The sequence below is a fragment of the Bradyrhizobium sp. UFLA05-108 genome (assembly GCF_059803455.1).
This window is the reverse complement of sequence record NZ_JBANAZ010000025.1, coordinates 57,672-114,934: the sequence shown is the minus strand read 5'-3', so window position 1 is coordinate 114,934 and position 57,263 is coordinate 57,672. Positions and strand designations below refer to the sequence as shown.

The following is a 57,263-nucleotide window of genomic DNA, read 5'->3' as shown; positions in this document are numbered from 1 at the left end:
CACGCCCAGAGCGAAAGACGGCACCTTCGCGTCACCCGTCGTGAAGACGCGAGCCTTTCCAAATCGATGGGACCGGCACTGGAGCCACCTTTGCGACCCCTACTACCGGTTTTGCTTCACGACGACCTTGCCCCTGAGGTGGGTCGACGTTCAAGCCCACGAGCGCCTGAGCGCTGGCGAGCGGGCGTGCGTGGACCACCTGAACGACAAGAGCCTGCACTACGGCATCACGGTGCCGATGCACATGCCGAACGGATCATTTGCGTTCGTCAGCGCGATTTCGGAAAGCGCGACCAAATACGAGACCGGTACTTCACCGACGGTCGTCAATGCGCTGTTCGCTTTGTGTCATCAATTCCAGAACACCGCTCTTCGGCGATGGTTGTGGAACCAAGCCGCCGATCCCAAGACTTGGCTCAGCGCGCGCGAGAAGGAGTGCCTGTCCCTCGCCGCGCAAGGGAAGACCTCGGACGACATCGCCCTGATCCTCGGCTTGTCCTGCGAGACGGTACGTTCGCACATGAAGCGTGCGATCCTGCACCTCAACGCATCGAACAGGCCGCACGCGATAGCGAAGGCGATCCAGCTTCGGCTCATCGACATGCCGTTCGCCTAGAACGACTTGTTCAACCTACGGCGCACTCCACGCGCAAGAGTGCAGTCGCCGCTCGCGCGCGCTGCTTTGCAATGTCTTGCCATGGAGCAAGGCGAAGGCTGGACGCGAACCAGGCTGGTGACGCTGCTCGGCACAATGAGGCGGGGCGCTTCTGGTGCGATGGCCAACTGCCTGTGAAATGAAAATCCGCTAAGTGTTTGATTTGCTAGTGGGCCCGGCAGGACTCGAACCTGCAACCAGACCGTTATGAGCGGCCGGCTCTAACCATTGAGCTACAGGCCCCGCCGCGAACGGCCGCGGGACGCGGCCGGCAACGGTGCGCGGTTCGTTTACAAGGCTTGAGCCAAGGGTGCAATGCCGGCCCCGCTCGCGCCGCCGCGGTGTGGATTGGGCAGTCTGCGGGGGACGGGCCCGATAATCCAATTTGTGCCGGTGATTTGCCCGACGTGTCAATTGGTTTCGGAAAAGACGCAGGCGGCCGTGCTGGCCCCCTTGGCTACTTTGCATGGGGTTGTTTTCGACATTTTGATTGGCGCAAGACAGGCGCGGGTTTCGACGGTAGCCGAGCCTCGCCGCGGAGCCGCAATTTCCGCCCGCTAGTCCACCGACACCCCGGCAAACTCGACCACCTTGCGCCATTTCTCGGTCTCGTCGGTGACCAGCTTGCCGAACTCGGCCGGCGTCATGGGCATCGGGATGCCGCCGGTCTCGGCCAGCCGCGCCACCAGCTTGGGGTCCTTCAACGCTTCGCCGACGGCCTTGTTGAGGAGATCGACGATCTCCGATGGCGTGCCCTTGGGCGCCGAGATGCCGTAGAAGCCGACCGATTCGAAGCCCGGCACCGTCTCCGCGATTGCGGGAACGTCGGGCACGCTCGGCCAGCGCTTTGGTGAGGTGACGCCGAGCGCGCGCACATTGCCGCCGCGTGCCTGCTCCAGCGCGGAGGGCAGGTTGTCGAAGATCAGCTGCACCTTGTTGGAGATGATGTCGGGGAAGGCGATCGCGGATCCCCGATAGGGCACGTGCACCATGTCGCATTTGGTCATCGCCTTGAACAGCTCCGCCGACATGTGCACGGACGTGCCGTTGCCGGAGGACGCATAGGAGATCTGGCCGGGATTGGCCTTGCAGTAGTCGATGAACTCCTGGACGGTCTTCACCGGCATCGCGTTGGAGACGACCAGCATGTTGGTGAGCTGCATGATGCTCGCGACCGGCGTCGTGTCGCGCAGGAAGTCGAACGGCAGCTTCTTGTACAGCGAGGTCGAGATCGCGTTGTTGGGCGCGACGAACAGCAGCGTATAGCCGTCGGGCGCAGAGTTGATCGCCGCGGCGGCCGCGATGTTGCCGCCGCTTCCGGTGCGGTTCTCGACGATGAACTGCTGGCCGAAGCGATCCGACAGCCACTGCGCCATGATCCGCGCCACGATGTCCACGGGGCCGCCCGCGGCAAAGCCGATCAGCCAGTGCACCGGGCGGTTCGGATAGTCGGCGGCGGAGGCGGGGGCTGCAACGCCGGCGAGGCTGGAAAGAAGGGCAAGACCGAAAAGACCGCGACGCAAAATTCCCAACATGACGCCTCCCGTTGTTTTATTGTCGTTGCGGCCATGCTTCCATAAAATCGTGCGGCTGCCTACATCGTCACAAGTCTAGTGTTGACGCAGCAGGTCGAGGAGCCCTCATGAAACTTTGTTCGCTGATCATGCTGGGCGTGTTGCTGTTTGCAGGCGCAGCCTCGGCTCAAAGCCAAGAGAACGGAGACAAGGCCATTTCGAAAATGACAATCAGCCTCGGCACTGCCACGCCCGGCGGCGGCTTTCCGCTCTATGGCAACGCCTTCGCCGACGTGATGAACGCGGCCGATCCCACGCTCGCGATCGCGCCGCGCAACACCAAGGGTAGCAACGAGAACATTCCGCTGCTCGAGAAGGGCGAGCTCGACCTCGCTTTGGTCGCGGGCGAGCCGGCCTATGAGGCCTTCGCCGGCATCGGCCGCGCGAAGGTAGCGCTGAAAATTCTCACGGCGATCTATTCCAATCCCGGCATGTTCGTGGTGCGAGCGGATAGCCCCTACAAGACGATCCGCGATCTCGTCGGCCAGCCCGTTGCGTTCGGCGCGAAGGGCTCGGGCCTGCCGATCCTTTCGCGCTACGTGCTCGACGGTCTCGGCCTCAAGCAGGACGAGGACTTCAAGGCGATCTATCTCGACCGCGCCGGCGACGGCCCTGCGATGGTGGAAGACGGTCGGGTCGCTGCGCTCTGGGGCGCCGGCATCGGTTGGCCCGGCTTTGCCGCGGTCGCATCAAGCGCATCGGGTGCGCGCTTCATTGCGCCTGACGCCGACGAGATCGCGCGCATCCGCGCAAAACATTCCTTCCTCAAGCCGCTGACGGTGCCGGCCGGTTCCTATCCGAAGCAGACCGAGGCAATCGCCTCGCTCGGCTCCTGGAGCTTCGTGCTGACGCGCGAGGACCTGCCCGACGACGTTGCGTATCGCCTGGCGAAAACGCTGCACGGCGTCGAGGCCGTGTTCTGCAAGAAGCTCGCGCAGGCCTGCGAGACGACGGCTGCGAACACCGTCGCGGCCGCACCGAGGCCGGAATTGATTCATCCGGGCGTGATGAAATATTTCCGCGAGATCGGCGTAGTGAAGTGACGGTTGCTCAACGCGAGCGTCACTTCTTCACCATCGCACACGCCGGATCCGGCGGGCCGAATGCCTGGTCGCCGGAAATCGTCGCGAGGATCTTGTAATAGTCCCAGGGATATTTGCTTTCCTCCGGCGACTTGACCTGCACCAGCCAGAGGTCGTGCACCATCAGATTGTCATCGCGTAAGCGGCCGTTGCGGGCGAAGAAATCCTCGATCGGCTTTTCCCGCATCTTCGCTGCGACCTTGAGCGGATCGTCGGTGCCGGTCTCCTTGATGGCGTTGAGATAGTGCATCACGGACGAATAGACTCCGGCCTGCCACATCGTCGGCATCCGGTTCATCTTGGCGAAATAGCGCTTTGCCCATTCGCGGGTCTTGTCGTCCATGTCCCAATAGAACGAGGTCGTCAGCAGCAGGCCTTGCGCGGCCTGAAGGCCGAGGCCGTGGATGTCGGTGATCAGCGCGAGCAGCGCCGCCATCTGCTGGCCGCCCTTGAACACGCCGAACTCGGCGCCGGTCTTGATCTCGTTCATGTTGTTCGGGGGGCCGGCGGCGATCCCGATGATCTTCGCCTTCGAGGCCTGCGCCTGGAGCACGAAGGAGGACAGGTCGGGCGTTGCCAGGGGCGGCCGCACCGAACCCAAAACCTTGCCGCCATTGGCGGTCACGACCGCGGACGCATCGCGCTCCAGCGAATGGCCGAAGGCATAGTCGTCGGTGATGAAGAACCAGCTGTCGCCGCCGCGCTTGACCACCGCCTGCGCGGTGCCGACCGCGAGCGCGCGGGTGTCGAACACCCACTGGATCGCATAGGGCGAGCAGAACTTGCCGTGGAAGTCGGCCGTGCCGGTCGAATGGGTGATGAACAGCTTCTTCTTCTCGTTGGCGATGTTCTGCACCGCCAATCCCACCGCCGACACCGGAACGTCGACGATGAGGTCGACCTGATCGACGTCGTACCAGCGCCGTGCCAGTGCCGCGCCGATATCGGGCTTGAGCTGGTGGTCGCCGACCACCACGCTGATCGGCTTGCCGAGCACGGTGCCGCCGAAATCGTCGATCGCCATCTGCGCCGCCGTCACCGAGCCCTGGCCGGTCGGCGTCGAGGCCGGGCCGTTCATGTCGGTGAGCACGCCGATCTTGACGACGTCGTCGGACACCTGCGCGAAAGCCGCGCCCGACAGCAGCGTCGCGGCTGCGATCGCGGCCACGACGGACAGTCCGGTTCTGCCTGGAGTCACGCTATCCCTCCCCTCACGCGGCTCGTTGGCCGCTGTTTCCTTGATCGTGGCCGGGTATGGCCCGGCTAATTGGTTTCTTTTGCAACTATTTTGGGCTGGGCGTCAACGCTGGTCAGGCGGCGAAGCGGATCTGACCGGCAGGTGAGGGATCGTAGCCGGTCAACTCCTCAGCATGCTGGCGCAGCTTCTTTTCGTTGAGGAACCGGATCAGCGCCTGCATCGGCGGACGGAAATAGCTGCGCTGCCGCATCGCGAGATCAAAGTTTTCCCAGAGCAGCGGGACGAAATCGAGTCCGGCCGACTTGGCCGCCCCGCGCGTTGCGACGCCGCAATCGGCATGGCCGGCGCGGATCGTGGCGGCGAGGTCGGGCCCGGTGAGGCTCGGCGCATCCAGCCGGCGCAGATCCCGAAACGAGGCGCCGGCGCGCTTGAGCAGCACGTCGAGCAGCATCTGCGCGCCTGCGCCCTCTTGTCGCAGCGCCATCCTGGCCCCGAGCGCGAGCACGTCCGGCAGGCTGCGCAACCCCTTCGGGTTGCCCGGCGGCACCAGGAGCCCCTGCTCGCGGCGCACCAGGCCGACCAGCACCGCATCATGTAGGTCCGGCGCAGTGCGCAGGGCCGCGGCATTGGCGTCGTTGGCGAGATAATTCGAGCTGTCGAGGCTGTGAAAATGCAGCGCCGCCGCCATCACCTCGTCGCGCTGCAACCGTTCCAGCCCGCGTGCCGTGCCTTCGTTGAGCGAAGCGAGCCCGGAGCCGGATTCCCGCAGGCTCCATTCCAGCAGGCTGTCCTGACTGCCGCCGACGATCGGGGCCGCCTCGGTGGCCAGCATGCCGGCCGGACGCGCCAGGCCCGATAGCACCCATAAATCGAGTTCATGGCGCGGGAACAACCACTTCCCCGTAACCTTGCTACAGGGGATCGCCCCGCTGGTAACGAGTTCATAGAGCTTGCGCTCCCCTAGGCGGAGGTAGTCCGCCGCCTCACTCGTCGTCAGAAATTCCATTATGCATTCCTATGCATATCTTTGTTTACTTTTTGGCATTTGACGCAGACCGGAATTTTTGCAGTTCAATGTCATACTATGGGAACCATGCCCGATCATCTCAGTGCTTTGCAACTCATCCTCAGCGGCGACCCTGTGCTGCTGGCGATCGTACGGCTTTCACTTGGTGTGAGCCTTGCGGCGGTCGCCCTGGCGTCAGCAATCGGTATGCCGCTCGGCGCGTTGCTGGCGCTGACCCACTTCCCGGGGCGCGCGGTGCTGGTCGTGCTGCTCAACGCCATGATGGGCCTGCCGCCGGTCGTGGTCGGGCTTGCCCTCTATCTGCTGCTGTCGCGCGCGGGACCGCTCGGCGATCTCGGCATCCTCTTTACGCCGACGGCGATGGTGATCGCGCAGACCGTGCTGATCGTACCGATCATCGCCGCGCTGACCCGGCAGACGGTGGAAGACCTCTGGATCGAGTATCGCGATGAACTCCGCGCCATGAATGTCGGCGCGGTCGGCCGCATGAAGACGCTGTTGTGGGACGCGCGCTTCAGCCTGCTCACGGCGCTGCTGGCCGGCTTCGGCCGCGCTGCGGCGGAGGTCGGCGCGGTCATGATCGTCGGTGGCAACATCGACGGCTTTACCCGCACCATGACCACCACCGTGGCGCTCGAGACATCCAAGGGCAATCTGCCGCTGGCCATGGGCCTCGGTGCGTTGCTGGTCCTCATCGTGCTCGCCATCAACGCGGCGGCCTGGGGTACGCGCGTGTGGTCACAACGGGTGACAGGGTGACCATGCACGGGCCGATCAGCGATCTTCCTGTGGTGCTCGAGGACGTCTCACTACAGAGAGGCGCGTCGGCGATCCTCGATCGCATCAGCCTCACGATCACGCCGGGTGCGCCGACGCTGCTGATCGGCCCCAACGGCTCCGGCAAGACCAGCCTTCTGCGGCTGTGCATGGGACTTGTGGCGCCGACGGGTGGCCGCATCAGTTGGGGTGGCCGCAGCGCTCCGGCGCCGACGCGCCGCGCCTTCGTGTTCCAGCGCCCCGTGATGTTGCGGCGCACGGCGGCGGCCAACGTCACCTACGCCCTGGCGCAGGCCGGCGCGCCTCACGCGCGCCGGACGATGCGCGCGGCGGCGCTGCTGGAGCGGGTTGGCCTTGCCGAGCTCGCGCACCGTCCGGCACGGCTCCTCTCCGGCGGCGAGCAGCAGCGGCTCGCGCTGGCTCGGGCGCTCGCGCGCGACCCCGAGCTTCTGCTGCTGGACGAGCCGACTGCCAATCTCGATCCCGCCGCGACGCGCGCGGTGGAAGAGATCGTCACGAGCGCGGCGCAATCCGGCATCAAGATCGTGATGGCCTCGCACGATCTCGGCCAGGTGCGGCGGCTTGCGGGCGAGGTGGTCTTCCTAGCCCGCGGGACGCTGTGCGAGCGCGCGCGGGCGAGCGAATTCCTGGACCATCCGTCGACGCCGGAAGCGCAGGCCTTCCTGCGCGGCGATCTCGTGATTTGAAGTGGAGTTTTCCGATGGCATCTCGCCGCCCGTTCCTTGCGCTCGCGATGCTGCTGGGCATCGCCCTGGTCGGTTCGACTTCGTTGGCCGAGGATCGCTCGATCGTCGTGGCCTCGACGACTTCGACGCAGGACTCCGGCCTGTTCGGCTACCTCCTGCCGATCTTCAAGGCCAAGACCGGCATCGACGTGAAGGTGATCGCGCAAGGCACCGGGCAGGCGCTCGACACCGCACGCCGCGGCGATGCCGATGTCGTATTCGTGCATGCAAAGCCGCAGGAGGAGAGGTTCGTCGCCGACGGATTTGGCGTGAAGCGTTTTGACGTGATGTACAACGACTTCGTGCTGATCGGGCCGAAGAGCGATCCCGCCGGCGTCAAGGGCAAGGACATCGCGACCGCGCTGAAGGCGATCGAGGCGAAGGGCGCGCCGTTCGTCTCGCGCGGCGACCGCTCCGGTACCCATGCCGCCGAGCTTGCGCTTTGGATCATCGCGGGCATCGATGTCGCGAGCACCAAGGGTGCCTGGTATCGCGAGATCGGGCAGGGTATGGGCGCGGCGCTCAACACCGCGAGTGCGATGAATGCCTATGTGCTCTCCGATCGCGGCACCTGGATTGCGTTCAAGAACCGCGGCGACCTCGACATTGTCGTCGAGGGCGACAAGCGGCTGTTCAACCAATATGGCGTGATGCTGGTGAATCCGGAGAAGTATCCGTCGGTGAAAAAAGAGCTAGGGCAGACCTTCATCGACTGGCTGATCTCGCCGGACGGCCAGGCCGCAATCGCCGGCTACAAGATCGACGGGCAGCAACTGTTCTTTCCGGATGCCGCCAGGAAACCCGACTAGCAAGTAGCCGGAATAGGCGAGTTGCCAAACCGAGCGCTGCGTGGTCCACGTGAGGGATGACCCAGCGCCTGCCGCCGTCGCTTACACCGCTCGATTTCGCCCTCGCTGCGCTGCTGCACGGCGTTGAGCCGGTGGCGCCGGTCGATTTGCCGCTCGCCGAGGTGCTCGGCTGCGTCGCGGCCGGAATGCCGTCGCTCGGTACCCATCCGCCTCATGATCTCGCTGCCACGGACGGCTGGGCGTTGCGCGCCAGCGATCTCGTCGGCGCGTCCTCGTACTCGCCGCTGCCTTTGACCGCGCCTTCGATTTGGGTCGGGGCCGGCGACACGATGCCCGAGGGATGCGACTGCGTGCTCGATGCCGACGCGCTCGACACTGTGGGGCCGATCGGCCAGGTGCTCGCGGAAGGCTTGCCGGGGCAGGGCGTGCGGCGCGCGGGCAGCGACATCGCCGCCGGCAGCTCGATCGTCGCGGAGGGCATGCCTGTTCGCACCGGCGATCTGCTGCTGGCGCGAGCGGCAGCACTGGAGACGTTGAGCGTGCGACGTCCGCGGCTGCACGTGGTCAACACGCCTGGTGGCAAGACCGCTGCGCAGCTTGTTGTGGACTTGGCGCGAGCCGCGGGTGCCGAAGTGACGGTGGCAGACGCAATTGGCCGTGATGCGGCGTCGATTGCGAACGCTCTCGACCTCGCGGCCTGCGATCTGTTGCTGACCGTCGGGGGCACCGGCGTCGGCCGCAAGGATGCTGCCGTCACCGCGCTAGCCGATTGCGGCGAGGTCCTGGCCCACGGCATTGCGATGCAGCCGGGACGAACGGCGGCGATCGGAAAGCTGAAATCAGTTCCGGTCGTCGCGCTGCCGGGCTCGCCGGATCAGGCATTTGCGATATGGCTCGCGCTGGTTCGTCCGGCGCTGGATCATCTGTCGGTGCGGGCCTCGCGCAAATCCGCCACCTTGCCGCTCGCCCGCAAGATTGCATCGAGCGTCGGGATGGCAGAGATCGCGTTGCTGGGCGAGGAACAAGGTGCCTGGCTGCCGCTTGCGATCGGTGAGTTGTCCTTGCAGGCGATCGCCCGCGCTGATGCATGGCTGCTCGTTCCCGGCAACAGTGAAGGCTTTGCGGCGGGCGCGCCGGTCGGTGCCTATCTGATGCGGGAATGATATGGGTTCCGGCATGAACAAGATTCCGCAACCGACCGACCGCCGTTCGGTCGACCAGGAGCAGTTCCTCAAGATCCTCTCCCGCGAGGAGGCGCTGGCGCGGTTTGAAGCCGCGTTGTTCCCCCGCGCGCTGCCGAGCGAGGTGCGCACGCTTGCGGCTGCGCTTGGAAGTGCGCTCGCCGAAGACGTCTTTGCGCCGATCGACGTGCCGCCCTTCGACCGCTCCAACGTCGACGGGTTTGCCGTCCGCTCCGCAGACCTCGCCGCTGCGAGCGAGGCCGCGCCCCTGCCTCTTGTCCTGAATGGCGAGATCATCGCCTGCGGTACCGCGCCAGCCCTTCAGGTCGCCTCCGGCACGGCGACGGCAATTGCAACCGGCGGGCCGCTGCCGCGTGGCGCCGATGCGGTGGTCATGGTCGAGCATACCCAGCCGGCAGGGACGGGCGCGATCGAGGTCCGCCGCGCAGCTTCGCCGGGCCAGTTCGTGTCCTATGCCGGCTCGGACATCGCGCGCGGCGAAGCTCTGCTGCGCAGTGGCACGATCATCGGCTCGCGCGAGATCGGCATGTTGGCCGCCTGCGGCATCGCCGAGGTCAAGGTCGTCCGCAAGCCGCGGGTTGCGGTCGTATCGACCGGCGACGAGCTGGTACAGCCCGGCGAGCCGCTCGCACCCGCAGCGATCTACGACACCAATGGCGCGATCGTCGCGGCGGCGATCGACGAGAACGGCGGCGCGGCGCATTTCGTCGGCGCCATTCCGGATGACGAGGCCAGGCTCGAGGCCGCGATGCGCAAGGCGCTGGCGGAGGCCGACATGCTGGTACTGTCGGGCGGCACGTCGAAAGGCGCGGGCGATGTGTCCCATCGCATCATTGAACGCCTCGGCCAGCCCGGCATCATCGCTCACGGTGTAGCGCTGAAGCCCGGCAAGCCGCTGTGCCTTGCCGTCTGCGACGGCAAGCCGGTCGTGATCCTGCCGGGCTTTCCGACCTCCGCGATGTTCACTTTCCACGATATGATCGTGCCGGTGCTGCGGCAGATGGCGGGCCTGCCGCCGCGTGCGGATGCCAAAGTGAGTGCGAAGGTGCCAGTGCGGATCGCCTCCGAGCTCGGTCGCACCGAGTTCGTGATGGTGTCGCTGGTCGATGGCAAGGAGGGACTGATCGCTTACCCCTCCGGAAAAGGCTCCGGCGCGATCACCTCCTTCGCGCAGGCCGACGGTTTCCTCCGCATCGATGCACTCGCCGACCAGATGTCGGCCGGCACCTCGGCCGAGGTGACGCTGTTCACGCCGCATGTGCGCGTGCCTGATCTCGTCATCATCGGCAGTCATTGCACCGGGCTCGATCTCGTCACCGCGCCGCTCGCGCGCGCTGGCCTCTCCGTGCGCTCGATTGCGGTGGGCAGCCTCGGCGGATTGGCGGCGGCGCGGCGCGGCGAGTGTGATCTGGCGCCGATCCATCTGTTCGACGACAAGACCGAGACCTACAACACGCCCTATCTTGCCGACGGGCTCGAGCTGGTGCCCGGCTGGCGGCGCATGCAGGGCATCGTGTTCCGTCAGGGCGACAAGCGCTTTGAAGGCCTGAGCGCAAAGGACGCTGTCGCTGCCGCGCTGGCCGATCCCGCCTGCATCATGGTCAATCGCAACCAGGGCGCTGGCACGCGCATCCTCATCGACCGCCTGCTCATTGGCGCGCGGCCGGAAGGCTATTGGAATCAGCCGCGCTCGCACAATGCGGTGGCTGCCGCGGTGGCGCAGCGTCGCGCCGACTGGGGCATGACCATCGCGCCGGTCGCCCATGCGTCCGGCCTCGGTTTCATTCCACTTGCAGAAGAGCATTATGATTTCGCGCTGGTGAGCATGCGCAAGCAGCGCCCGGCGGTGCAGGCTTTTCTGCATGCGCTTGCCTCGGACGAAAGTCGTGCGGCGCTGGCGCGGGCCGGTTTCCGGCCGGCGTGAAGCCTAGCCACGCGGCGATCGAGCCGCGCGACGACAGGGGTGGGGACGCGATGGCAAAGCCGCTTTCGGTTGCGATCGTCGGTGCCGGCATGGGCGGATTTGCCACCGCCGCTGCGCTGCGGCGCGTCGGCATCGACGTCATGGTCTACGAGCAGGCGTCGCAATTTGCCCGGATTGGCGCCGGCATCCAGGTCGGCTGCAATGCGATGAAGGTGTTGCGCGAACTCGGGCTCGAGATGCGGATGCGCGATCACGCCTTCTATCCGCGCTCCTGGAACAACCGCGACTGGCGGAGCGGCGACGTCAAGTTCGACATGATCTTCGGCGAGAGCGCCGAGCAGAGATTTGGCGCGCCCTATCTGCTTGCGCATCGCGGCGATCTGCATGCGGCGCTCGCGAGCGTCGTTCCCTCGGAATACGTTAGGCTCAATCACAAGCTCGTCGGGCTCGATGAGACCGGCGACGGCGTCCGGCTCACCTTCGCCAACGGCGCAAGCGCCATCGCCGATGCCGTGGTCGGCGCGGACGGCGTGCATTCGCTCGTGCGCGACATCCTGTTCGACTCCGCGCCGGTCAGGTTCACCGGCCGCATCGCCTATCGCACCACCTATCCGGCCGCGCTGCTCGGCGGCGAAGAGATCGACGACTGCACCAAATGGTGGGGCGAGGATCGTCACATCGTCATCTATTACGTCAAACCGGACCGCAGCGAGGTCTATCTCGTCACCAGCCAGCCGGAGCCGGACTTTCGCATCGAGTCCTGGTCGGCGAAGGGCGACGTGCGGGACTTGCGTGCATCATTCGAAGGCTTTCATCCGCAGGTCGCGCGGGTGCTCGCCGCATGTCCTGACGTGCACAAATGGGCGATCATGGACCGCGACGCGCTCGAGTGCTGGTCGGACGGCAAGGTGACGCTGCTCGGTGACGCCTGCCATCCGATGACGCCCTATATGGCGCAGGGCGCGGCGATGGCGATCGAGGATGCCGCCGTGCTGTCGCGCTGCCTCGATGGCGTCGAGCGGGAGGGCGTGGCAAACGCGTTTCGCCGCTTCGAGGCGACCCGCAAAGAACGGACCACGCGAGTGCAGGAGACCTCGCGCGCCAACATTTGGCTGAAGGAGCGAACTGATCCGGCCTGGGTCTATGGTTACGACGCCTGGACGGTGCGGCTTGCGGCATGAGCCGTTTACTCGCGCAGGCGTTCGCTCTCCTCTGCCTCGGCGAGCGCGCTCTGCGCGGCTCTCAACTTTATTGAGCTGAGCGCTCGTCCAGTGCGGCCAGCCGCTCGGCTTCCGCGATATCCTCAATCGTGTTCGCATTGAAGAAGGGATCGAGCGGTTGAACCGACCATGTCACGGTGGCGAGCGCGTAGCGCGCGGTCCAGCGGTCGATCTTCCTGATATCTTCGACGACGAGGGCCTGGCGCAATTCGTCGCGCAAAGCGACGCGCCACAATCCGATCACCGGATGTGACTGTTCGCCGGAAGCGGCAACGGCGAGCTGTGCATTCTCTGCCGCACGCGCAGCCTGCAACCGTGCGACGAGATCGCGCGGCAGGAACGGGCAGTCGCCGGCAGCGCTCAGTACCCATTCGATGCCAGGCCGGTTCGCCGCGGTCCAATCGAGTGCGGCGAGAATGCCGGCGAGCGGTCCGGGATAGCCCGGTACGTCATCGCCGACGACGGTCAATCCGAATGTTGAAAAGCGCGAGGGCTCGCCATTGGCGTTGAGGATCAGCCCGTCACATTGCGGCTTCAGGCGCGCGATCACGCGCTCCAGGATGGTGCGGCCGCTGATGGTGCGCATCGGCTTGTCGCCGCCGCCCATGCGCCGCGCCAGGCCACCTGCGAGCAGCACGCCCAAGGTCGGCGGAATCTCAGTCGTCACCACCTTCACCCTTGCGCTTGTGCTTGGCCGACTCCTCCTCGACATAAGCGAGGTTCTGGTCGTAGACGATGCGTTCCTTGCCCGCGAGCGCGATGAAGCGCTTGCCGCGCGTGCGCCCGATCAGCGTCAGCCCGACCTGGCGGGCAAGATCGACGCCCCAGGCCGTGAAGCCCGAGCGCGACACCAGGATAGGGATGCCCATCCGCACCGTCTTGATCACCATCTCCGAGGTGAGCCGTCCCGTGGTGTAGAGGATCTTGTCGGAGGCCTCGACGCCGTGGCGGTACATCCAGCCCGCGATCTTGTCGACGGCGTTGTGGCGGCCGACATCCTCGGTGTAGCAGAGCGGCGTACCCTCCTTGCACAGCACGCACCCATGGATCGCACCGGCCTCGAGATAGAGCGAGGGCATGGTGTTGATGGTCTGCGTCATCTGATAGAGCCAGGAAGTGCGCAGCTCGGCCTTGGGCAGCGCCACGCTTTCCACCGCTTCGAGGAGGTCGCCGAACGCGGTGCCCTGGGCACAGCCCGAGGTCTGCGTGCGCTTCTTCAGCTTCGCTTCGAAATTGGTGTGATGTGAGGTGCGCACCACGACGACCTGGAGGTCGTCGTCATATTCCACCTCGGTGACGACGTCGCTGTATTTCAGCATGTTCTGGTTAAGGAGATAGCCGAGCGCCAGATACTCCGGATAATCGCCGATCGTCATCATGGTGACGATCTCCTGGGCGTTGAGATAGAGCGTCAGCGGTCGCTCCATCGGCACCTTGGTCTCGACCCTCGCGCCGGCCTGGTCGACGCCGACGACGCTCTGCGTCAGGCGCGGATCGTCCGGGTTCGGGACGATCAGGGGGACCGGGGCTTTGTCGATCTTCATCATGGGCACGACGTTAGCATGACATTCTGCTCAGGCCGATATAAGCATGTGAGCGAATGAAGAAAATGCCTCCGCTCGCAATGACGGAGATGGTGGTTCCAGCCGCGTGAGGCGACTGGCGGAGATCGCGTTGTGATGAAAATCATCGGCCTTGCGGGATGGAGCGGAGCGGGCAAGACCACGCTGTTGACGCGGCTGATTCCGCATTTCAACGCGCAAGGGCTGCGCGTCTCGGTGATCAAGCATGCCCATCATCATTTCGACGTCGACGTGCCCGGCAAGGATTCCTGGCGCCATCGCGAGGCCGGTGCGGCCGAGGTGCTGGTGTCCTCGGCAAATCGCTGGGCTCTGATGCATGAGCTGCGGGGGGCAGCCGAGCCGCGGCTGCCGGAACTGCTCGCAAAGCTGTCGGCGGTCGACCTCGTCGTGGTCGAGGGTTTCAAGCGCGAGCCGCATCGCAAGATCGAGGTGCACCGCGCTGCCAACGGCAAGCAGCTACTGTTTCCCGACGATCCCGGCATTGTCGGGATTGCGACCGACGTTGCGGTTGAAACCAGGCTGCCGACAGTCCATCTCGATGATATCCCGGCCGTGGCCGCGCTGCTCTTGCGCTGCGCGATGACGGCCGACGAGGCGATGGCGAAGAGCGCGCTCGTGCGCTGACGAGGCATCATGGCGCAACTATCCGACGATTGCTTTGCCTTTGGTGGGCCGATGATGTCGGTCGACGATGCGGTCGGCCTGATCGCGGCCCGCGTGAATGCGATCGCCGACATCGAGACGGTGGCGCTGGTCGATGCCGACGGACGGGTGCTCGCGCACGACATCGCCGCGCCGCTGCCGCTGCCACCCTTCACCAACTCCGCGGTCGACGGCTATGCCGTGCGCAATGCGGACCTGCCGCAAGCGAACGAAGAAGCGTTTCCGCTCGACAGCCGTATCGCGGCCGGCAGTGCCGCCGATCATCCGATCAAGCCCGGTCATACCGCACGCATCTTCACGGGCGCGCCGATGCCGCCGGGGGCCGAGACCGTCTTCATGCAGGAGGACGTGCGCGTCGAAGAGAGCGGCAAGATCGTGCTACCGCCGGGGCTAAACCCCGGCGCAAATGTCCGGCCCGCCGGCGAGGATATTCCGCAAGGGTACGTTGCCTTGCGCGCCGGCCAGCGCTTGCGGCCACAACATGTCGCGCTCGCCGCCGCCTTCGGCCAGACCGCGCTCGATGTCATCAGGTGCATTCGCGTCGCGGTGTTCTCGACCGGCGACGAATTGGCCTCGCCCGGCGCGCCGCGCGCGGCCTCGCAACTCTTCGACTCCAACCGTTTCATGCTGATGGCGATGCTGCGCCGGCTGGGCTGCGAGGTTTCTGATCTCGGCATTTTGCGGGACGAGAAAGCCTCGCTCGCGGATGGTTTGAAGCAGGTCGCAGGCCAGCATGACCTGATCCTCACCACCGGCGGTGTGTCGACCGGCGAGAAGGATCACGTCAAGGCCGCGGTCGAGAGTATCGGCACGCTGGTGCTGTGGCGGATGGCGATCAAGCCGGGCCGACCGGTCGCCATGGGCATCATCGGCGGCACGCCGCTGATCGGCTTGCCCGGCAATCCCGTCGCTAGCTTCGTCACCTTCGTCCACGTGGTGCGGCCGACGGTGCTGGCGCTCGCCGGGGGCCTGCCGGAGCCGTTGCTTCCGATTCCGGTGCGCGCGGCGTTCACTTACAAGAAGAAGGAGGGCCGCCGCGAATATGTCCGGGTCTCCTTGCGCAAGGCCGAGGATGGTGCGCTCGAGGCGATCAAGTTTCCACGCGAGGGCGCCGGGCTGTTGTCATCGTTGGTCGAGACCGATGGGCTGGTCGAGCTCGGCGAAGCGATCACGCAGGTCGAGCCCGGACAGGGCATTGGATTTCTGTCCTATGCGGACCTGATCTGAGCATCGCGCATTGACGCTCCCGACCCGCCTCGCCATGGTGCTGCCATGACCAGAACGACTCTCGATCTCACCGGGCTGAAATGCCCGTTGCCGGCTTTGAAGACGCGCAAGGCGCTGAAGCCGTTGCGGGCAGGGGACCAGCTCGAAGTCTATTGCACCGATCCCCTGTCGGTGATCGACATTCCAAATCTGATCCGGGAAACCGGCGACAAGGTCGAAATCACCGAGCGCAACGATGCGCGCATCGTCTTCTTGATAGAGAAGACCAATGCATCGATTGAAATCATCAATGGTGCGCCGCGTTCTTAGGGCCGTCACCTCGTGGATACCGACCATTTGTCTATCGACATCGATCTGCGCTTCTGTCCCAATCGGTTTCATCTGTGGGACGCGGAGGTTGACTCGTGCCCGCAATGCGCGGAACAAGCTGGTCGAAGCCACGTCGCGTGGTGTCGGGCATAGACGCCGACCCAGGGGGTTAGACTTCTCGAATATGCGTCGTGATCCTGGCGCGTGTCGAAACATTGTGCGGAGCAGCAGGGACGGCTGCGCCGCGACGGGCTGAGCGACAAGGATCGTAGCAGCAGGTTTGCTCAGAAGGGCGGCCTGCAGGGGAGGATTTGTATGGCTACAGTTGAAAGCGCTGGAAGACTGTCAGGCGCTGGCGCGGGATTTCTCGATCGCGAGCGCACGATCGCCACGGCCGGCTTCAATCGCTGGCTGGTGCCGCCGGCAGCACTTTGCATCCATCTGTGCATCGGCATGGCCTACGGCTTCTCGGTGTTCTGGCTGCCGCTATCGCGCGCGATCGGGCTGACCGCGCCCAAGGCATGCCCAGACATTTCATTGTGGCAGGAGCTCTTCACCACCACTTGCGACTGGAAGGTCGCAAGCCTGGGGTGGATGTACACGCTGTTCTTCGTCGTGCTCGGCGTCTCGGCCGCGCTATGGGGTGGTTGGCTCGAGCGGGTCGGGCCGCGCAAGGCCGGCTTCGTTGCAGCGCTGTGCTGGTGCGGCGGCCTCGTGCTTGGCGCCATCGGCATCTATGTCCATCAGCTCTGGATCATGTGGCTCGGCTCCGGCGTGATCGGCGGCGTCGGCCTCGGCCTTGGCTACATCTCACCGGTCTCGACGCTGGTGAAATGGTTCCCCGACCGCCGCGGCATGGCGACCGGCATGGCCATCATGGGCTTTGGTGGCGGCGCCATGATCGGCGCGCCGCTGGCCAACTGGCTGATGGATCAGTTCAAGTCGCCGACCTCGGTCGGCGTCTGGGAAACCTTCCTCAGCATGGGCGCGATCTATTTCGTCTTCATGATGATCGGCGCGTTCCGCTATCGCCTGCCGCCGACGGGCTGGAAGCCCGAAGGCTGGACACCGCCGAGCGAGAAGAAGACGATGATCTCCGAGCATCACGTCCATCTCGACAACGCGCACAAGACGCCCCAGTTCTGGCTGATCTGGTGGGTGTTGTGCTTGAACGTCTCGGCCGGCATTGGCGTGATCGGCATGGCTTCGCCGATGCTGCAGGAAATCTTCGCCGGCAAGCTGATCGGCCTGCCGGACGTCGGCTTCAACGCGCTCAATCCGGCGCAGAAGGCGCAGATCGCGGCGATCGCCGCCGGCTTTGCCGGCCTGTTGTCGCTGTTCAACATCGGCGGCCGCTTCTTCTGGGCCTCGCTGTCGGACTATATCGGCCGCAAGAACACCTACTACACGTTCTTCATCCTCGGCATCGTGCTGTACGCGTTGGCGCCGACATTTGCCGCAACTGGCAACAAACTGCTCTTCGTGCTCGGCTTCGGCATCATCCTGTCGATGTATGGCGGCGGCTTCGCGACGGTGCCGGCCTATCTCGCAGACATGTTCGGCACCCAGTTCGTGGGCGCGATCCATGGCCGTCTGCTGACGGCCTGGTCGACCGCCGGCATCATTGGTCCGGTGGTCGTGAACTACCTGCGCGAATTCCAGCTCGCCGCCGGCGTGCCGCGCGATCAGCTCTATAACTCCACCATGTACATCCTGTGCGCGATGCTGATCGCGGGCCTGATCTGCAACTACCTGGTCAAGCCGGTCGATCCGAAGTGGTACATGAGCGAGGGGGAAGTGGCGAAGCTCCAGGCTGCAACGGCCGGTGTCAACGCGGGGCAGACCGGTTCGTTCGGGATCGGCACCGGTGGTCTCGACGGCAAGGCCGCGCTGTTCTGGCTGTTCGTCGGTGTTCCCTTAGCCTATGGCGTGTACATGACGCTGCTTAGCGCGGTCAAAATCTTCTGATCGCAATCGACACCGCCGCGGGATGCCCATGACAGGCATTCCGCGGCGTTCGCCTTTCCGAATGATCATGATTGGGACTTGAGGGGGATTTCATGCTTCGCACCCGTATCTGCCTTGCCGCCGCGCTGCTGGCCGTAGGGCTTCATACTGCCTCGGCGCAGACCGCGACGTCGCCCGCGACACCCGCGCCGGCCACAACGGCCGACGCCAAACCGCCGGGGAAGGTCAAGCTCACCATGCAGAAGCTGAAGCAGATGAAGGCCACCTGGGCGGCCAACAAGCCTAAGCTCAAGGCGTGTCGGGCCGAGGTCAAGGCCAAGGGTCTTATCGGCGATGACCGATGGTTCTACATTCAGGACTGCATGAGCAAGACCTGAGGCCAGGAGCTCACAGTATGCAACTAAAAGGGGGCATGGAGCTTGGGCTACGTGCCCCTTAAATGTTTGTAGGACCTGACTAATCGGGATCAACTATTTGCTTGGCATCTGGTATGCCAATGGGTTAGTTTGGAGCCGTTCTAAAAGTAGGGACCAAGACGCAGCGATGAGCCACGACGTGCAGCAGGTCCGCTCGTTCGAGCATCCGGGCGAGGGACGGAAGCGAGCCAAGGCCACGCCCAAGGGGCGGCAGGTCGACCCGATCGCCGCCCATGAGATCGAGCAATTGCTCGGCGACAGGTCGCGCCGGCGCGATCTGCTCATCGAATATCTCCATCTGGTCCAGGACAAGTATCGCCAGATCTCGGCCGCGCATCTCGCAGCGCTTGCCGACGAGATGAAACTCGCCTTCGCCGAGGTGTTCGAGACCGCGACCTTCTACGCACATTTCGACGTCGTGAAGGAGGGCGAGCCCGACATTGCCCCGCTCACCATCCGCGTCTGCGATTCTCTGACCTGCGCAATGATGGGCGGCGAAAAGCTGCTCGAAGACCTCCAGAGCGCGAGCGGTCCCGGCATCCGCGTCGTGCGCGCACCCTGTGTCGGCCGCTGCGACACCGCGCCTGCGGCCGAGGTCGGCCACAACTTCGTCGACAACGCCACGGTCGGAAATGTGCTGGCGGCAGCGAAGGCCGGCGACACACATGCGCATCTGCCGAAATATATCGACTACGACACCTATGTCGCCGCCGGCGGCTACAGGCTGCTCAATCGCCTGCGCTCCGGTGAGCTGCCGAAGGAAGATCTGCTGAAGGCGCTCGACGACGCCGCGCTGCGCGGCCTTGGCGGCGCGGGCTTTCCGACGGGACGCAAATGGCGCGCGGTGTTAGGGGAGCCGGGTCCGCGGCTGATGGCGATCAACGGCGACGAGGGCGAGCCCGGTACGTTCAAGGATCGCTATTATCTCGAGACCGACCCGCATCGCTTCATCGAGGGCATGCTGATCGGTGCGCGCGTGGTCGAGGCGTCCGACGTTTACGTCTATCTCCGTGACGAATATCCCGCCTGCCGCGAGATTCTCGAGCGCGAGATCGCAAAGCTCCCCGCGGGCGGCCCGACGCTGCATATGCGGCGTGGCGCCGGCGCCTATATCTGCGGCGAGGAATCCTCGCTGCTCGAAAGCATCGAGGGCAAGCGCGGTCTGCCGCGGCACAAGCCGCCTTATCCGTTTCAGGTCGGTCTGTTCGGCCTGCCCACGCTGATCAACAACATCGAAACGTTGTGGTGGGTGCGCGACATCGTCGAGAAGGGTGCCGATTGGTGGAACAGCCACGGCCGCCATGAGCGCCATGGCCTGCGCAGCTTCTCGGTCTCGGGCCGCGTCAAGAATCCCGGCATGAAGCTCGCGCCCGCTGGGATCACCGTGCGCGAGCTGATCGACGAACATTGCGGCGGCATGGCCGACGGCCACACCTTCTATGCTTATCTTCCGGGCGGCGCGTCCGGTGGCATTCTGCCGGCATCGATGGATGACATTCCGCTCGATTTCGGCACGCTTGAAAAATACGGCTGCTTCATAGGCTCTGCCGCGATCGTGATCCTGTCGCAGAAGGACAGCGTCAGGTCCGCGGCGCTGAACCTGATGAAATTCTTCGAGGACGAGAGTTGCGGCCAGTGCACGCCGTGCCGTGTCGGAACCCAGAAGGCGGCGCTCTTGATGCAGCGGCCGATCTGGAACCGCGCGCTGCTGGACGAATTGAGCCAAGCGATGCGCGATGCCTCGATTTGCGGGCTCGGACAGGCGGCATCGAATCCGCTCACAACCGTGATCAAATATTTCCCTGACGAGTTCAAGGAAGCGGCCGAATGACGAAGATTACGTTCGAGCTCGATGGCAAGCAGGTGGAAGCCAAACCCGGCGAGACCATCTGGCAAGTCGCAAAACGCCAGGGCCGCGACATCCCGCATCTCTGCTATTCACCGGCGCCAGACTATCGGCCCGATGGCAATTGCCGCGCCTGCATGGTCGAGATCGAAGGCGAGCGCGTGCTTGCGGCGTCCTGCAAGCGCACGCCGTCGGTCGGCATGAAGGTGAAGACCGAGAGCGCCCGCGCGGTCGCGGCGCAGAAGATGGTGATGGAGCTGCTCGTCGCCGACCAGCCGGCGCGCGAGACCTCGCACGATCCCGACTCCAAATTCTGGCACTGGGCTGAGACCACCGGCGTCACCGAGAGCCGCTTCCCCGCCGCCGAGCGCTGGGAGACCGACGCCAGCCATCCGGCGATGCGCGTCAATCTCGATGCCTGCATCCAGTGTGGCCTGTGCGTGCGCGCCTGCCGCGAGGTGCAGGTCAACGACGTCATCGGCATGGCCTACCGCAATGCAGGCGCCAAGATCGTGTTCGACTTCGACGATCCCATGGGCGAGTCCACCTGTGTGGCCTGCGGCGAATGCGTGCAGGCCTGCCCGACCGGCGCTCTGATGCCCGCCGTGATGCTGGACGAGAACCAGACCCGCGTCACATATGCCGACAGGAAGGTCGATTCGCTCTGCCCGTTCTGCGGCGTCGGCTGCCAGGTGACCTACGAGGTCAAGGACGAGAAGGTGATCTACGCCGAGGGTCGCGACGGCCCCGCCAATCACAACCGCCTTTGCGTCAAGGGCCGCTTCGGCTTCGACTACATCCATCATCCGCATCGTCTGACAAAGCCGCTGGTGCGGCTGCCGAACGCGAAAAAGGACGCCAACGACCAGGTTGACCCCGCCAATCCCTTTACTCATTTCCGCGAAGCCTCGTGGGAGGAAGCGCTCGACATCGCGGCCAAGGGCCTCGTCAAAATCCGCGACGAGAAGGGTGTGAAGGCGCTTGCAGGCTTCGGCTCGGCCAAGGGGTCGAACGAGGAGGCCTATCTGTTCCAGAAGCTGGTACGCACTGGCTTCGGCTCTAACAACGTCGATCATTGCACGCGGTTGTGCCACGCCTCGTCGGTGGCGGCGCTGTTCGAAGGCCTGAGCTCGGGCGCCGTGTCTGCGCCCTTCGCGGCCGCGATGGATGCGGAAGTCATCTGGGTGATCGGCGCCAATCCGACCGTGAACCACCCCGTCGCGGCGACCTACATCAAGAACGCGGCCAAGCAGGGCGCAAAGCTGTTCGTCATGGATCCGCGTCGGCAGTCGTTGTCGCGTCACGCCACCAAGCATTTGCAGTTCAAGCCGGGTGCCGACGTTGCGATGTTGAATGCGATGATCAACACGATCATCACCGAGGGCCTGACCGACGACCAGTACATTGCCGGTTACACCGAGGGCTTTGAGGACCTGAAGGAGAAGATCAAGGAATTCACGCCGGAGAAGATGGCGCCGATCTGCGGCATCCCGGCGCAAACGCTGCGCGAGGTCGCCAGAACCTATGCCCGTGCAAAGTCGTCGATCATCTTCTGGGGCATGGGCATCAGCCAGCATGTCCACGGCACCGACAATGCGCGCTGCCTGATTGCGCTCGCGCTGATCACCGGCCAGGTCGGCCGTCCCGGCACGGGCCTGCATCCGCTGCGGGGCCAGAACAACGTCCAGGGTGCCTCCGACGCCGGCTTGATCCCGATGTTCCTGCCCGACTATCAGCCGGTTGGCCACGACGACATGCGCGGCAATTTCGAGAAGCTGTGGGGACAAGACCTCGATCCCGTGCGCGGTCTGACCGTGGTCGAGATCATGAACGCGATCCACGCCGGCGAGATCAAGGGCATGTATATCGAGGGCGAGAATCCCGCGATGTCAGATCCCGATCTCCAGCATGCGCGCGAAGCGCTCGCCATGCTCGGCCACCTCGTGGTGCAGGATCTCTTCGTCACCGAGACCGCGTTCCATGCCGACGTCATTTTGCCGGCTTCGGCGTTTGCGGAGAAGGATGGCTCTTTCACCAACACCGATCGCCGCGTGCAGCTCGCGCGCCAGGTGATCAAGCCGCCGGGCGATGCGCGGCAGGATCTCTGGATCATCCAGGAGATCGGCAAGCGGATGGGCTTGCCGTGGAATTACTCCGGCCCCGGCGACGTCTATACCGAGATGGCGGAGCTGATGCCGTCACTGAAGAACATCAGCTGGGAGCGGCTGGTGCGCGAAGGCGCCGTGACTTATCCAGCCGACGATCCGAACAAACCGGGCAACGAGATCATCTTCACCACCGGCTTCCCGACCGCAAGCGGTCGCGGCAAGATCGTGCCGGCCAAAGTCATCCCGCCGGACGAGTTGCCGGACGACGAGTATCCGATGGTGCTGTCGACCGGCCGCGTGCTCGAACACTGGCACACGGGCTCGATGACGCGTCGCGCTCAGGTACTCGACCAGATCGAGCCGGAAGCGGTGGCCTTCATGTCGCCGAAGGACATGCGCAAGAAGAAACTCGCGCCCGGCGATTTCATTCGCCTGGAGACCCGTCGCGGCGCGGTCGAGGTCAAGGTGCGCTCCGACCGCGACGTGCCGGAGAACATGGTGTTCATGCCGTTCTGCTACGCGGAAGCGGCGGCGAACCTTCTCACCAATCCGGCGCTCGATCCCTTCGGCAAGATCCCCGAGTTCAAGTTCTGCGCCGCGCGTGCCGAACGCGTCGAGATGCGCGACGCGGCGGAGTAGGTGGCCCCGTCGTCGTCACCGCGACAAGCGCTCGCCACATGAACCGCTGTCATGCCCCGCGGAAGCGGGGCATCCAGTACGCCGCGGCTTGTCCGTATCTCGTCACGGTCTCTGGAATACTGGATCGCCCGCCCTCGCGGGCGATGACGTCGAGGATGTGGTCTGCGCATAACACAATCGCGTCATTGCGAGCGCAGCGAAGCAATCCAGAAATCAACCCGGCAGTGGCAGTCTGGATTGCTTCGTCGCTTCGCTCCTCGCAATCACGGTGGTAGATGATAGTGCATGTCCAAAGCCACCCCTGCCACACGCGCGCTTACTGCCGCCTCCGTATCCTTCACCGTGCACGCCTATGACTACGATCCGGACGCCGAGAGCATCGGGCTTCAGGCTGCTGCCGCGCTTGGTGAAGATCCTGCGCGGGTGCTGAAGACGCTGATGGCGATTGTCGACGGCAAGCCGGTTTGCGTCGTCGTTCCTTCCGACCGGGAAGTCTCGATGAAGAAGCTCGCGGCGGCTGCGGGCGGCAAGTCGGCTCAGATGATGAAGCCGCTCGAGGCCGAGCGCGTCACCGGCTTCAAGGTCGGCGGCATCAGCCCATTCGGGCAACGGCGCGCGGTGACGACCATCATCGACGAGGGCGCGCTCGGGCACGACCTCGTCTACGTCAATGGCGGCCAGCGCGGCTTGCAGGTGCGGCTCAGCCCGCGCGATGTGCGCGATGTCTTGAAGGCCATGGCTGCGGATGTGCTCGCCTGATCAGCGCGAGACCAAATTGGAAGCTGCCGATCATCCGAGCCATACGAACGGGAATGTCCCATCCGATGGGTCGGAAGGTCGCGGCGCCCGAATGTACGGCGCAGGCGTCTCGCGGGTCCGATAGGCATGTACGGCTGGCCGCGTCGGCGCAACGCGCGCGCCATCGATCGGACGGGCCGTTGCCGCACCGGGAGCGGCAAATGCAACGGTGCTGACCACGAGCGCTGTCAGTACCAGGCCAGCGGCGTGCGTCTTGCGGGCAGTCATGGGAATTCTCCTTGCAGGCGTTCCAGCAGGCTCCGATAGCCTGCCGTTCATCCCTGAGATCGCGATGGCCGCGATCTCATTCCCACAAGGTTTCGTGATCGATCGCTCGCGGATGTTTCGCTATTGTTTCTGCAAGAGCTTCAGTCGGCACCGCAGCGCTTCGCGAATATGCGCGCGCGCCAGTTCTTCGGCCTTGTCGCCGTCGCGGGCGGCAATGGCATTGATGATGGCCTGATGCTCCCTGTGGCTCGTGGAGGGGCGGCCGGCGACGGAAAACGTGGTCGGGCCGAGCAGCGCGATCCAGTCCTGGAGCTCCTTCGATGCGTTGTCGAGATAGCGGTTGCGCGCGGCGCGGCACACCGCCTCGTGGAAAGTGCGGTTGAGTCTCGCCATCTCGGCGGCGTCGCCGGAATGTTCGGTAAAAGCCTGCTCGATATCGGTCATCGCGTCGATCTCGGGGCGCGAGGCGTGCTCGGCGGCGAGCCGGGCGGCGGCGCCCTCCAGGATCTCGCGCATGGCGTAGAGCTCGAGCACCTCGGAAACGTCGAGATTGCGGACGATCAGCCCACGGCCCGCGGCCGGCTGCACGAAGCCGCGCGCGGCGAGCCGCCCCAGCGCTTCGCGCACCGGCGTGCGGCTGACGTTGAGCCGCTGCGCGACCTCCTCCTCCCGCAAGCGGTCGCCGGCGCGGTAGCTGCCGGCCTGGAGCGCCTCGCACAGCGAGCGGAACACGGCTTCGCCCAATGCGACGCCGGAACCGCGATCGATCGATCCGCTTGTCTTTGCCTGGCGCCTGGCCATGCTCTCTCCGATCCCGGCGCATCGTTCCCATGCAAAGCGGAGCGTTGCGCGACGCTTGTATATCTTTGTATACAAACGTGCGCAATGGCGGTACCGTCGGACAACCATGGAATGGCTCCAGCTCTGGGGTCCTGGCAGGCGGCATGAGCAGAAAATACGACGTGCTGGTGATCGGTGGTGGTAATGCCGCGCTCTGCGCGGCAATTGCCGCGCGACGCGGCGGTGCCTCGGTCGTCGTGCTGGAAGGCGCGCCTAAATTCTATCGCGGCGGCAACACCCGCCACACCCGCAACATGCGCTGCGCGCATGACGCCGCGACCGAGATCCTGACAGGCCCGTACACCGAGGAGGAGTTCTGGAAGGACCTGCTGCTGGTGACCGGTGGACAGACGGACGAGGAGCTGGCGCGCCACATGATCCGGGAGTCGAAGGATATCCTGAACTGGATCGTGGAGCAGGGCGTGCGCTGGCAGCCCTCGCTCGGCGGCACGCTCAGCCTCGGGCGCACCAACTCCTTCTTCCTCGGCGGCGGCCGGGCGATGCTCAATGCGCTGTATCTGACCGCCGAACGGCTCGGCGTCGAGATCCATTATGATGCCGAGGTCACCGATCTCGTGATCGAGGACGGCATGTTCCTGGCCGCGCGTCTCAAGCGGCCGATCGATGGCGCAAACGAGATACGCGCGACCTCGCTGGTCGCCGCCGCCGGAGGCTTCGAGGCCAACATCGAATGGCTGAAGGAATATTGGGGCGAGGCCGCCGACAATTTCCTGATCCGCGGCACGCCCTATAATCGCGGCTCCGTCCTGAAGATGCTGCTTGCCAAGGGTGTCCAGGAGGTCGGCGATCCCACCCAGTGCCACGCCGTCGCGATCGATGCGCGGGCGCCGAAATTCGACGGTGGCATCATCACACGGCACGACTCCGTCGTGTTCGGCATCGTCGTCAACAAGCACGCGCAGCGCTTCTATGATGAGGGGGAGGACATCTGGCCGAAGCGCTACGCGATCTGGGGGCGTCTGGTCGCAGCGCAGCCGGACCAAATCGCCTACATCATCTTCGACTCGACTGTCGTCACGAGCTTCATGCCGACGCTGTTTCCGCCGATTGCGGGCGCGAGCGTTGCCGAGCTCGCCGGCAAGCTCGATCTCGATCCGCTCGCACTGGAAAAGACCGTCGCCGATTTCAACGCTGCGGTGCTATCAGGCACTTTCGACCACACCATCCTCGACGACTGTCGCACCGAGGGTGTCACGCCGCCGAAGACGCATTGGGCGCGGCGAATCGAGACGCCGCCCTATCTCGCCTATCCGGTGCGTCCCGGCATCACCTTCACCTATCTCGGCATCCGCGTCACCAAGGAGGCGCGTATGCTGATGAACGACGGCAAGCCATCGGCCAACATGTTCGCGGCCGGTGAAATCATGGCCGGCAATGTGCTGGGCAAGGGCTATGCCGCCGGTATGGGCATGACGATCGGCAGCGTGTTCGGGCGGATCGCAGGACGGGAAGCGGCGAAACATGCACGGAACTAGGATTCTTGACGAAGCCGACCGTCTGATGACGGTCTGCAATTCGTGCCGCTACTGCGAAGGCCTGTGCGCGGTATTTCCCGCGATGGAGATGCGCCGCGCGTTTTCCGATGGCGACCTCAATTATCTCGCCAATCTCTGTCATGCCTGCGGCGCCTGTTACGTGGATTGCCAGTTTTCGCCGCCGCACGAGTTCAACGTCAACGTCCCGCAGACGCTGGCGATAGCACGCGCGGAGTCCTATGCGGCCTATGCCTGGCCACGGGCGCTGTCTGGCGTGTTCGCACGCAACGGTCTCGTCATCAGCGTCATGGCTGCGCTCAGCATGGCCGCGTTCATCCTCGGCTTTGCCGCCGCGCACGACCGTGATGTGCTGTTCGGAGTCCATAGCGGTCCCGGCGCCTTCTACAAGCTGATGCCGCACAACGCGATGGCGGCACTATTCGGTGCCGCGTTCCTTTACGCGATCCTGGCGCTGGTGATGAGCGTTCGCGCGTTCTGGCGCGACATCGGCGCGCCGATCGGCGGCCGCGCGGATGGCGGCTCGATCTTCCAGGCGATCCGCGATGCCGGCGAGCTCCGCTATCTCCATGGCGGCGGCGTCGGCTGCTACAATGAGGACGATCGGCCGACCGACCGGCGCAAGCTCTACCATCACCTTACCTTCTACGGCTTTCTCTTGTGCTTCGCTGCGACATGCGTCGGCACGCTCTATCATTATCTGCTGGGACGCGAGGCGCCTTATCCGTGGTGGGATTTACCGGTCGTGCTCGGCACGCTTGGCGGCATCGGCCTCGTCGTCGGGCCGATCGGTTTGTTCATCGCCAGGATGCAGCGCGATTCCGCGTTGCTCGATGAAGGCCGCTACGGCATGGATGTCGGCTTCATCGCCATGCTGTGCTTGACCGGCATCACGGGCCTCGCGCTGCTCGCCTTGCGCGAGACCGCCGCGATGGGCCCGCTGCTCGCGCTGCATCTCGGCGCAGTGTTCGCGCTGTTCATCTCCATGCCCTATGGCAAGTTCGTGCATGGCATCTACCGCTTCACGGCCCTGGTGCGCTACGCGCAGGAGCGGCGGCAAGCCGGCTAGCCTGCCGACTACGCCATCTCGCGTCGTCGCCGTTCGCCGGATGCAATCTCGGAGAACGCCGCATCGAACGGCTCTCGGAGTTCCGCGAGGCGTCAGACCAGCACGGCCTGGCGCACGCGGCCAGCATCGCCGAACACACGTAAATACCGTTCGATCTCGGACGGCATGCCGGTCGCCTTCTCCGGATTGTCGGACAGTTTGACGGCGGGACGTCCGTCGACCGACGTCACCTTGCAGACGAGCGAGATCGGATCGAGATTGACGGAGCCGTCGGGCGGGCAGCCGACGAAATCATTGGTGAGGTTGGTGCCCCAGCCGAAGGAGAGGCGCACCCGGCCAGAGAAGTGATGATAGGTCTCCTCGATCGAGCCGACATCCATCGCGTCGGAAAAGACAAGCAGCTTGTCCCTGGGATTGCGGCCCTTCTTCTCCCACCATTTGATGATCTCTTCGCCGGCCTGGATCGGTGGCGCGCTGTCGGGGCGGAAGCCGGTCCAATCGGCGACCCATTCCGGCGCATCACGCAGGAAGGCCTTGGTGCCGAAGGCGTCGGGCAGCGCGATCAGGAGGTTGCCTCCATAGGTCTGGCGCCACTGGTCGAGAATGCGATAGGGCGCGAAGCGCAACTCCTCGTCGTCCTTGGCGAGAGCGGCCGCCACCATCGGCAACTCGTGCGCATTGGTGCCGATCGCCTCGAGATCATTGTCCATGGCGAGCAGGACGTTGGAGGTGCCGATGAAGGATTGCCCGAGCCCTTCCTTCACCGCCTCTACGCACCAGCGCTGCCAGAGGAAGCCGTGGCGACGGCGCGTGCCGAAGTCTGATAGGCGCAGATTCTCGAGCTGGCGGAGCCGCTCGACCTTGGTCCACAGCTTGGCCTTGGCGCGGGCATAGAGCACGTCGAGCTCGAAGCGGCCACGGCCCTTGATCGCCGCGCGCGAGCGCAACTCGTTGAGAATCGCGAGCGCCGGAATTTCCCACATCGTGGTGTGGGTCCAGGGCCCGTGAAAGTGCAATTCGTACTGGCCCTCGACCTTGCGCAGCTCGTATTCGGGCAAGCGGAATTCGGCGAGCCAGCGGATGAAATCGGCCGAGAACATGTGGGTCTTGCCGTAGAAGGTGTTACCGGCAAGCCAGATCAGCTCTTTCTTGGTGAAGCGGATGGTGCGGGCATGGTCGAGCTGGGCGCGCAGCTCGCCCTCGTCGATGATCTCGGCAAGGCGCACATGGCGCGAGCGGTTGATGACCGAAAATGTCACCCTCTGATCCGGGTAGAATTCCCGAATCATCTGTAACATCAACAGCTTGTAGAAATCGGTGTCGAGCAGGCTGCGGACGATCGGGTCCAGCCGCCAGCTGTGGTTATAGGTTCGGCTCGCAATATCGGTCACGGTCATGGCCGAATTCTAGCGTGGCCGATGCGGCGCAACCAGTGGGTTTGGCGGGGGGGCAGGGCGGCCCTGTTCATGCCCCCGAGGCGGTCGCAGCGACCGCCTCGAGCTGGCTGCGGATCCACCGATGGGCCGGGTCCTTCTGGTAGCGCTGGTGCCAGACCATGAACATCGGCAATTCGGCGAGCGTCCTTGCGCGCGGGGCGAGCGGAATGTGCACATGCGCGAAGTCGCGCATCAGACCGTCCGCAAGCAGGCTGGGCATGCTCGCCAGCATGTCGGAGCCGCGCAGGAAAGACGGCACGCCGGAGAAGCTCGGCACCGATATCGCGATATCGCGGTGGAAGCCGTTTGCCGCAAGCCTACGGTCGAAGTCGAGCCGCTCGTTGTCGGTATAAACTACGGTGACGTGGCGCGCAGCGAGATAGGCATGGCGCGTCGGCGGCGCCGAACGCGCTGTTCGGTCATAGTAGCAGACGTAGTGATCCCTGAGCAGGCGCTTCTGCACGATGTCGATGCCAGATGGCGGCAGCGGGCTGATCAGGAGGTCGCAACGGTTCTCGCGCAGCATGGCAGGCGAGGGTGATTGCGAGGGGATCACGCGCAGATTCAGGCTCTTCACCTGGGCTGCGACATGGCGGAAGAAGCGCGGCAGCAATAGGTCGCGCTGGAAATCGTTGGCGGCGATCGTCAGCGACAGGTGCGCTGCTTTCGGTTCGAAGGTGACGCCGCCGGCAAAGCTCCGCATCTCGTCGATCAGTGCGCTCGCCTTGGCGGCGAGCGCCTGGGCATGCGCGGTTGCGACGATGCCGCGGCCGGATTTGGCAAACAGGGGATCGCCGGCGATGCGCCGCAGCTTCTTCAGCCCGTGGCTGACGGCGGATTGGGTGAGGCCGAGTCGGGTCGCGGCCGCCGTCACCGAACCCTCTTCAAGCACGGCGAGAAACAGCGACAGCGAATGGCCGTCGAGGGCCAAATGATCGATTTCTTTCATGAGATACATTATAATTCATCTATTTATCTTGAGAATAGGTCGGCGCATCCTCGTTGTCATAAGCCGCGCGCCCAGCCGCGCCAAAGGGAGACAACGCCAGATGACCGCCCAGGCCGCTCGTATCGCAGCCGCGCAGGACGCCGCCCGCCTCAACCGCCCCGAACCGTTCACTCCGCCTCTTGGCGATGGCGGCTTCTTCCAGCGTGACCGTTCCATCCACCCGCCGGCGCATGCGCTCGGCTACAAATCCTCGGTGCTGCGCTCGCCGCGCCAGTCGCTGCTTTCGCTGGAGAGCTCGATCTCGGAGATCACCGGCCCGGTGTTCGGTCACAACGACCTCGGGCCGCTCGACAACGACCTGATCCGCAACTACGCCAAGGACGGCGATCCCATTGGCGAGCGCATCATCGTGCACGGCCGGGTGATGGACGAGATCGGCCGCGGCGTGCCCAATACGCTGGTGGAGTTCTGGCAAGCCAATGCTGGCGGCCGCTATCGGCACAAGAAGGACACCTATCTGGCGCCGGTCGACCCGAATTTTGGCGGCTGCGGCCGCGCGCTCAGCGACGACAGCGGTTACTACTACTTCCGCACCATCAAGCCCGGCCCCTATCCCTGGCGCAACTACGTCAACAGCTGGCGCCCGGCGCATATCCATTTTTCGGTGTTCGGCTCGGGCTTCGCGCAGCGGCTGATCACCCAAATGTATTTCGAGGGCGATCCCCTGATCCCGGTCTGCCCAATCCTCACGACGATCCCGGACAAGGACGCGCTCGACCGTCTCGTCGCGCCGCTTGATCTCAACGCCTCTATCCCGTTCGACTCGCTTACCTACCGCTTCGACATCGTGCTGCGCGGGGCGCGCTCCACCTATTTCGAAAATCGCCCGGAAGGAAACTAAAGTCATGGCGCAGCCGCTCAACTACCTCAAGGAAACTGCTTCCCAGACCGCCGGGCCCTACGTTCATATCGGATCGATCCCGGGCATGGCCGGCTTCGACATCTTTGAGAAGAACTTCTCCAACGTGCTCGTTACACCGAACACCAAGGGCGAGCGCATTACGCTGGAGGGCCGCGTGCTCGACGGCACCGGTACGCCGCTGCGCGACGTGCTCCTGGAGATCTGGCAGGCCAATGCGGCCGGCCGCTACAACCATCCGGCTGACCGCTCGGCCGGCGCGCTGGAGGAGGACTTTCGTGGCTGGGGTCGCGCGGGTTCGGATTTCGACAGCGGGCTGATCACCTTCGAGACGATCAAGCCGGGCGCGATCACGGACAAGGCCGGGCGCAAATGTGCCCCGCACGTCAACGTCTGGATCGTCGCCCGCGGCATCAATATCGGGTTGAACACGCGGCTCTATTTTTCGGATGAAGAGGCCGCGAACGCTGCCGATCCCGTGCTCAATTTGATCGAGCAGCCGGTGCGACGGTCTACCCTGATCGCTGAGCGCAGCGAGCGCGCCGGCAAGGTGGTGTACTCCTTCACGATCAATCTACAGGGACCCGAGGAGACTGTGTTCTTCGACGTCTAAAAGCCGTCGATGGCTACGCAAGGCCGGCCTCATTGAACGGTGAGGCCGGCCTTTTGCTGAGGACCCGCGGCTGATCACCCATTCCCGTTATCCGCCCGAGCCGATACGATGGCTTATTCTGGGGCCGGAGGAGGGCCATGGGAAAGCGCTCTAGGGCAGGCGGGCCGAGCAGATCGGGTAGCAACACGGCGAAGACGAAAAAGCGACGCAGCGTGCCGAAGGCATCGCGCGCTTCCGTTTCCGCGCGGGCAAAACCTGGAGCAGCGCAGCTTGCTCTCGAACTCCAGGAAGCGAGAAAGCGGCAGGCCGCGACGGCCGAGGTCCTCAGACTCATCTCGGATGCGCCGACTGATCTTCCGCGCGTGTTCGACCGGATCGTCAGGAATGCGGCGCGGCTCTGCCAGAGCGTTCTCAGCGCCGTCTATCGCAGCGACGGGGAACGCGTTCATCTTGTCGCCTATGACCAGTTCTCGCCGGAATCGATCGCGGCGGTGCAGAAAGCCTATCCGGCGCCGATCGCGAGCGAAAACCTCATCTCGGTTGCCGTTCGCGAGCGGCGCGTCGTGCACGAGCCGGACGTGCTCGTCTCCGGCGGATACAGTGAATTGCAGCGGACGTCGAGCTATCGCAGCATCCTCGTGGTGCCGATGCTTCGCGACGAGGTCGCAATTGGCGCCATCGCCGTCATGCGGCTCGTGCCGCAACTATTCCCCAAGGCGCAGGTCGAGCTGTTGAAGACGTTCGCGGGACAAGCGGTCATCGCAATCGAGAACGCGCGGCTCTTCACCGAGGTGCAGGAGCGCACACGGCAGTTGTCGCAATCGCTGGACGAACTGCGCGCCGCCCAGGACGGTCTCCTGCAAACGGAAAAACTCGCCGCTTTGGGACGGCTCGTGGCGGGAGTCGCGCACGAGATCAATACGCCCGTCGGCACCAGTCTGACGGTCGCCTCCGCCTTCGCCAACAAGGCCAATCGTTTCGAAGCCGACGTCGCGCGCGGCGATCTACGTCGTTCGACCCTCAACGAATTCATCGCAGCCGGCCGCGAGGCGGCATCGCAGATCATCATCAACCTCAATCACGCAGTCGATCTGATCCAGTCGTTCAAACAGGTCGCGGCCGATCGCAACGTGTCGGATCGCAGGCGCTTCGATCTCGGCGAGGTCACCGAGCAGGTCGTCAAGGGACTACGCTCCGGGCTACGCAGCGAAAATCTTTTAGTCAGGGTCGAATGCGAACCCAATCTCGCGATGAACAGCTACGCCGGGCCTTACGGCCAGGTGCTCACCAATCTCGTGATCAACTCCGCGGTGCACGCCTTTCCGGACGGCGTGCGAGGATCGGTTCATATCGCGGCGCAGGCGCACGGCAAGGACAAGGTCGAAGTGCTGTTTTCGGACGACGGCTGTGGCATGACCGCCGAAGTCAGGCGCCAGGCGTTCGATCCGTTCTTCACAACAAGACGCGACCAGGGCAGCACCGGTCTCGGACTGCACATCGTCCACAACATCGTCACGAGCCGTCTGGGCGGCCGGATCAAGCTGGAGACGGAGCCCGGTGCCGGAACGACATTCCGCATCATCGTGCCGCGCGAAGCACCGCCGGAATTCGTCGCGAAGTGAACGGCGGACGGTTGAGCCGAGCTCCCCTTCCGTCGCGCTGAGCAACGTCTTCGAACGCTCCGAAGATGACGGTCGGCCGTTCTTTAGGCCTGAAGCGGGATGGGTTTTGGTTGAATCGCGGCGCCCAGAACGCAGAGCACATCGTAGGGAGAGGTCGAATCTCCGAACGGCCAACCGAACCTGATTTCATCCTGCTCTAATTTCGCCAAAATGGTATTTATTCCTAGTTACGGGGCAGGACTGTTGTGTAGGAGTCCTGTATGTTCAGACCTATTCTTATTGCGTCTCTCTTTGTCGTGACCAGTTCGATCGCTTCGGAAGCACGTCCTTTTCGCACCAGCACGGCACTGGAATGTAATGTGACGATGCCGTGCGACTTCTCATTGTCTCAAGTTCGTCGCGAGAGAGTTTTGCCGGACGCGAGACGAACGCACCTCGTGACGCGAGGAGCGGTCGCTGACGCTCAAGCCGCCGTGACACAGGTGAATGTTTCCGGCACCCAGATCGTCGGCGGTCGCCCGTCCGGGTGCCCTCGAAGCTTCTGCGGCTGCGGCGCGGCCTTGCATGTCTTCGGCCGGATCGTCCCGGAATTGAATCTTGCGGCCAATTGGCTGCGCTTCCCACGGACAGCGCCGGCACCGGGCATGGTTGCGGCACGGCGCGGACACGTCTTCGTCTTGGAGCAACACCTCCAAGGCGACATGTGGATGGCGTACGATGCCAACTCAGGCAATCGCTCAACGCGAATTCACGCGCGGTCGCTGCGAGGCTATACCGTCGTCAACCCGCACGCGACGTGACGACAATTAGGTCGTCAGGTCGCTCCCCTGCGCAGAGATCATTCCCCGCCATGTAGCTGCGCGCGAAAGGCGCGCGGCGAAAGCCCAGTCGCGGCGGCGTAGACCCGGCTGAAATAGGCCGGGTCGTCGAAGCCGAGTGCGTAGGCGATCGTCGAGACCGGCAGGTTCGTGTAGACGAGGTTGCGCCGCGCCTCGCGTATCAGGCGGTTGAGGATCAGATGCGAAGCAGTGTCTCCGGTCGCGGTGCGCGTGATCCGGTTGAGATGGGTCGGCGTCACCGACAGCGCCCTGGCATAGTCGGCAACGCTCCAGCGTCCGAGATGGTGCGCTTCGAGCAGCGCCTCGAAGCGGCGGAACAGGTCGGAGTCCGCTGAGCCGCCGCCGCCACTCCTGCCGGTGAGCTCGCGGGCCACGAGACCAATCACCGCCGCCGACAACGCGCGCAACACATGCGCGCGGCCGAAGTTGCGGCCCGCGTGCTCGGCAAAGATCTGCTTCATGGTAGTGCGGATCTGCGGCGTGCCGCGCACCACGGCCGATTGCGACAGCGTGCCGCGCAGGCCTTCCGAGGCGAGCAGCGCCTCGTCGAGAATTTCGGCCGCGATCGTCAGCACCCAGCCCTGGGTATCAGGCACGAAGCGGAAACCGTGTACGTGGCCGACCGGTACGTTGACGATCTGCATCGGTTTCAACGGCACCACACGCCCGTCGAGCGTTGCCTCGCCCCCGCCGCGTTCGATCAGCAGCACCTGGTGCAGCCGCGCGTGGCGGTGCACGGCCAGCGTCCAATCATGCAGCACCGAGCGGGAGGCGATGGTCTCGCAATGCACGACGTCGGGCAGATCGCCGGATTCGCCGAACAAATTGTAGACCTTGATGGCCGTTGTCGAGGGAGCACGGGGCATGTTCGAATTGTACAAGACAAAGGCCGATCCCTCCATCGGTTTACCGCACGAAATCTGCGAAAAACCCGCAAACGGGAGGACGGGAAAATGAAAGTTCAGGTCTGTATCATCGGCGGCGGCCCGTCGGGGCTGCTGTTGTCCCAGCTCCTGCACCTCAAGGGCATCGACACGGTCGTGTTGGAGAAATACAGCCGCGACCATGTGCTCGGCCGCATCCGCGCCGGCGTGCTGGAGCATGGCTTTGCCGAGCTGATGCGCGAGGCGCAGTGCGGCGAGCGGATGGACCGTGAAGGCGAGATACACAAGGGCTTCGAGATCGCCCATGACGGCGTGCTCTCGCATATCGACCTTCACAAACATTCCGGTGGCAATTCGGTGCTGGTCTACGGCCAGACCGAGCTGACGCGCGATCTCTACGAGGCGCGCGACCGTCTCGGCGGCAAGGTCGTGCACAATGCCGAGGACGTCACGCCGCACGATCTCAAGTCGGACAAGCCGTTCGTGACCTATCGCGCGAACGGGGAGACAATCCGCGTCGACTGCGACTACGTCGTTGGCGCCGACGGCTTCCACGGTATCAGCCGCAAGTCGATTCCGAAGGACGTATTGAAGGTCTATCCGTTCGGCTGGCTCGGCGTCCTGTCGCGCACAAAACCGGTCTCGCCGGAGCTCATCTATGTGAAGCACGAGCGCGGCTTTGCGCTCTGCTCGCTGCGCTCGCAGGTGCTCAGCCGCTACTACATCCAGGTGCCGCTGACCGACAAGGTGGAGGACTGGCCCGACGAGGCGTTCTGGGCCGAGCTGAAGCGCCGTTTGCCGGACGAGGTCGCCAGCCGCCTGATCACCGGTCCGTCGATCGAGAAAAGCATCGCGCCGCTGCGCAGCTTCGTGGCCGAGCCGATGAGCTATGGCCGTCTGTTCCTCGCGGGCGATGCCGCCCACATCGTGCCGCCGACCGGCGCGCGCGGGCTCAACAGCGCAGCTTCCGATATCTATTATCTCTATCACGCGATGCTCGCGCACTATCAGAAGGGCGATGATTCCGGCCTTGAGAGCTATTCAGCCAAGGCGCTGGCGCGAATCTGGAAGGCGCAGCGCTTCTCCTGGTGGATGACGATGATGCTGCATCGTTTTCCCGACCGGATCGACTACGAGGACAGGCTGCAGCAGACCGAACTGGAATATTTGTTCTCGTCCGAGACGGCGCAGCGCCTGCTCGCGGAGAATTACGTCGGATTGCCGTTCTGAGACGAGCATGCTGCCTTCCCTTCTCCCGCAAGGGGAGAGGGTGCAGCGGCGCGCTTGGCGCTACTTGCCTTCCAGCGTATTCACCGGCGTCCAATCCGCGGCTGGCGGATTGGTGATGAATTCCTTGGCGCGCATTGCAAAGAGCGCTGATGGTGCGTCTGTTGGAGCGACGTTGTCGAAGCAAGCTGCTGCCTTCGCGAATTCGCGCGCCCGCCAGTGGGCAAGCCCCCCGGCATAGCCCATCGCCGTCTTCGCTTGCTCTGCCGTCTCCACGCCTCGCGCGGCCAGCGGCTCATAGACCCTGATAGCCTCGTCGCGGCCTTTGACACGGACGGCGTCGAGCTCGCGCCAGACAAATTTGTCGGCGGTTTGCGCGACCGTCATTTCGGAGGCCATGATCGAGGTCGCAAAGTATTTGTTGGCGCCTTCGAGGCGTGAGGCGACGTTCACAGTATCGCTCATGACGGTATAGTTGAAGCGCCGGTGCGAGCCGATATTGCCGACCACGGCCTCACCGGTGTTGAGGCCGATGCGGTGCGCAAGGCTTTCGAAGGCGGTGTGGTTGCGGTTGAGCTCGTCGAGCCGCGCGTTGCAGGCAAGCGCCGCGCGCACGGCATTGCAGGCGTGATCGGGATCGGCGACCGGGGCGCCGAACACAGCCACGATGGAATCGCCGATATATTTGTCGACGTAGCCGCCATGGCTTTCGATGACGTCAGTCATGGCAGAGAGATACGCGTTCATAAGCGCGACCAGCTCGCTAGGTGCCATCTTTTCGGCGATCGAGGAGAAACCGGCGAGGTCCGAGAAGAACACGGTGACGTTGCGCATCTCGCCGCCGAGCGCGGGCATCTTACCGGAAGTCACCATGCTCTCGATCACCTGCGGGGCAAGGTAGAGCGCAAAACTCCTGCGCAGGAAGCGTTCACCCCGGTCGGCGATGATGAAACGGTAGCCGATCATCATGGCGCTAGAGGCAAGCCCTGCGAGCGCCGGCTCGGTCAAAGGCAGGGTGTGGGCGCGAACGAACAGGCTCACCGCGCAAGCGGTGTAGACGGCCATGAGTGCAAGATAGGCGAGCGCCGCGCGGCCCGGCGCAAGCAGGCAGGAAGCGAATGCGATGATCCCCGCAATGACGATCGTGAGAACGGTTCGCATGGGGAAGCCGAGCTCGCTCACCGCATCGCGCTCCATCAGATTGCGCACGACGGTCGCGTGGATAAAGACGCCGGCTATGTCGCTGCGTGCTGCCGGTGCCTTCCGTGAGGGGGCGGGCAGGGCGCATCGCGGTGCCGACGTGCCGTCATATCCGCCCGCGAGATGCAGCGACGTGAGCTTGCGGTCGTAGACATTGAGCACGCTGCCGAGAATGACGACCTTGCCGTCAAAGGCGCGGTGGAAGAACTCGCCGTTGCCTTTCTCGACGCAGGCGCGCAGATCCGCGAAGGAAAACTTCGGAACGTCGCGGCCGACGCCACGGAAATTGAGCGTCAGCGTATTCGGCACGGCACTCGGGATGGCGTAACCGGCGAGCACCGTGCTGCCGTCCGGCGCAAGCTCGGGCTTTGCGCCGAGCGCGCGCGAGGCCAGCTCGACCGCCATCGCGGGAACTTCCTTGCCATCGATCGAAAAGCTCAGCGGCATTCGCCGGATGATGTCGTCGGGGTCGGTGTTGACGTTGAGCGCGCGGATATTGCCCTTCACTGCCAATTGCTGCGCGCGGTAGGGAAAGTCCGGATGCTCGTTGCTCACGATCGCGCCGAGCACGAGCTTCCCGGCATCGGACGACTTGCGCAGGGCGATCAGGTAGTCTCGGTCAAAGCCCTTCATGCGGTCGCCGAGCGGCGCATCGCCAAAGGGTATCTCCGACTGCTCGATCGAGCTCGGAAAGATCACGTCGAAGCCGACCACCTTGGCCCCGCCATCGACTACGGCACCGATCACCCGTCCGATCTCACGCGTCCAGGTCAGCGTCGGCGACCCCTTGAACGGGGGCGTGTCATAGGTTTCGTCGTCGATCGCGATGACGACGACGGGTGAGGCGGCGGCATCGCGACGATCGCTGAAAAGCCTCGCGCTCAGGGCCGTCAAGATGTCAAGCGAAAGCCCTTGCAGCGTATTGAGAGGCGGCGAGGTGAAGACGGTGCCTGCGAGCAGCGCGATCACGATCGCCGCAACGATGTCCCGCCTGCCGATCCCTCGCATCGCCCCGTCGCACGCCGCCTATTCGAGCCGCAGCAGCCGACCGACGATCGGTGTTGCAGACGAAGTCGCGTGAGCATCGATCTGAAAGGTGTAGTGCCGCGCGCCGAGGGTCGCGAGATAGGTGCCGCCGGGCGTCAGCGTCTTGCCGGCCTTTGCGAAATCGTAGAACTTGCCGGCAACCAGACTATCGCTCTTCAGCGGTACGGTGATCGTCGGCTCCTTGCCGTCTGTGCGCTCGATGACCAGCGTGCCGCCGCTCTTGGCCTGGACCAGCGGCGAGACGCCGTAGATTGTGGGCAGTTTTGCCGGCGCGTCTTTCGTGTCCGAGCGCACGGTGCGGAAGGTCGTTGCCGCGCTCTGGTTGGCCTCGCGCTCGGTGAGCTGCGCGGCGTTGGCGTCGCAGGGCACCTTGATGCGCTGGACGTCACCGAGCTGCACCGAGCTCTGCTCGGCGCCGACGAGGACGACGCCGCCGGTGATGGTCTCGCGCCAGCACGATTTGAGATAGCCGAGTACCAGGGTGCCCTTTGGGCCGAGCTTGATGACCTTGCCGGGCGCCACGTAGTCCATGAACTCGACGCCGTCGACCTTGCCCTGTACGTCCTCGACGATCGCGGCCGGAGTTTCGGCCCATGCGGGCGCCGCAAGGCAAAACACACCGGCCATGGCACCGATCAGGCGTCTCATGAGCTTTCCCATCCAATTCGAAAGGTCCCTGGCGTCCCTGCGCAGCAGGGGGCGGCCGCAGGAAATGTGACCAGAATCACTCTTGTTATTGGTGCACTTTATTCGGGATAGGTTCAATGCGAAGCACGCAGGGCGTGATGCCGCCCGATCGGCTGGGAAGCCGTTTTGGAGGCCGCCGTCAAAGTTGCCGATCGGCGAGTTCGCCGACCGGCCCGCCCAGCGTCTGAGACGGATATTCGCCGAACATCGCGCGGTAGTAATGCGAGAACCGTCCGAGCTCGTAGAAGCCCTGCTGCATTGCGACGGTGGCCACGGTCGTCGTGCCGGGAACGCTATCGCGAAGGATCGAGTGGATGGCGCACAGGCGCTTGTGGCGGAGGAAGGTCACCGGTCCCACGCCGAACACTTCGTTGAAGGCGCGGTGCAGCGAGCGACGTGGCACGCCGAGCGCGGCGCAAATCTCCGAGATATGGACCGGACGGGTCCCAGCCTCTTCCAGATAGTCCTCGACCTTGCGGATGATCCGTCGGGCCGACGGCAAGCGCGCACTTCCGCCCGGCGGCAATGCGGACAGGACGGTCATTCCCATGCACTCGGCGATCGATCGCTTCCAGAACTCGGCGGATGACTCGGACAGGGCGCCGTCATGCGTGCCGAGCTGGAGCACGATCCGGCTCAGCCGGGATGCGGCGACGTGGCCGACGTCAAGATCGGCGCGAAAGTGGTTCTTGTGGCGCCAGCTTTCGGGATCAGCAAGCCGCGGCTCACCACCGAAGATCGAGGCGACCTCATCGAGGTCGAACCGCATCGCCGCATAGGCGGAGGCGCCGTGGAAGATGCCGTCATGCTCGACCAGCGGGGGCATCACCAGCACATCGGTCGGCCGCATGTCGAACGACCAATGGTTGACCCTGTCTTCCGCCGTCAGCAGCATGCCGACGATAAGCTTGTCGTCGCTGGAAATCCGCTGCGTCCGCATGCCGACGTTGAAGGAGCCGATGCTGAGCGAAAAGTCGCCGATGCCGACATGAGACAACGTGCCGCGGAGCCTGCCGCGCCCGAGCTGCATCACGTCGACATGCGTCCCGTGGACAGCCTGATGCAGCCCTTCGAAGCCGTCGAGCTTTCGCGAATCAACCAGTAGATGCGTCCCCATTTGATCAGCGTGATGCCCAAGCGTGTTGATTCTGCGGCAAGTTGCAGCCCGGGTCATCACAGCGGCGCGATGGGCTCTGTTCCGCAGTTGAGGAAAATGATCCTCGAATTTCATAGGAGGGATTTCCCGGCTGCGCTGGGACGATGGGGGATACCTTGATCGCGCTCCAATGCCTGGGCCGTGCTCGCAAGCTGCCCTGGCACGATCTGCACATCACAGCGCGCGAAACTTGAGTTAGCTTTTGCAACCTCAACGATATTCGTCGCGATCATCCGCTGAAGGCGGATCACGCGCCGCAAGGCCGGCTGCGTGCGCAGTGACGCGCACGCAGAGAAAAGGAGGAGAGGGGGCCATTGGCTTTTTCAAACCTCCGGCAGATATGGGAACCCGACCAATGTGCCGTCTGAGACGCGCAAGCCGCAGCCGTCGAAATCCCCGGATACCACCACCCTGAGGCAGCGGGAACGATGTGGAGTCTGACCATGTTTCGGGCGGACATGGATCACTGCGTGTGGCGGCCGGATGACACGCGGAGCGGTGAGATGGTGTTCGTCTCCGGCGACACCTTCCTGATGGGCTCCGACCATCACTATCCCGAGGAAGCGCCGAGCCACCGCGTCTCGGTCGACGGCTTCTGGATCGATCGCACGCCAGTGACCAATCGGCAGTTCAAGGAGTTCGTCAACGCGACCGGCCATGTCACCGAAGCCCAGATCGTTCCTGACCCGAAGGACTATCCCGGCGCGGTGCGCGACATGCTCTATGCTGGCTCGCTGGTTTTCTCGCCGCTTCCGCGCATCACCGATCCCAGGGATTGGAGCCAGTGGTGGATCTTCATGCGCGGCGCCAACTGGCGGCATCCATACGGACCGAAGAGCAACCTCAGGGGGCTCGACGATCATCCAGTCGTCCACGTCTCCCATAGCGACGCGCTCGCCTATGCGCGCTGGGTGGGCAAGGATTTGCCGACCGAAGCGGAATGGGAGTTCGCCGCGCGCGGCGGGCTCGACGGTGAGGAATACGCCTGGGGCAACACGCTAACGCCGGGTGGCAGGCATATGGCGAACATCTGGCAGGGAAGGTTCCCTGTCCAGAATCTCGGCGAGGATGGGTTCGAGCGTACCTCGCCGGTCATGGCCTTTCCTGCCAACGGCTACGGCCTCTACGACATGATCGGCAATGTCTGGGAATGGACCGCCGACTGGTGGTCGGCCAGGCACCAGGCGGACGCGGCGAAGCCATGTTGTATCCCACTCAACCCGCGTGGTGGATCCGAAGCTGCGAGCTTTGATCCATGTCAACCCGACATACGCATCCCCCGCAAAGTTTTGAAGGGTGGCTCTCATCTTTGCGCGCCGAACTACTGCCGCCGCTACCGCCCGGCCGCGCGCCACGCCGAGCCGGTCGATACGTCGACCTGTCACGTCGGGTTCAGGTGCGTGGTGAGGTCGCCGTTTGCCGTTGGACACAAGCAAGAAGGAAGTGCTGCAACATAGGGAGTATCGAATGAGCAGCGAGTTGGAGAACAAGAACAACCAGTCCCGGGCTGACCAGACGATCAATCGCAGAAACCTACTTCTAGGCACATCCTCAATCGTCGCCGCGGCGACGCTCACATTTGAGGCACTGGCGCAGGCGCAAAAGGCTGCACCCCTCGCCGTCGCAGCCCCGTCCGGCCGCAAGCCCAACATCCTCGTCATCTTCGGCGACGACATCGGCCAGACCAATATCTCCACCTATTCCTTCGGCGTAATGGGCTATCGCACGCCCAACATCGACCGCCTCGCCAAGGAAGGCATGATGTTCACCGACTACTATGCCGAGCAGAGCTGCACGGCGGGCCGCTCGTCCTTCATTACCGGGCAGTGCACGCTGCGCACGGGCCTTTCCAAAGTCGGCATTCCCGGCGCGACCGTCGGCTTGCAGGCCCGCGACGCGACGATCGCTGAACTCCTGAAGCCGCTCGGCTACGCCACCGGGCAATTCGGCAAGAATCATCTTGGCGACCGCAACGAATACTTGCCGACGCTGCACGGGTTCGACGAATTCTACGGCAATCTCTATCACCTCAACGCCGAGGAGGATCCCGAGAACTGGTTTTATCCGCGCGATCCCGGCTTCCGCGAGAAATTCGGACCACGCGGCGTGCTCCGCTGCAAGGCGAGCGACCGCGACGATCCGACCGAGCATCCGCGCTTCGGCAAGGTAGGCAGGCAGACCATCGAGGACACTGGTCCGCTGACGAGGAAGCGGATGGAGACGATTGACGATGAGACGTCGGCCGCAGCCATCGACTTCATCAAGCGGCAGGCGCAGGCGAACACGCCGTTCTTCTGCTGGTTCAATTCCACGCGCATGCATTTCCGCACTCACGTTCGCGCCGACCATCGTGACAAGCCCGGCTTGAACTCGAGGACGGAGTATGCCGACGGTATGATCGAGCACGACGCGACGATCGGGACGATCCTGAAGACGCTGGACGATCTCGGCATCGCCAACGACACGATCGTGCTCTACACCACCGACAACGGCCCGCACCAGAACTCGTGGCCGGATGCCGGTACCACCCCGTTCCGCAGTGAGAAGAATACCAATTGGGAAGGCGCGTTTCGCGTGCCGTGCCTGATCCGGTGGCCCGGCCGCATCGCCGCCGGCTCGATTTCCAATGAGGTCGTCAGCGGTCTCGACTGGATGCCGACACTGCTGGCGGCGGCCGGCGATCCCGACGTCACGCAGAAGCTGCTTACCGGCCATATTGCCGGCGGCAAGACCTTCAAGGTGCATCTCGACGGCTATAACCAGCTTCCCTATCTCATGGGCCAGCAGCCGAACAGCGCGCGCAAGGAGTTCATCTACTTCAACGACGACGGCGATCTGGTCGCCGCGCGGATCGAGAACTGGAAGATCGTCTTCGAAGAGCAGCGCGCGCCCGGGACGATGCGGATCTGGGCCGAGCCCTTCACCAAGCTTCGCGTTCCCAAATTCTTCAACCTTCGCTCCGATCCATACGAGCGTGCCGACGTCACGTCGAACACCTACTATGACTGGCTGATGTCGGATGCCGCTGGCGTCATCGTCGCGGGACCTGCGATCGTCAGCCAGTTCCTGGCGACGTTCAAGGACTATCCGCCCAGCCAACGGCCGTCGAGCTTCAGCATCGATCAGGTCGTCGAGAAGATGCAGCAGAGCTTCGAATCTGTGCAGAGCAACTGATGCGAGCGATCGCCAGGATTCGAAGCCAAGACGCGTGAAGGGGACCAGTCATGCCGAACATCAGGCCGCTCGGAATCGGCGCACTTGCCCTTGCTGCCGTGTGGCTGCCGTCGTCGGCCCTCGCCGATTCCGGCGGCGTCAGCTTCTGGCTTCCCGGCATCTTCGGTAGCCTTGCCGCCGCCCCGACGGTGCCGGGTTGGGCCTATTCGACGATCTATATCCATCTGCAGGCGAATGCCGGAGGCGGGCAAACCTTCGTCACCAGCGGCGGTGTACCGGGCTCGGTCGCCGCTGGCATCAATGCGCACGCTGACGTGCTCGTTCAAGGTATCACCTATACTTCGCCGATGCCCGTGCTCGGCGGGCAGGCCGCCTTCACCGTGCTCACGGCGCCGGGGAACATCGGTGTGGGCATCGACGCCTCGCTCACCGGGCCCCGAGGAAACACCATCTCGGGAAGCAAAACGGACGATCGCACGACGCTGACCGACGTTTTCTATCAGGGCACGTTGAAATGGAATCAGGGTGTCCACAATGAGATGGTTTACGTCACCGGCAACATCCCGAGCGGCACCTATGATTCGAGCCGCCTCGCGAATTTGAGCTTTGGCTTTCCCGCGGTCGACGCAGGTGCCGGTTATACGTATCTCGATCTGAAGACCGGACATGAATTCTCGGTGGTTGGCGGGCTCACATACAATTGGATGAACCCATTCCTTCAGTACCAGAACGGCATTGATTTCCATGTTGACTGGGCGGCGTCGCAGTTCGTCAGCAAGAATGTCCATCTCGGCGTCGCCGGCTACTTCTTCCAGCAGCTCACCGACGACAGCGGTCCGGGGGCGAAGCTCGGCGGTTTCAGGGGCCGCGCAATCGGCATCGGTCCGCAGATCGGATTCATCATTCCACTGTCGCAAGGCTACCAGGGCTATCTCAATGTCAGGGGTTACAAGGATATCGACGTCGAGAACCGGCCCAACACCTGGACGGCGTGGGTGACGTTCTCGGTCTCGCCCGCGCCGCCGGAGCCGGCATCGGCTAAGCCGATCGTGCGGAAATACTAGGGAGGGTAGGCGGGATGTCGGACACGGGGTGAGTATGTGAAACCTCTGACGATCAGGCGAGTTGCCGACGAGGCCGGCTCACCTGGAGCGCGGCTTCTCCGCGTCGGCTTCCGCACGTCGGTCATCACGTTGTTCATCGCTGCTGTGCTGCTGATCGGGCTGACGCTGGTTTATCTCAGTTTTGCGCGCGTCTCTGCAATCACGCAAACGGCGGCTGGCACCTTCATCGACAAGGTTGCGCAGCTCGGTGCGGACCGCATCGACACGCAGTTCAGGAATGTCCGTGACAATCTCGCCATTCTCGGCGGGCTTCCCTCCATTCAATCGGCCGAGATTGACGACAATTCCAGGCTCTACGGCCTGATGGCGGCGATGCTGCGCAACAACGAGCCGCTGTTCAATCTCTATGTCGGCTATGAAGACGGCTCCTTCCTGGAGCTTGACGTTATCGATCGCGCGGGGCCCAGCTTCCGCGCCAGCCTGCACGCGTCCGAAGATGCCGTGTTCCGACTTGTGGTGATATCGCACACGGGTGCATCGCCGCAAACCGCCGTCACGTCGCTTCTGTCGGACAATCTGATACCGGTTGCCGACATGCCGGCGCCCACTGATTACGATCCGCGCCAGCGGCCCTGGTATGTCGATGCGTTCAGGGCGGAAGGCACGCTGCTGACCGGCCCATACGTCTTCTTTGCCACGGGATCGCCGGGTTACACCCTGCGGATGCCGCTGACAGAGGGCCGTCGCGGCGTGGTCGCCGGCGACATTCTGCTCGCGAGATCGGAAATGCTGCTCAACCAGCAGCGACTCGGGTCGTCCGGACTCGCATTTCTGTTCAACGACGACGGCCGCATCGTCGCTCATCCGCAGATGAGCGAGCTGGTCGAGAGTTTTCACGGGCGTGGCGGCGATCTACCGAAGATCGACGCGATCAAGCTCGCGGGCCTGCCGGCGGCGATCCAGTCGTCGAAGCAGGAACAGACCAGGCATCAGTTCATCACCGATGCGACCGGGCGGACCTATGTGGCCGCCTTCCACAAGATCGATTCGGCTGGCGCCGCCAACGTCAGGTTGGCGGTAATCGCCGCGCTCGATGAGTTCTACTCGGAGATCATTGCCGAACGGCGGACGTTGTTCGCCACGGCCCTTGCCTTTGTTGGCGCCATGGTGCCCTTTGCGTTCTGGATCGGATCGCTGATGGCGCGCTCGCTACGGGAGCTCGCAAGGCAGACCGACGAAATCCAGCGTTTCCAGATGGTCGACCGGCGGCGGCTACGTTCGGTGATTACGGAGATCGATGATCTTGGCCGTTCGGTATCCACCATGCGAACGGTCGTGCGCAACTTCTCGAGCTTCGTGCCCAAGCAGATCGTTCGGCAGTTGATCGAATCCGGGACGGCGCTGACGCTCGGCGGCACGCGGCGCGAGATCACCGTACTCTTCTCCGATGTCGCCGATTTCACCGCGAAGACCGAGCGTGCCGATCCGTCGCAAGTCATGATCTACACATCGCGCTATTTCGCTGCGTTGTCGTCGACGATCATGGATCGCCACGGCACGATCGACAAATTCATCGGCGATGCCGTGATGGCGTTCTGGAACGCGCCGATCGATGATCCCGACCACGCCGTTAACGGTTGCCGCGCAGCACTCGCCTGCCTCAGCCGCAATGAGGAGCTCAACGAAAGCTTCGAGCGCGAGGGCTGGCCTGCCTACACCACGCGTTTCGGGCTGCACACGGGGGATGCAGTGGTCGGCAATGTCGGCTCGCACGATCGCATGAACTACACGGCGTTCGGCGCCACGATCAATCTGGCGTCGCGGCTGGAAGGATTGAACAAGAACTACGGCACGAGGGTGCTGGTCAGCGAGGCGGTCAGGAAGCGTGCGCAGGACCTCTTCCTGTTCCGCAATGTCGATCGGATCAAGCCGAAGGGTTTTGCGGAAGCCGTCGCGATCTTCGAGTTGCGATGCGAGCAGATCGGGGATTTCGCGGCCGAAGCGGCATTCTGCCGGCGCTGGGATGAGGTCTACGGCCTGCTGTCGCAGGATCACGCCAGGGCGCTCAGCGCGATCTCGGCCTTTCTTCGCGACTATCCGGACGACCGTGTCGCGCAGCACCATGCGGCGCAGCTTCGGACACGTGAACCGATGCAAGCGCCAGCGGGTGCCGCGTCCAGGCTGTATTGATCCGTCCCGCCCCCATTGCCGGGAGAATGAGATGCTGGATCGGCGGCAAGTCCTGAAGACGGCTGCGACATTCGGGATGTCGTGGCCGGCGCCCGCGATCGCGCAAGTGAGGACGAGACTGCGGCTCGGCTATCTCCATGTGGTCGCGGTGGACGGTCACATCTGGACCGGGCTTGATCGCGGCGTCTTCGACAGGCAGGGAATCGAATTCGATCTGCACGAGTTCAACACGGGCCCGGAGGTCTTCGAGGCGATGGCAAAGGGTCAGCTCGACGTCCTATCGGCTGGCGGCGTCATCTCGAACTATCTCGCACTTGGACGCGGCCGCGGGTTTATCATCAACGACATCGAGATCGCGACCGCCCAACTCTGGGTCAGGCCGGCGCTCGGTGTGAGCCGGTTCGCCGATCTCAGGGGCAAGCGGATCGCGACGACCACGCAAACCACGGCACATATTTTCCTTCACCGGGCATTGCGCGCCAACGGAATCGAACCCTCCGAGGTCGAGGTGCTCAACAGCAGCATGTCGGTGGCAGTCCGGTCGTTCATCGCGGGCGAGGTTCCGGCGGTCGCGCTCTGGGTCCCCTTCAACGTCACAGTCCGCGAGGAAGTGCCGGATGCGATCAAGCTTGTGGATGCGTCCGCATTCTACCCGCAATCGGCGGTGCTCGGTGGCTGGGTCGCGCGTCCGGACTATTACGCCGACAACAAGGAGGTCTTGGTCCGGATCATCCGCGCTTGGATCGAGACCAACGACCACATGGTCCGCAACCCGGCTGCGGTCGCGGAGGCGCTCAGGAATAATCACTACAGGCAGGCCGCGACCTCCGACGTCACCGAGGCGCTCAAGGCGCAGAAGATGTTTGCTTCGCGCGAGTGGAGGAAGCTCTATTCCGACGGCACGGTCGTGAGATGGTTGCAGCAGGTCAGCGATTTCTTCATGGCCGATGCAGGCATCGCCAACTCGGTGCGGGCATCGGACTATTTCGACCCGAGCCTCTATCTCGGCGTAATGCAGTAACACTCTTGTGCCGCGTCCGGTTTGCCGCGATCTGCGCGCGCGGAGGTGGCCGAAGCGGCCGATGACGGCATCGAGCTGTTCTGACCGGTCGCCTTGCGCGTTCCGATCGAGATAGCTGCAATTTGTCGGGCTGAGTTTCGGAAGCGTTAACCGTGACGTAGCGACCGTGCGATCGGCCATTGTCGCGCCCCAGACTTGGTAGCAAATACGCGCGACTACTATTGCGGGTGTCTTCCATGCTGAAAGACGGAAAATACGCAGCCTGGTTCAGGACTTCGCATGGCCAGGGGACCGGAATCGTACACCTCGTGGAGGGCCGGATATCCGGCAGCGACAGCTTCTTCACCTATGGTGGCTCCTATCACGTCGATCAGGATCGATTCACTGCCGTGCTGACCACCCGCCGTCATGCTGACGGCATGCCGACGGTGTTCGGTCCCGACGAGGTCGAGGTCAATTTGTCCGGCGTTTGTACCGGCGCGATGGCGAGTTGTTCCGGCCGCGCCAAGGAGGCGCCCGATGTGCTGTTCGAGGCGACGTTGATCTACAGCCAGGATGATGTTCGGGCGACGGATGCCAAATGCGCGGTCGTCAAGCTTAAGCCGGACAAGCTGCCGAAGGCGATGGACGGCCGTTCGCGCCCGCGTCTGTCTCGCACGCCCGGACCGTCGAAGGGTCCGCTGGCCTGATGCCACTTTTCGCGTCAACGAGATTGTCGCGTCCCGCGAATATGCCGCTTCATGGAAATCCTCACCTTTTTGTCGTGACGGTCGCCACTTCGGATTTGCTCGCAGCAAGCCTCACTGCCTCAAATCAAACTAAGTATCAAACGCTGATCATTTGACGATGCGGTGATCGCGGGAGCGTGAACTGCGAGCATTTGAGAAATATGTTTGACGAATACTGGTTGCCGCTCCTACACTCGGAACCAAAATACGAGTGGGAGGAAACAAATGCGGTGGCCTTTGGCATCGCGCAGTGTTGCTGTTCCGGCCACTACCCCTCGCATCCCCTTCAATATCGCCAGGCCCAACCAGGAGCAGATCGTTCTCCTGATCACGATCGTGCTGCTGATCGTGTTCGGCTTCACGCTGAACGGCTTTGCGACGATCTCCAATCTGCTCAATCTGTTGCGAAGCATTTCCATCCTGGGCGTGCTTGGGCTCGGCATGGGGCTGATCGTGATAAGCCGCGGCATCGATCTGAGCGAAGTCGCGACTCTGGCGGGCTGCTGGGCGATCGGCCTGATCGAAATGCAGCGCGGCATGCCAGTCGGAGCCGCCGTCCTGCTTGCGCTTGCGATTGCACTCCTGATCGGTGTGATCAACGGCGTCATGGTCGCCTTCGTGGAGGCGCCGCCGTTGTTTGTGACGCTTGCTGCGGGCTTCGTGATCTATGGCCTTGCGTTCTGGCTCGCGCCGGCTTGGGTGGTCTACGCGCCGAAGGACGCACCGGGCCTGATGTTTGCGGGCGCCGGGCGGCTGTTCGGCATTCCCGTGCCGATCCTGGTGTTCGCCGTCTCGGCGATCGCGATGCACCTGTTCCTGTCGCGCACCTCGATCGGCCGTTTCATCTATGCGCAGGGCGACAATCCGGAAGCGGCGCGCCTGACCGGCATTCCGTTGCGGCCGCTGATTGTCCTCGAATATGCCCTGGTCGCCTTTCTCGCCTGGCTTGCCGGCCTGGTATGGGTTGGCACGACGGGCAGCATGCAGATGGCGATCACGCAGGGCACCATGATCTTCGACGTCGTGCTGGTCGTCGTGATTGGCGGCATCAGCCTGATCGGCGGGCGCGGCAGCGTGTTCTCCGTCGTGGTCGGCTGTATCCTGATCGGCACCTTGCTCAACGCCTTCACCATCATGGACGTCAACAGCGAGGTGCAGAACATCATCAAGGGTGTGGTGCTGCTCGCTGCTATCGTGCTCGACAACTTCCTGCATCCGCGGGACGAGGAGACGGCACGGCAAGGTGACTGACGAGGAATGCCGGTCAACGGCATCCCGTTTCACAATCAACAAACAGGACGAGGAGGATCCCATGAATAGGAAGTTCTGGACGATCGCGGCAGCAGGTGCGGCGTTCCTTGCGCTGCCGATGTTGGCAGCCGCGCAGGAGGAAGGTGGTACCAAGACCGCGCGCGAGCTTCGTGCGTCCTACGACAAGGCGCTGCAAGGAAAGACGATCGCATACCTGCCGATCGCACTTGGCGTACCGCTCTCGGATGAATGGGGCCGGGTGGTGCAGGAAGAAGCCGAGTGGCGCGGCATGAAGTTCATCGTCCGCGATCCCAACAACAATCCGTCGGCGATGCAGCAAGCCTTGACCGCGCTGGTCGACCAGAAGCCCGACGTGCTGATCGTGCAGAACCCCAGCGTCACGCTGCTGATGAAGGATCTGAAGCGCGCCGAGAGTCAGGGCACGCATGTCATCCAGATCAACATGTCCTCGAATTACAAGTCCGGCGCCTTCGTCGGCGCCGACTGGCGCGAGATCGGCAAGATGCTGGCGACCGAAGTGGTCAAGGCCTGCGGCACCGGCACCGGCAAGTCCGGCAAGGTGCAGATCGTCCAGGGCGAGCTGACGGCGGCGGCCAGCGTCGACCAGGTCGGGGGCATCATGGAGGTCCTGAACAAGGACACCAACATCAAGGTAGTCTCGAACCAGGCCGCCAACTGGGACGCCAACACCGCGCTCAACATCACCGCCACGGTGATACAGCAGCATCCGGATCTCTGCGCCTCGATCGGCTTCTGGGGCATCATGGAATCCGGCGCGGCGCAAGCGATCCGCAACGCCGGCAAGATCGACGACGTCAAGGTGTTCGCCTCCGGCGAGGGCTCCTCGCTCGACTGCGATCAGGTCAACTCCGGTAATTTCTATAAATTCCTGAGCTACAAGGCGACCGAGCAGGGCCACGACCTGATGTTCGCTGCTGAGACGTTGCTGATGTCCGGAGACAAGCCCGGCACGCGGAACCTCGAATACTATACGCGCCCGATCTGGCTCGATAAGACCAACGCGTCGGGCGCCAACTGCTTCGCGCTTCCCAAGAAGAGCTGATCTGAACGTTGGCCGGCGTGCGCCGTCGCACGCCGGCTGCTTGGGAGTGCCAGGATCATGTCGACGATCGAAGCCTTCGCCGAATCTCTTACTATGTCGGCGCGGCGGTTTTCGCCCCGCCTGCTGTTGTCCGAGCTTTTGCTGAAGCAATGGTTCGAGCCCGTCGTGCCTTTTACGGTCATGGTCGGCCTGTGGCTGTATTTCGCGCTGACGATTCCCGACTATGCTTCGGTGCAGAACACGCTATCGCTGCTCCGCCTGTTTGCCGAATTCGGCTTCGTGGCGCTCGCCATGGGATTTTGCCTGATCAGCGGTGGCATCGATCTTTCCGTCGGCGCGATCTTCGCTCTCTGCAATTTCGCTGCGCTGTTCTTCCTGCTGGTGATGGAGTGGCCGGTCGGCCTGGTCGTCGTGGTGACCCTTCTGGTCGGCGCCGCGCTCGGCAGCATCAACGGCTTCCTGATCGGCTTTCTGAAGACCCGGCCGTTCCTCACCACGCTGGTGACGCTGATCATCCTGCGCGCCTCGGTCAACCTTCTCAACACCGGCTACGCCCAGGTGTTTGCAACCAATTCCGTCGACAGCGATGCCTGGGATTTCATCGGCACCGGCAGCGTGTTCGGCATTCCTGTCAACGCGGCAACGCTGTTCGTCGTGCTGCTCGTTTGCCACATCTTCCTGTCGCGCTCGCGCTATGGCTGGCATCTGACCGCGATCGGCGCGAGCCGGAAGGCCGCGCGGCACGCCGGCATTCGCGTCCGGCTGATGCTGTTCCTCACTTATGTGCTGTCGGGCACACTGTGCGCGGCGAGCGGCATTTTCTATGCCGCACGGCAGGCCAGCACGGATTCCACGACCGGCGTGGGCTGGGAATTCCAGGCGCTGACCGCGGTCGTGCTCGGCGGCATCTCGCTCGCCGGCGGCAAGGGCACGGTATGGCGGGCGATGATCGGAGCGTTGATCATCTTCCTTCTCATCAACGGCCTCGTGCGGATGGGCATCCCCGGCTACGTCACTTCGGCGGTGACGGGCATGATCCTGCTCGCCGCCGTCGGCATCGACGTCAAATGGTCGAAGAACCGCGGCAAGGCGATTCAGAAGATTTACGTGAACCCCGCCTATGTGGCGCTGGCGCCGGCGCCCTCGGTGCAACCGGGGACGGCCTCACCCTATGCCCAGAACGACCGGCTGATCCATGCGCAGGCGATCGGGCTCGACCAGGTCGAGGGCCCGGAGGACGTCATCGTCGATCGCCAGGGCCGCGTCTACGGCTCGACCCGCGACGGCAACGTGATCCGCTTCTCGGGGCCGAACCTCGAGACGCGCGAGGTATTCGCCCATATCGGTGGCCGACCGCTCGGCATGCAGTTCGACCGCGACGAAAATCTGATCGTCGCGGTAGCCGGCATGGGCGTCTACGGCATCGCGCCGGACCAGCGTGTGTTCAAGGTCACCGACGAGACCAACCGCACCTGGTACAAGCTCAACGACGACTCCCGCCTGCGCATGGCTGACGACCTCGACATCGCGCCCGACGGCAAGATCTATTTCAGCGACTGCACCACACGCTACGAGATGACGACCAACACGCTCGACATCCTGGAAGCAAGGCCCAACGGCCGCGTAGTCTGCTACGATCCCACGACGAAGACGACGCGCACGATCATCAACCATTTCTATTTCCCGAACGGCGTTTGCGTCTCCCATGACGGCAAGTCGGTGCTGATCGCGAGCACCTCGCTCTGCAAGGTCTTTCGCTACTGGATCGAGGGGCCGAAGAAGGGCAAGACGGAAGTCCTGATCGACGAGCTGCCGGGCAACCCCGACAACATCAATCGCGCCTCCGACGGTACTTACTGGCTGGCGTTGGTCGGTATCCGAACGCCAACCTTCGATCTCTCCGCGCGCAAGCCGGGTTTCCGGCTACGCATGGTCAAACAGGTGCCTGCCGACGAATGGCTCGCGCCGGCGCTGAATCATGGCTGCGTGCTGAAGTTCAACGAGCAGGGTGAGACGCTGGAATCCTGGTGGGATCCGACCGGTATCTCGCATTCGACCCTGACCTCGATGCGCGAGCACAAGGGCTATCTCTATCTCGGGGGACTCGAGAACAACCGCATAGGCCGCATCAAGCTCGACGGTGTCGACGAGAGCTGGACCGGTTATGACGCCTATTGGGGCGACAAGAGCAGGGTGGCGAGTTAGCAATGGGATTTTTCGATCACCTCCTGCGCGACATCCGCAGCGTCATCGATCGCGATGGCGGCCAGAACGCGATCCCGCCGCTCGACGGCGCGCTCAGTCCGAACGACCGGCTCGATGGCTGCACCGTGATCGGCGAGCCGCTGGCCGGCGTCGACGACGTCGTCGCGGCAGCGGACGGCGCGATCTACGTGTCTGCTGGCAAGCGGGTCCTGAAGCTCTCCGATGATCTGTCGACACGGACGCTGGTTGCAGAGTTCGAGGGCGAGGCGGGCGGGCTCGCGATCCATCCGGACGGGCGACTACTGGCTTGCGTCGCCGGGCGTGGCCTCGCCGCGATTGATCCGGCGGGCCCCAGCCCACGCTGGCTGGAGACCGTCGACGGCCGTGGTCTCCTGGGTTTGCTGTCGGTCGCGGTGGCTCCGGACGGACGAATCTTTGCGGTCGAGGGTTCGACCGGCCGCACGCCGGACCAGTGGCGGCGAGATCTGATGGAGAAGCGGAGCAATGGCCGGCTGATCGTTTGCGGACCGGGCCTTGCGAACGCGTCCGTGCTGTTGCGCGATCTGCCGTATCCCTATGGCGCCACGGTCTCGGCGGATGGTGGCAGCCTGTGGCTGACCGAAAGCTGGGCCCATCGTCTCAGCCGCTTCCCGCTGACCGCCAATGGCCTGGGACAGGGCGAGGTCATCGCCGGCAATCTGCCGGGCTATCCCGCAAGGCTGCATCTTGACGGCAATCGGGGCTTTTTCCTCGGCCTGTTCGCGCGACGCACGCATCTCATCGAGTTCGTGCTGAAGGAAGACGATTTCCGCGAGGAGATGATGCGCACGATGCCGGAAAATTACTGGATTGCGCCGGCACTTGCCGGCGGCGCCGACTGTCTGGAGCCGATGCAGATCGGCGGTGTCAAGGCGCTCGGCATCCAGAAACCATGGGCGCCGCCGCGCTCCTACGGACTGCTCGTGCATCTCGATCCCGAGGGCGAGGCGACCGACAGCCTGCACAGCCGCGCCGGCGGCCGTTTCCACGGCATCACGGCCGCGTGCAGGACCCGGCGGGGCGTGGTGATCGCCGCACGCGGCACCGGCTGTCTTCTGCTCCATTCGGGAGAGCTCAGATGAGCGACGGCGCAAATCTCGCCAACGGCGTAGCCGAGCCCGTGCTCGAGATCATCGGCGGCAGCAAGATTTATGGCGGCGTGCACGCCATCGAAGGCGTCAACTTCAACCTCTATCCCGGCGAGGTGCATGCGCTGGTCGGCGAGAACGGCGCCGGCAAATCGACGCTGTGCAAGGCGATCGCGGGTGCGATTGGGCTCACCTCCGGCGAGTTCCGGCTCGACGGCAAGCCCGCCAATTTCGAGCAGCCACGCGATGCTCTGAACGCCGGCATCTGTATGGTCTATCAGGAAACGAGCCTGGTGCCGACCATGACGGCGGCGCAGAACATCGAGCTCGGCAACGAGAAGCTCCTGACGCGCTTCCGCACGCTGAACATCCAGGCTCAGCAGCTCCTGCAATCGCTTAACTTCCACGTCGATCCGGCGACCCCGGTGGCGATGCTCGGAACTGCCAAGAAGCAGATGGTCGAGATCGCACGTGCGATCTACAACAAGGCCCGCATCATCATCTTCGACGAGCCGACTGCATCCCTCACGCCCGAAGAGATCGTGCATTTCTTCCATCTGGTGCGCGACCTGCGCGCGCGCGGCGTGTCGATCATCTACATCTCGCACGCACTGGAGGAATCGCTCCAGATCGCGGACCGCATCACGGTGCTACGCGACGGCAGGCTGGTGATCACCGCGCCGGCAAAGCAGCTCACGCGCGATAGCCTGGTGCAACACATGGTCGGCCGCGAGGTGGCGCAGGCCGTCTATGGCCGCAAGGAGAAAACCCACCAGCGCCGCGAAAAGGTGCTGACGGTCGAGAATGTCACCATGGGCATGGCGGTCAAGAACATGTCGTTCTCCGTCTATGCCGGCGAGGTAGTCGGTATCGCCGGTCTGATCGGCTCGGGCCGCACCGAGATCGCAAAAGTCATCTACGGCGCGCTGAAGCGAAACCTGATCAATGGCGGCACTATTCGCCTGCGCGGGAAAGCGATCCGCTACCGTGTGCCGCGACAGGCGATCAACGACGGCATCGCCTACATCACCGAGGACCGCAAGGCCAACGGCTTCTTCGAGACCATGGTGGTTGACGACAACGTCTATCTCGGCAAGCTCGGCACAGGGAACGGTTTCAGCTTCCTCTTGTCGCGCGCAAGGCGGGGCAAGCTTGCCAATTACTGGGTCGAGCGTCTCAAGATCAGCGCGCTGCAGCGCAAGGCAAAGATCATCGAGTTGTCCGGCGGCAACCAGCAGAAGGTGGTGCTGGCCAAGACGCTGGTGCAGGATCCCTCGATCGTCATTTTCGACGAGCCGACGCGTGGCGTCGATGTCGGCACGATTCCGCACATCCATGCCGAGATCAGACGGCTCGCTGACGAGGGCAAGGCGGTGGTCGTGATTTCCTCCTACCTGCCGGAGGTGCTCGCGGTCTCCGACCGCATCCTGGTCGCCCGTACCGGCCGCATCGTCGCCGAGTTCGACGCGGCGGAGGCGACACAGGACAAGATCCTCTACGCAGCGGTGCATTGAGGTGCGTGACGACAGGCTGCTGCAAGGCCGTCGATCGTCGTCGCACGTCGAATGTATCACGCGCGGCCGGCACGTCACCGGCTGGTGCCAACGATTGAAACGCGAGATAGGCCAAGACGACGATCAGCACACATAATACGAGGCCGATGGGCGTTGGCGATCATACGGCCACGAAAGAGTCCATGACGGCTGCCCGATTCATGGAATTGCTGTCATCTTAGCCACAACTGTCATCCGCCTCGCAGTTCCATTCGGGAAGATCACATAGCCCTTTCCGGCCGCCTCCGAACGTTCGCGGCGGGCGATCACCTTGATGTGCCAGCAACCTCGCTTTTACGAATCCGCCCTACGTTGCGGGTCTCGCAACCGGCGGTGAGGAACATGCCCCAAGTCTGGATGACGTACGATGAACTCGCGACGCTCTGCGATTGCAGCGCGGCGGAAGCCAGGCTCATGGTGCGGCATCTGTCGCTTCACCGTCGCAAGAGTAGCGACGGCGCGACGCGCGTTAAGCTTAATCTCGCGCTGACGGCCAGATTTCTTGCCAGTATTCGCGAGTCGGAATTCGATCTCGACGGGGCGATCGAGGCCTTGCGCGATACCCATCGTCAGATGGCTCAGCTTCTGACGTGCGAAGAGGGTGACAAGCGCGGGGTAGCTTGAGGCGTCCTCTGTGACCCATCCCAAAGGATGACGGTTCCGGCAAGGCCGAGGCGACGTTCGATACTGACAGCAAGGTGCTGACTTACGCGGTCGCCTATTCAGGTCTGACCGGGCCCGCGGTTGGCACGCATTTCCATGGCCCAAGCGAGCTCGGGAAGAACGCCAGCATCGCGCTGCCCTTCAAATCGGCTCAGAGCCCGACCCAGGGCGCGCCCACGCTCTCTGACGCACAGGCCGCGGATCTGTTGGCGGGCAACTGGTACGCGAGCGTCCACGCCGCGGCAAATCCGGGGGCGAGCTCCGTGGGCAGATGGCGAAATAGCCGCTCAGCGCCTTTTGCGAAGGCCGCCAGGTCCGACGGCTAAGGCTCCTGCCTATTGCTGGCGACGAATTCCGAGCTCTTTCTGGAGTTGTGGGGTCAGGCCCATGGCACCTTCGGTGCGCCTCTGACCGGTTCCCACATTGCGCGTTCCCGACGACGCGGTCGAAGTTGACGTTGCAGGCGTCGTCGATGCACCCGCCGGAGCGCCATATCCGCTGCGGATTCCGTTCGAAGAAGTGGTTTGTGCCCACGCGCTTCCGCCGGCAATCAGAAAAGCAGCCAAAAGCGGCGTTACGGTTCTCATCATGGGCGATGTCTCTCCTCGACTGGCCGCGGGACAATAGGCGGGCAAGGGGGCATCCGGCAAGTCTGCTACCGATCAAGTCTGCTGCCGACCAATGCCGCCTTCGCCAGGCGCGGAGCCCCGATCAGGAGCGCGACCGGGGCAAGAACGCCAAAACAGTTTGCGCAATGCCGACGCCAACGACGCCGCCGGCCGCCTTCTGGATGACGTCGAAGAATGCGGCATCCCGGTCCGGCCGCAGCGCTTGCAGGAGTTCGAGCGAAATGGCGACGCCGACCACGAGCAAGCAGGCCTGGGCGAAGCGCCCTGGCAGCAGGAAGGCCAGCAGGAAGCCCAAGATACCATAGGCGCTGAAGCGTTCGATCACGACAACCCAATAGGCTTCGTGATGGCCGATCAGCACCGGCCGCCCCGTCAGCGCGGCGAGCGTGGCGTAGACGATCAGCGCGAGGCAAATGCCCGTTGCGGCGATGAGCTTGTTCCGGGTCATGGCTTACCATAGTGCAACGGAAGGCAAGGCTCCGGAAAAGCTGCCGGTATCGTTAAGATGTTGTGCGTGGCTGCGGTTCCGCGGACATGGTTGAATCGTCGTTTCATGCGCGCCGCGGGATCTAG

Annotated in this window: 50 protein-coding genes and 1 tRNA gene (1 of these 51 only partly in view); 36 read left to right on the top strand and 15 right to left on the bottom strand. The window is 63.9% G+C overall.

Annotated elements, in window-relative coordinates; translation table 11 throughout:
* Positions 1–616: the 3' portion of a helix-turn-helix transcriptional regulator gene (locus SO140_RS19885; protein ID WP_474802285.1), read on the top strand. 116 nt of this gene lie to the left of the window's left edge; 616 of the gene's 732 nt are visible here — the last part of the coding sequence; the start codon falls outside the window, past its left edge; its stop codon occupies positions 614–616.
* Between the two features lie 209 nt (positions 617–825).
* Here SO140_RS19885 and SO140_RS19880 read toward each other — a convergent pair.
* Both SO140_RS19880 and SO140_RS19875 read right to left on the bottom strand, forming a co-directional pair.
* Positions 826–898: transfer RNA gene (locus SO140_RS19880), tRNA-Ile, on the bottom strand.
* 314 nt (positions 899–1,212) lie between these two features.
* Positions 1,213–2,190: a Bug family tripartite tricarboxylate transporter substrate binding protein gene (locus SO140_RS19875; RefSeq protein WP_474802287.1), complete on the bottom strand. Its 978-nt coding sequence runs from the start codon at positions 2,188–2,190 to the stop codon at positions 1,213–1,215.
* Between the two features lie 107 nt (positions 2,191–2,297).
* Between SO140_RS19875 and SO140_RS19870 the strand changes: the two genes are divergently transcribed.
* A complete protein-coding gene (locus SO140_RS19870) occupies positions 2,298–3,272 on the top strand; it encodes a TAXI family TRAP transporter solute-binding subunit (protein ID WP_449380033.1) in 975 nt (324 codons plus the stop codon).
* Positions 3,273–3,291: 19 nt separating this feature from the next.
* Here SO140_RS19870 and SO140_RS19865 read toward each other — a convergent pair whose 3' ends face one another.
* Together SO140_RS19865 and SO140_RS19860 are read right to left on the bottom strand one after the other, a co-directional pair.
* A complete protein-coding gene (locus SO140_RS19865) occupies positions 3,292–4,509 on the bottom strand; it encodes an ABC transporter substrate-binding protein (RefSeq protein ID WP_449380034.1) in 1,218 nt (405 codons plus the stop codon).
* A gap of 112 nt (positions 4,510–4,621) precedes the next feature.
* Positions 4,622–5,515: a substrate-binding domain-containing protein gene (locus SO140_RS19860; RefSeq protein WP_498542958.1), complete on the bottom strand. Its 894-nt coding sequence runs from the start codon at positions 5,513–5,515 to the stop codon at positions 4,622–4,624.
* An 87-nt stretch (positions 5,516–5,602) separates the two neighbouring features.
* Between SO140_RS19860 and SO140_RS19855 the strand changes: the two genes are divergently transcribed.
* The 6 genes from SO140_RS19855 to SO140_RS19830 are packed head-to-tail and all read left to right on the top strand — an operon-like array spanning position 5,603 to position 12,175.
* Positions 5,603–6,295 carry an ABC transporter permease gene (locus SO140_RS19855; protein ID WP_474802291.1) on the top strand — a complete coding sequence of 231 codons (693 nt, stop codon included), beginning with the start codon at positions 5,603–5,605 and terminating at the stop codon, positions 6,293–6,295.
* Positions 6,296–6,297: 2 nt separating this feature from the next.
* Positions 6,298–7,020, top strand: a complete 723-nt coding sequence (locus SO140_RS19850; RefSeq protein WP_449380037.1) for an ATP-binding cassette domain-containing protein — start codon at positions 6,298–6,300, stop codon at positions 7,018–7,020.
* Between the two features lie 14 nt (positions 7,021–7,034).
* Complete coding sequence (locus SO140_RS19845) at positions 7,035–7,868, top strand: ABC transporter substrate-binding protein (RefSeq protein WP_449380038.1); 834 nt, start codon at positions 7,035–7,037, stop codon at positions 7,866–7,868.
* Between the two features lie 56 nt (positions 7,869–7,924).
* Positions 7,925–9,031, top strand: a complete 1,107-nt coding sequence (locus SO140_RS19840) for a molybdopterin-binding protein (protein ID WP_498540210.1) — start codon at positions 7,925–7,927, stop codon at positions 9,029–9,031.
* A 13-nt stretch (positions 9,032–9,044) separates the two neighbouring features.
* Positions 9,045–10,994, top strand: coding sequence for a molybdopterin biosynthesis protein (locus SO140_RS19835; protein ID WP_498540209.1), 1,950 nt, complete (start codon positions 9,045–9,047; stop codon positions 10,992–10,994).
* 50 nt (positions 10,995–11,044) lie between these two features.
* Positions 11,045–12,175 carry an FAD-dependent monooxygenase gene (locus tag SO140_RS19830; protein WP_449380041.1) on the top strand — a complete coding sequence of 377 codons (1,131 nt, stop codon included), beginning with the start codon at positions 11,045–11,047 and terminating at the stop codon, positions 12,173–12,175.
* A 67-nt stretch (positions 12,176–12,242) separates the two neighbouring features.
* Here SO140_RS19830 and mobA read toward each other — a convergent pair whose 3' ends face one another.
* Together mobA and fdhD are read right to left on the bottom strand one after the other, a co-directional pair.
* Positions 12,243–12,926, bottom strand: a complete 684-nt coding sequence (gene mobA / locus SO140_RS19825) for a molybdenum cofactor guanylyltransferase MobA (RefSeq protein WP_474802298.1) — start codon at positions 12,924–12,926, stop codon at positions 12,243–12,245.
* A complete protein-coding gene (gene fdhD / locus SO140_RS19820) occupies positions 12,871–13,761 on the bottom strand; it encodes a formate dehydrogenase accessory sulfurtransferase FdhD (RefSeq protein ID WP_474802300.1) in 891 nt (296 codons plus the stop codon). The genes mobA and fdhD overlap by 56 nt, the downstream gene beginning before the upstream one ends.
* A gap of 132 nt (positions 13,762–13,893) precedes the next feature.
* Between fdhD and mobB the strand changes: the two genes are divergently transcribed.
* From mobB to ybaK, 8 genes are all read left to right on the top strand, one after another.
* Positions 13,894–14,421 carry a molybdopterin-guanine dinucleotide biosynthesis protein B gene (gene mobB / locus SO140_RS19815; RefSeq protein WP_449380044.1) on the top strand — a complete coding sequence of 176 codons (528 nt, stop codon included), beginning with the start codon at positions 13,894–13,896 and terminating at the stop codon, positions 14,419–14,421.
* A gap of 9 nt (positions 14,422–14,430) precedes the next feature.
* Entirely contained in the window at positions 14,431–15,687 is a 1,257-nt protein-coding gene (locus SO140_RS19810; RefSeq protein WP_498542957.1) for a molybdopterin molybdotransferase MoeA, read from the top strand.
* Between the two features lie 45 nt (positions 15,688–15,732).
* A complete protein-coding gene (locus tag SO140_RS19805) occupies positions 15,733–15,996 on the top strand; it encodes a sulfurtransferase TusA family protein (protein WP_449380046.1) in 264 nt (87 codons plus the stop codon).
* 315 nt (positions 15,997–16,311) lie between these two features.
* Entirely contained in the window at positions 16,312–17,964 is a 1,653-nt protein-coding gene (locus tag SO140_RS19800) for an OFA family MFS transporter (RefSeq protein ID WP_449380047.1), read from the top strand.
* Between the two features lie 92 nt (positions 17,965–18,056).
* Complete coding sequence (locus SO140_RS19795) at positions 18,057–18,341, top strand: hypothetical protein (protein ID WP_498540208.1); 285 nt, start codon at positions 18,057–18,059, stop codon at positions 18,339–18,341.
* 166 nt (positions 18,342–18,507) lie between these two features.
* A complete protein-coding gene (locus SO140_RS19790) occupies positions 18,508–20,211 on the top strand; it encodes an NADH-ubiquinone oxidoreductase-F iron-sulfur binding region domain-containing protein (RefSeq protein WP_474802307.1) in 1,704 nt (567 codons plus the stop codon).
* A complete protein-coding gene (gene fdhF / locus SO140_RS19785; RefSeq protein WP_474802309.1) occupies positions 20,208–22,973 on the top strand; it encodes a formate dehydrogenase subunit alpha in 2,766 nt (921 codons plus the stop codon). The genes SO140_RS19790 and fdhF overlap by 4 nt, the downstream gene beginning before the upstream one ends.
* A gap of 285 nt (positions 22,974–23,258) precedes the next feature.
* The gene (ybaK, locus tag SO140_RS19780) at positions 23,259–23,732 is read left to right on the top strand and encodes a Cys-tRNA(Pro) deacylase (RefSeq protein WP_449380051.1); all 474 of its coding nucleotides are present in this window, start codon (positions 23,259–23,261) and stop codon (positions 23,730–23,732) included.
* Between the two features lie 30 nt (positions 23,733–23,762).
* On the opposite strand, the gene SO140_RS19775 is transcribed toward ybaK, so the two are convergent.
* On the bottom strand, positions 23,763–23,999 hold the full coding sequence (locus SO140_RS19775) for a hypothetical protein (RefSeq protein WP_449380052.1): 237 nt from the start codon (positions 23,997–23,999) through the stop codon (positions 23,763–23,765).
* Positions 24,000–24,119: 120 nt separating this feature from the next.
* Positions 24,120–24,800 carry a GntR family transcriptional regulator gene (locus SO140_RS19770; RefSeq protein WP_449380053.1) on the bottom strand — a complete coding sequence of 227 codons (681 nt, stop codon included), beginning with the start codon at positions 24,798–24,800 and terminating at the stop codon, positions 24,120–24,122.
* Positions 24,801–24,943: 143 nt separating this feature from the next.
* On the opposite strand from SO140_RS19770, the gene tcuA reads away from it, so the two are divergent.
* Both tcuA and tcuB read left to right on the top strand, forming a co-directional pair.
* Positions 24,944–26,335, top strand: coding sequence for an FAD-dependent tricarballylate dehydrogenase TcuA (tcuA, locus tag SO140_RS19765; protein WP_474802312.1), 1,392 nt, complete (start codon positions 24,944–24,946; stop codon positions 26,333–26,335).
* On the top strand, positions 26,322–27,422 hold the full coding sequence (tcuB, locus tag SO140_RS19760) for a tricarballylate utilization 4Fe-4S protein TcuB (RefSeq protein ID WP_474802314.1): 1,101 nt from the start codon (positions 26,322–26,324) through the stop codon (positions 27,420–27,422). Before tcuA ends, tcuB begins: the two co-directional genes overlap by 14 nt.
* A 92-nt stretch (positions 27,423–27,514) precedes the next feature.
* Here the strand turns inward: tcuB and pncB are convergent, their stop codons facing one another.
* Both pncB and SO140_RS19750 read right to left on the bottom strand, forming a co-directional pair.
* Positions 27,515–28,819 carry a nicotinate phosphoribosyltransferase gene (gene pncB, locus SO140_RS19755; protein WP_449380056.1) on the bottom strand — a complete coding sequence of 435 codons (1,305 nt, stop codon included), beginning with the start codon at positions 28,817–28,819 and terminating at the stop codon, positions 27,515–27,517.
* Positions 28,820–28,886: 67 nt separating this feature from the next.
* Positions 28,887–29,816, bottom strand: a complete 930-nt coding sequence (locus SO140_RS19750; protein WP_474802316.1) for a LysR family transcriptional regulator — start codon at positions 29,814–29,816, stop codon at positions 28,887–28,889.
* Between the two features lie 91 nt (positions 29,817–29,907).
* On the opposite strand from SO140_RS19750, the gene pcaH reads away from it, so the two are divergent.
* From pcaH to SO140_RS19730, 4 genes are all read left to right on the top strand, one after another.
* Positions 29,908–30,708: a protocatechuate 3,4-dioxygenase subunit beta gene (gene pcaH, locus SO140_RS19745; protein ID WP_474802318.1), complete on the top strand. Its 801-nt coding sequence runs from the start codon at positions 29,908–29,910 to the stop codon at positions 30,706–30,708.
* A 4-nt stretch (positions 30,709–30,712) separates the two neighbouring features.
* Positions 30,713–31,339 carry a protocatechuate 3,4-dioxygenase subunit alpha gene (gene pcaG / locus SO140_RS19740; protein WP_474802320.1) on the top strand — a complete coding sequence of 209 codons (627 nt, stop codon included), beginning with the start codon at positions 30,713–30,715 and terminating at the stop codon, positions 31,337–31,339.
* Between the two features lie 137 nt (positions 31,340–31,476).
* Positions 31,477–32,961 (top strand): ATP-binding protein, encoded by a 1,485-nt coding sequence (locus tag SO140_RS19735; RefSeq protein ID WP_449380060.1) that lies wholly within the window; start codon positions 31,477–31,479, stop codon positions 32,959–32,961.
* A gap of 260 nt (positions 32,962–33,221) precedes the next feature.
* Positions 33,222–33,761 carry a hypothetical protein gene (locus tag SO140_RS19730; protein ID WP_449380061.1) on the top strand — a complete coding sequence of 180 codons (540 nt, stop codon included), beginning with the start codon at positions 33,222–33,224 and terminating at the stop codon, positions 33,759–33,761.
* 38 nt (positions 33,762–33,799) lie between these two features.
* Here the strand turns inward: SO140_RS19730 and SO140_RS19725 are convergent, their stop codons facing one another.
* Positions 33,800–34,702, bottom strand: a complete 903-nt coding sequence (locus SO140_RS19725) for a helix-turn-helix domain-containing protein (protein WP_474802322.1) — start codon at positions 34,700–34,702, stop codon at positions 33,800–33,802.
* A 51-nt stretch (positions 34,703–34,753) separates the two neighbouring features.
* Here SO140_RS19725 and pobA point away from each other — a divergent pair, with 51 nt between their 5' ends.
* Positions 34,754–35,914, top strand: coding sequence for a 4-hydroxybenzoate 3-monooxygenase (pobA, locus tag SO140_RS19720; RefSeq protein WP_474802324.1), 1,161 nt, complete (start codon positions 34,754–34,756; stop codon positions 35,912–35,914).
* 60 nt (positions 35,915–35,974) lie between these two features.
* Here pobA and SO140_RS19715 read toward each other — a convergent pair whose 3' ends face one another.
* The 3 genes from SO140_RS19715 to SO140_RS19705 all read right to left on the bottom strand — a co-directional run bounded on the left by SO140_RS19715 (position 35,975) and on the right by SO140_RS19705 (position 39,962).
* On the bottom strand, positions 35,975–38,119 hold the full coding sequence (locus SO140_RS19715; protein ID WP_498542956.1) for an adenylate/guanylate cyclase domain-containing protein: 2,145 nt from the start codon (positions 38,117–38,119) through the stop codon (positions 35,975–35,977).
* A gap of 18 nt (positions 38,120–38,137) precedes the next feature.
* Positions 38,138–38,806 (bottom strand): hypothetical protein, encoded by a 669-nt coding sequence (locus SO140_RS19710; protein WP_449380065.1) that lies wholly within the window; start codon positions 38,804–38,806, stop codon positions 38,138–38,140.
* Between the two features lie 178 nt (positions 38,807–38,984).
* Positions 38,985–39,962: a helix-turn-helix domain-containing protein gene (locus tag SO140_RS19705; RefSeq protein WP_474799896.1), complete on the bottom strand. Its 978-nt coding sequence runs from the start codon at positions 39,960–39,962 to the stop codon at positions 38,985–38,987.
* Between the two features lie 482 nt (positions 39,963–40,444).
* Here SO140_RS19705 and SO140_RS19700 point away from each other — a divergent pair, with 482 nt between their 5' ends.
* From SO140_RS19700 to SO140_RS19640, 13 genes are all read left to right on the top strand, one after another.
* Positions 40,445–41,458: a formylglycine-generating enzyme family protein gene (locus SO140_RS19700; protein WP_449380067.1), complete on the top strand. Its 1,014-nt coding sequence runs from the start codon at positions 40,445–40,447 to the stop codon at positions 41,456–41,458.
* A gap of 10 nt (positions 41,459–41,468) precedes the next feature.
* On the top strand, positions 41,469–43,175 hold the full coding sequence (locus SO140_RS19695) for an arylsulfatase (RefSeq protein WP_474799899.1): 1,707 nt from the start codon (positions 41,469–41,471) through the stop codon (positions 43,173–43,175).
* A gap of 50 nt (positions 43,176–43,225) precedes the next feature.
* On the top strand, positions 43,226–44,239 hold the full coding sequence (locus SO140_RS19690) for a SphA family protein (RefSeq protein ID WP_474799901.1): 1,014 nt from the start codon (positions 43,226–43,228) through the stop codon (positions 44,237–44,239).
* Positions 44,240–44,275: 36 nt separating this feature from the next.
* Positions 44,276–46,429, top strand: a complete 2,154-nt coding sequence (locus tag SO140_RS19685; protein ID WP_449380070.1) for an adenylate/guanylate cyclase domain-containing protein — start codon at positions 44,276–44,278, stop codon at positions 46,427–46,429.
* Between the two features lie 31 nt (positions 46,430–46,460).
* Entirely contained in the window at positions 46,461–47,450 is a 990-nt protein-coding gene (locus SO140_RS19680; RefSeq protein WP_449380071.1) for an ABC transporter substrate-binding protein, read from the top strand.
* A 236-nt stretch (positions 47,451–47,686) separates the two neighbouring features.
* On the top strand, positions 47,687–48,139 hold the full coding sequence (locus SO140_RS19675; protein ID WP_449380072.1) for a hypothetical protein: 453 nt from the start codon (positions 47,687–47,689) through the stop codon (positions 48,137–48,139).
* A 264-nt stretch (positions 48,140–48,403) separates the two neighbouring features.
* Positions 48,404–49,429, top strand: coding sequence for an ABC transporter permease (locus SO140_RS19670; RefSeq protein ID WP_449380073.1), 1,026 nt, complete (start codon positions 48,404–48,406; stop codon positions 49,427–49,429).
* A gap of 61 nt (positions 49,430–49,490) precedes the next feature.
* The gene (locus SO140_RS19665; protein ID WP_449380074.1) at positions 49,491–50,513 is read left to right on the top strand and encodes a sugar ABC transporter substrate-binding protein; all 1,023 of its coding nucleotides are present in this window, start codon (positions 49,491–49,493) and stop codon (positions 50,511–50,513) included.
* A 57-nt stretch (positions 50,514–50,570) separates the two neighbouring features.
* On the top strand, positions 50,571–52,718 hold the full coding sequence (locus SO140_RS19660) for an ABC transporter permease (RefSeq protein WP_449380075.1): 2,148 nt from the start codon (positions 50,571–50,573) through the stop codon (positions 52,716–52,718).
* A 2-nt stretch (positions 52,719–52,720) separates the two neighbouring features.
* A complete protein-coding gene (locus SO140_RS19655) occupies positions 52,721–53,839 on the top strand; it encodes an SMP-30/gluconolactonase/LRE family protein (protein ID WP_449380076.1) in 1,119 nt (372 codons plus the stop codon).
* Positions 53,836–55,359, top strand: coding sequence for a sugar ABC transporter ATP-binding protein (locus SO140_RS19650; RefSeq protein WP_474799911.1), 1,524 nt, complete (start codon positions 53,836–53,838; stop codon positions 55,357–55,359). Before SO140_RS19655 ends, SO140_RS19650 begins: the two co-directional genes overlap by 4 nt.
* A gap of 453 nt (positions 55,360–55,812) precedes the next feature.
* A complete protein-coding gene (locus tag SO140_RS19645) occupies positions 55,813–56,022 on the top strand; it encodes a hypothetical protein (protein ID WP_474799913.1) in 210 nt (69 codons plus the stop codon).
* 74 nt (positions 56,023–56,096) lie between these two features.
* The gene (locus SO140_RS19640; protein ID WP_474799915.1) at positions 56,097–56,387 is read left to right on the top strand and encodes a CHRD domain-containing protein; all 291 of its coding nucleotides are present in this window, start codon (positions 56,097–56,099) and stop codon (positions 56,385–56,387) included.
* A 385-nt stretch (positions 56,388–56,772) separates the two neighbouring features.
* On the opposite strand, the gene SO140_RS19635 is transcribed toward SO140_RS19640, so the two are convergent.
* On the bottom strand, positions 56,773–57,138 hold the full coding sequence (locus SO140_RS19635) for a VanZ family protein (protein ID WP_449380079.1): 366 nt from the start codon (positions 57,136–57,138) through the stop codon (positions 56,773–56,775).
* Positions 57,139–57,263 lie beyond the last annotated feature (125 nt).

What these genes read in the sequence shown, in the direction of transcription:
- SO140_RS19875 (WP_474802287.1), bottom strand. Translation starts at nt 2,190, where the DNA reads ATGTTGGGAATTTTGCGTCGCGGTCTTTTCGGTCTTGCCCTTCTTTCC.
- SO140_RS19870 (WP_449380033.1), top strand. Translation starts at nt 2,298, where the DNA reads ATGAAACTTTGTTCGCTGATCATGCTGGGCGTGTTGCTGTTTGCAGGC.
- SO140_RS19860 (WP_498542958.1), bottom strand. Translation starts at nt 5,515, where the DNA reads ATGGAATTTCTGACGACGAGTGAGGCGGCGGACTACCTCCGCCTAGGG.
- SO140_RS19855 (WP_474802291.1), top strand. Translation starts at nt 5,603, where the DNA reads ATGCCCGATCATCTCAGTGCTTTGCAACTCATCCTCAGCGGCGACCCT.
- SO140_RS19850 (WP_449380037.1), top strand. Translation starts at nt 6,298, where the DNA reads ATGCACGGGCCGATCAGCGATCTTCCTGTGGTGCTCGAGGACGTCTCA.
- SO140_RS19845 (WP_449380038.1), top strand. Translation starts at nt 7,035, where the DNA reads ATGGCATCTCGCCGCCCGTTCCTTGCGCTCGCGATGCTGCTGGGCATC.
- SO140_RS19840 (WP_498540210.1), top strand. Translation starts at nt 7,925, where the DNA reads ATGACCCAGCGCCTGCCGCCGTCGCTTACACCGCTCGATTTCGCCCTC.
- SO140_RS19835 (WP_498540209.1), top strand. Translation starts at nt 9,045, where the DNA reads ATGAACAAGATTCCGCAACCGACCGACCGCCGTTCGGTCGACCAGGAG.
- SO140_RS19830 (WP_449380041.1), top strand. Translation starts at nt 11,045, where the DNA reads ATGGCAAAGCCGCTTTCGGTTGCGATCGTCGGTGCCGGCATGGGCGGA.
- mobA (WP_474802298.1), bottom strand. Translation starts at nt 12,926, where the DNA reads ATGTCGAGGAGGAGTCGGCCAAGCACAAGCGCAAGGGTGAAGGTGGTG.
- fdhD (WP_474802300.1), bottom strand. Translation starts at nt 13,761, where the DNA reads ATGATGAAGATCGACAAAGCCCCGGTCCCCCTGATCGTCCCGAACCCG.
- mobB (WP_449380044.1), top strand. Translation starts at nt 13,894, where the DNA reads ATGAAAATCATCGGCCTTGCGGGATGGAGCGGAGCGGGCAAGACCACG.
- SO140_RS19810 (WP_498542957.1), top strand. Translation starts at nt 14,431, where the DNA reads ATGGCGCAACTATCCGACGATTGCTTTGCCTTTGGTGGGCCGATGATG.
- SO140_RS19805 (WP_449380046.1), top strand. Translation starts at nt 15,733, where the DNA reads ATGACCAGAACGACTCTCGATCTCACCGGGCTGAAATGCCCGTTGCCG.
- SO140_RS19800 (WP_449380047.1), top strand. Translation starts at nt 16,312, where the DNA reads ATGGCTACAGTTGAAAGCGCTGGAAGACTGTCAGGCGCTGGCGCGGGA.
- SO140_RS19795 (WP_498540208.1), top strand. Translation starts at nt 18,057, where the DNA reads ATGCTTCGCACCCGTATCTGCCTTGCCGCCGCGCTGCTGGCCGTAGGG.
- SO140_RS19790 (WP_474802307.1), top strand. Translation starts at nt 18,508, where the DNA reads ATGAGCCACGACGTGCAGCAGGTCCGCTCGTTCGAGCATCCGGGCGAG.
- fdhF (WP_474802309.1), top strand. Translation starts at nt 20,208, where the DNA reads ATGACGAAGATTACGTTCGAGCTCGATGGCAAGCAGGTGGAAGCCAAA.
- ybaK (WP_449380051.1), top strand. Translation starts at nt 23,259, where the DNA reads ATGTCCAAAGCCACCCCTGCCACACGCGCGCTTACTGCCGCCTCCGTA.
- SO140_RS19775 (WP_449380052.1), bottom strand. Translation starts at nt 23,999, where the DNA reads ATGACTGCCCGCAAGACGCACGCCGCTGGCCTGGTACTGACAGCGCTC.
- SO140_RS19770 (WP_449380053.1), bottom strand. Translation starts at nt 24,800, where the DNA reads ATGGCCAGGCGCCAGGCAAAGACAAGCGGATCGATCGATCGCGGTTCC.
- tcuA (WP_474802312.1), top strand. Translation starts at nt 24,944, where the DNA reads ATGAGCAGAAAATACGACGTGCTGGTGATCGGTGGTGGTAATGCCGCG.
- tcuB (WP_474802314.1), top strand. Translation starts at nt 26,322, where the DNA reads ATGCACGGAACTAGGATTCTTGACGAAGCCGACCGTCTGATGACGGTC.
- pncB (WP_449380056.1), bottom strand. Translation starts at nt 28,819, where the DNA reads ATGACCGTGACCGATATTGCGAGCCGAACCTATAACCACAGCTGGCGG.
- SO140_RS19750 (WP_474802316.1), bottom strand. Translation starts at nt 29,816, where the DNA reads ATGTATCTCATGAAAGAAATCGATCATTTGGCCCTCGACGGCCATTCG.
- pcaH (WP_474802318.1), top strand. Translation starts at nt 29,908, where the DNA reads ATGACCGCCCAGGCCGCTCGTATCGCAGCCGCGCAGGACGCCGCCCGC.
- pcaG (WP_474802320.1), top strand. Translation starts at nt 30,713, where the DNA reads ATGGCGCAGCCGCTCAACTACCTCAAGGAAACTGCTTCCCAGACCGCC.
- SO140_RS19735 (WP_449380060.1), top strand. Translation starts at nt 31,477, where the DNA reads ATGGGAAAGCGCTCTAGGGCAGGCGGGCCGAGCAGATCGGGTAGCAAC.
- SO140_RS19730 (WP_449380061.1), top strand. Translation starts at nt 33,222, where the DNA reads ATGTTCAGACCTATTCTTATTGCGTCTCTCTTTGTCGTGACCAGTTCG.
- SO140_RS19725 (WP_474802322.1), bottom strand. Translation starts at nt 34,702, where the DNA reads ATGGAGGGATCGGCCTTTGTCTTGTACAATTCGAACATGCCCCGTGCT.
- pobA (WP_474802324.1), top strand. Translation starts at nt 34,754, where the DNA reads ATGAAAGTTCAGGTCTGTATCATCGGCGGCGGCCCGTCGGGGCTGCTG.
- SO140_RS19715 (WP_498542956.1), bottom strand. Translation starts at nt 38,119, where the DNA reads ATGCGAGGGATCGGCAGGCGGGACATCGTTGCGGCGATCGTGATCGCG.
- SO140_RS19710 (WP_449380065.1), bottom strand. Translation starts at nt 38,806, where the DNA reads ATGAGACGCCTGATCGGTGCCATGGCCGGTGTGTTTTGCCTTGCGGCG.
- SO140_RS19705 (WP_474799896.1), bottom strand. Translation starts at nt 39,962, where the DNA reads ATGGGGACGCATCTACTGGTTGATTCGCGAAAGCTCGACGGCTTCGAA.
- SO140_RS19700 (WP_449380067.1), top strand. Translation starts at nt 40,445, where the DNA reads ATGTTTCGGGCGGACATGGATCACTGCGTGTGGCGGCCGGATGACACG.
- SO140_RS19695 (WP_474799899.1), top strand. Translation starts at nt 41,469, where the DNA reads ATGAGCAGCGAGTTGGAGAACAAGAACAACCAGTCCCGGGCTGACCAG.
- SO140_RS19690 (WP_474799901.1), top strand. Translation starts at nt 43,226, where the DNA reads ATGCCGAACATCAGGCCGCTCGGAATCGGCGCACTTGCCCTTGCTGCC.
- SO140_RS19680 (WP_449380071.1), top strand. Translation starts at nt 46,461, where the DNA reads ATGCTGGATCGGCGGCAAGTCCTGAAGACGGCTGCGACATTCGGGATG.
- SO140_RS19675 (WP_449380072.1), top strand. Translation starts at nt 47,687, where the DNA reads ATGCTGAAAGACGGAAAATACGCAGCCTGGTTCAGGACTTCGCATGGC.
- SO140_RS19670 (WP_449380073.1), top strand. Translation starts at nt 48,404, where the DNA reads ATGCGGTGGCCTTTGGCATCGCGCAGTGTTGCTGTTCCGGCCACTACC.
- SO140_RS19665 (WP_449380074.1), top strand. Translation starts at nt 49,491, where the DNA reads ATGAATAGGAAGTTCTGGACGATCGCGGCAGCAGGTGCGGCGTTCCTT.
- SO140_RS19660 (WP_449380075.1), top strand. Translation starts at nt 50,571, where the DNA reads ATGTCGACGATCGAAGCCTTCGCCGAATCTCTTACTATGTCGGCGCGG.
- SO140_RS19655 (WP_449380076.1), top strand. Translation starts at nt 52,721, where the DNA reads ATGGGATTTTTCGATCACCTCCTGCGCGACATCCGCAGCGTCATCGAT.
- SO140_RS19650 (WP_474799911.1), top strand. Translation starts at nt 53,836, where the DNA reads ATGAGCGACGGCGCAAATCTCGCCAACGGCGTAGCCGAGCCCGTGCTC.
- SO140_RS19645 (WP_474799913.1), top strand. Translation starts at nt 55,813, where the DNA reads ATGGTGCGGCATCTGTCGCTTCACCGTCGCAAGAGTAGCGACGGCGCG.
- SO140_RS19635 (WP_449380079.1), bottom strand. Translation starts at nt 57,138, where the DNA reads ATGACCCGGAACAAGCTCATCGCCGCAACGGGCATTTGCCTCGCGCTG.